53 protein-coding genes and 2 pseudogenes are annotated in these 42,614 nt (G+C 43.2%); 51 read left to right on the top strand and 4 right to left on the bottom strand.

Translation table 11 applies throughout. From position 1 onward, the window contains the following. A pseudogene (locus tag M1G14_RS09220) lies at positions 1-147 on the top strand (TIGR00341 family protein); the annotation flags it as partial. Positions 148-684: 537 nt separating this feature from the next. On the opposite strand, the gene rpmG reads toward M1G14_RS09220, so the two are convergent. Together rpmG and rpmF are read right to left on the bottom strand one after the other, a co-directional pair. Continuing rightward, entirely contained in the window at positions 685-834 is a 150-nt protein-coding gene (rpmG, locus tag M1G14_RS09215; RefSeq protein ID WP_001265622.1) for a 50S ribosomal protein L33, read from the bottom strand. A gap of 15 nt (positions 835-849) precedes the next feature. Beyond that, entirely contained in the window at positions 850-1,032 is a 183-nt protein-coding gene (gene rpmF / locus M1G14_RS09210; RefSeq protein WP_003009516.1) for a 50S ribosomal protein L32, read from the bottom strand. A gap of 214 nt (positions 1,033-1,246) precedes the next feature. On the opposite strand from rpmF, the gene ilvD reads away from it, so the two are divergent. Both ilvD and M1G14_RS09200 read left to right on the top strand, forming a co-directional pair. Beyond that, positions 1,247-2,950: a dihydroxy-acid dehydratase gene (ilvD, locus tag M1G14_RS09205; protein ID WP_049523118.1), complete on the top strand. Its 1,704-nt coding sequence runs from the start codon at positions 1,247-1,249 to the stop codon at positions 2,948-2,950. A gap of 588 nt (positions 2,951-3,538) precedes the next feature. Next, entirely contained in the window at positions 3,539-4,813 is a 1,275-nt protein-coding gene (locus M1G14_RS09200; protein ID WP_049522925.1) for a uracil-xanthine permease family protein, read from the top strand. 162 nt (positions 4,814-4,975) lie between these two features. Here the strand turns inward: M1G14_RS09200 and M1G14_RS09195 are convergent, their stop codons facing one another. After that, positions 4,976-5,317, bottom strand: a complete 342-nt coding sequence (locus tag M1G14_RS09195; RefSeq protein ID WP_049522924.1) for a metal-sulfur cluster assembly factor — start codon at positions 5,315-5,317, stop codon at positions 4,976-4,978. 170 nt (positions 5,318-5,487) lie between these two features. Here M1G14_RS09195 and hisS point away from each other — a divergent pair, with 170 nt between their 5' ends. The 16 genes and pseudogenes from hisS to M1G14_RS09115 all read left to right on the top strand — a co-directional run bounded on the left by hisS (position 5,488) and on the right by M1G14_RS09115 (position 23,311). Next, a complete protein-coding gene (gene hisS, locus M1G14_RS09190; RefSeq protein WP_003010893.1) occupies positions 5,488-6,771 on the top strand; it encodes a histidine--tRNA ligase in 1,284 nt (427 codons plus the stop codon). A gap of 180 nt (positions 6,772-6,951) precedes the next feature. After that, on the top strand, positions 6,952-8,436 hold the full coding sequence (thrC, locus tag M1G14_RS09185) for a threonine synthase (protein WP_049522923.1): 1,485 nt from the start codon (positions 6,952-6,954) through the stop codon (positions 8,434-8,436). A 50-nt stretch (positions 8,437-8,486) separates the two neighbouring features. Then, positions 8,487-9,764 (top strand): MATE family efflux transporter, encoded by a 1,278-nt coding sequence (locus tag M1G14_RS09180; RefSeq protein ID WP_049475260.1) that lies wholly within the window; start codon positions 8,487-8,489, stop codon positions 9,762-9,764. Further along, entirely contained in the window at positions 9,761-10,390 is a 630-nt protein-coding gene (locus M1G14_RS09175) for an HAD-IA family hydrolase (protein ID WP_049475261.1), read from the top strand. Before M1G14_RS09180 ends, M1G14_RS09175 begins: the two co-directional genes overlap by 4 nt. A gap of 268 nt (positions 10,391-10,658) precedes the next feature. After that, positions 10,659-11,087 carry a MarR family winged helix-turn-helix transcriptional regulator gene (locus M1G14_RS09170; protein ID WP_049522922.1) on the top strand — a complete coding sequence of 143 codons (429 nt, stop codon included), beginning with the start codon at positions 10,659-10,661 and terminating at the stop codon, positions 11,085-11,087. A 15-nt stretch (positions 11,088-11,102) separates the two neighbouring features. Next, positions 11,103-11,465, top strand: a complete 363-nt coding sequence (locus tag M1G14_RS09165) for a DUF1304 domain-containing protein (RefSeq protein ID WP_023920162.1) — start codon at positions 11,103-11,105, stop codon at positions 11,463-11,465. Between the two features lie 574 nt (positions 11,466-12,039). Next, positions 12,040-13,398, top strand: coding sequence for an anthranilate synthase component I (gene trpE / locus M1G14_RS09160; RefSeq protein ID WP_049522921.1), 1,359 nt, complete (start codon positions 12,040-12,042; stop codon positions 13,396-13,398). Continuing rightward, positions 13,395-13,955 (top strand): annotated as a pseudogene (locus M1G14_RS09155) (aminodeoxychorismate/anthranilate synthase component II); the annotation flags it as partial. The gene trpE and the pseudogene M1G14_RS09155, both read left to right, overlap by 4 nt. Positions 13,956-13,964: 9 nt before the next feature. Further along, positions 13,965-14,969 carry an anthranilate phosphoribosyltransferase gene (gene trpD / locus M1G14_RS09150; protein ID WP_070845934.1) on the top strand — a complete coding sequence of 335 codons (1,005 nt, stop codon included), beginning with the start codon at positions 13,965-13,967 and terminating at the stop codon, positions 14,967-14,969. Beyond that, complete coding sequence (gene trpC, locus M1G14_RS09145; protein WP_070845920.1) at positions 14,966-15,733, top strand: indole-3-glycerol phosphate synthase TrpC; 768 nt, start codon at positions 14,966-14,968, stop codon at positions 15,731-15,733. Before trpD ends, trpC begins: the two co-directional genes overlap by 4 nt. Further along, entirely contained in the window at positions 15,720-16,307 is a 588-nt protein-coding gene (locus tag M1G14_RS09140; RefSeq protein WP_070845922.1) for a phosphoribosylanthranilate isomerase, read from the top strand. Before trpC ends, M1G14_RS09140 begins: the two co-directional genes overlap by 14 nt. After that, entirely contained in the window at positions 16,297-17,502 is a 1,206-nt protein-coding gene (gene trpB / locus M1G14_RS09135) for a tryptophan synthase subunit beta (RefSeq protein WP_247926528.1), read from the top strand. The genes M1G14_RS09140 and trpB overlap by 11 nt, the downstream gene beginning before the upstream one ends. A gap of 1 nt (position 17,503) precedes the next feature. Continuing rightward, positions 17,504-18,280: a tryptophan synthase subunit alpha gene (gene trpA, locus M1G14_RS09130; protein ID WP_024055161.1), complete on the top strand. Its 777-nt coding sequence runs from the start codon at positions 17,504-17,506 to the stop codon at positions 18,278-18,280. A gap of 141 nt (positions 18,281-18,421) precedes the next feature. Next, complete coding sequence (locus M1G14_RS09125) at positions 18,422-19,885, top strand: alpha-L-fucosidase (protein ID WP_247926527.1); 1,464 nt, start codon at positions 18,422-18,424, stop codon at positions 19,883-19,885. A 257-nt stretch (positions 19,886-20,142) separates the two neighbouring features. Further along, positions 20,143-22,788 carry a DNA polymerase I gene (gene polA / locus M1G14_RS09120; protein ID WP_247926526.1) on the top strand — a complete coding sequence of 882 codons (2,646 nt, stop codon included), beginning with the start codon at positions 20,143-20,145 and terminating at the stop codon, positions 22,786-22,788. 70 nt (positions 22,789-22,858) lie between these two features. Next, positions 22,859-23,311 carry a CoA-binding protein gene (locus M1G14_RS09115; protein WP_021154247.1) on the top strand — a complete coding sequence of 151 codons (453 nt, stop codon included), beginning with the start codon at positions 22,859-22,861 and terminating at the stop codon, positions 23,309-23,311. A 57-nt stretch (positions 23,312-23,368) separates the two neighbouring features. Here the strand turns inward: M1G14_RS09115 and M1G14_RS09110 are convergent, their stop codons facing one another. Next, positions 23,369-24,238 carry a DUF975 family protein gene (locus M1G14_RS09110; protein ID WP_023920182.1) on the bottom strand — a complete coding sequence of 290 codons (870 nt, stop codon included), beginning with the start codon at positions 24,236-24,238 and terminating at the stop codon, positions 23,369-23,371. Positions 24,239-24,388: 150 nt separating this feature from the next. Between M1G14_RS09110 and tgt the strand changes: the two genes are divergently transcribed. The 32 genes from tgt to M1G14_RS08950 all read left to right on the top strand — a co-directional run bounded on the left by tgt (position 24,389) and on the right by M1G14_RS08950 (position 42,476). Then, entirely contained in the window at positions 24,389-25,531 is a 1,143-nt protein-coding gene (gene tgt / locus M1G14_RS09105; protein ID WP_021154249.1) for a tRNA guanosine(34) transglycosylase Tgt, read from the top strand. A gap of 1 nt (position 25,532) precedes the next feature. Further along, entirely contained in the window at positions 25,533-26,153 is a 621-nt protein-coding gene (locus tag M1G14_RS09100) for a uridine kinase family protein (protein WP_049486590.1), read from the top strand. Positions 26,154-26,431: 278 nt separating this feature from the next. Beyond that, complete coding sequence (gene rpsJ, locus M1G14_RS09095) at positions 26,432-26,740, top strand: 30S ribosomal protein S10 (protein WP_003009585.1); 309 nt, start codon at positions 26,432-26,434, stop codon at positions 26,738-26,740. An 81-nt stretch (positions 26,741-26,821) separates the two neighbouring features. Then, entirely contained in the window at positions 26,822-27,448 is a 627-nt protein-coding gene (gene rplC / locus M1G14_RS09090; RefSeq protein WP_003010846.1) for a 50S ribosomal protein L3, read from the top strand. 24 nt (positions 27,449-27,472) lie between these two features. Next, complete coding sequence (rplD, locus tag M1G14_RS09085) at positions 27,473-28,096, top strand: 50S ribosomal protein L4 (protein ID WP_003009591.1); 624 nt, start codon at positions 27,473-27,475, stop codon at positions 28,094-28,096. Further along, positions 28,096-28,392, top strand: a complete 297-nt coding sequence (locus M1G14_RS09080) for a 50S ribosomal protein L23 (RefSeq protein WP_003009593.1) — start codon at positions 28,096-28,098, stop codon at positions 28,390-28,392. Before rplD ends, M1G14_RS09080 begins: the two co-directional genes overlap by 1 nt. A gap of 17 nt (positions 28,393-28,409) precedes the next feature. After that, the gene (rplB, locus tag M1G14_RS09075; protein WP_000512900.1) at positions 28,410-29,243 is read left to right on the top strand and encodes a 50S ribosomal protein L2; all 834 of its coding nucleotides are present in this window, start codon (positions 28,410-28,412) and stop codon (positions 29,241-29,243) included. Positions 29,244-29,339: 96 nt separating this feature from the next. After that, positions 29,340-29,621, top strand: coding sequence for a 30S ribosomal protein S19 (rpsS, locus tag M1G14_RS09070; protein WP_024056420.1), 282 nt, complete (start codon positions 29,340-29,342; stop codon positions 29,619-29,621). Positions 29,622-29,632: 11 nt separating this feature from the next. Then, complete coding sequence (rplV, locus tag M1G14_RS09065; protein WP_000818139.1) at positions 29,633-29,977, top strand: 50S ribosomal protein L22; 345 nt, start codon at positions 29,633-29,635, stop codon at positions 29,975-29,977. 12 nt (positions 29,978-29,989) lie between these two features. Then, positions 29,990-30,643: a 30S ribosomal protein S3 gene (gene rpsC, locus M1G14_RS09060; protein ID WP_003002336.1), complete on the top strand. Its 654-nt coding sequence runs from the start codon at positions 29,990-29,992 to the stop codon at positions 30,641-30,643. Positions 30,644-30,646: 3 nt separating this feature from the next. Further along, positions 30,647-31,060, top strand: coding sequence for a 50S ribosomal protein L16 (rplP, locus tag M1G14_RS09055; protein ID WP_000960947.1), 414 nt, complete (start codon positions 30,647-30,649; stop codon positions 31,058-31,060). A gap of 9 nt (positions 31,061-31,069) precedes the next feature. Continuing rightward, the gene (rpmC, locus tag M1G14_RS09050; protein WP_003002350.1) at positions 31,070-31,276 is read left to right on the top strand and encodes a 50S ribosomal protein L29; all 207 of its coding nucleotides are present in this window, start codon (positions 31,070-31,072) and stop codon (positions 31,274-31,276) included. 23 nt (positions 31,277-31,299) lie between these two features. After that, complete coding sequence (gene rpsQ, locus M1G14_RS09045) at positions 31,300-31,560, top strand: 30S ribosomal protein S17 (protein ID WP_003009600.1); 261 nt, start codon at positions 31,300-31,302, stop codon at positions 31,558-31,560. Positions 31,561-31,585: 25 nt separating this feature from the next. Beyond that, on the top strand, positions 31,586-31,954 hold the full coding sequence (rplN, locus tag M1G14_RS09040; RefSeq protein ID WP_003002384.1) for a 50S ribosomal protein L14: 369 nt from the start codon (positions 31,586-31,588) through the stop codon (positions 31,952-31,954). 74 nt (positions 31,955-32,028) lie between these two features. Beyond that, the gene (gene rplX, locus M1G14_RS09035; RefSeq protein ID WP_003002315.1) at positions 32,029-32,334 is read left to right on the top strand and encodes a 50S ribosomal protein L24; all 306 of its coding nucleotides are present in this window, start codon (positions 32,029-32,031) and stop codon (positions 32,332-32,334) included. Between the two features lie 23 nt (positions 32,335-32,357). Then, on the top strand, positions 32,358-32,900 hold the full coding sequence (gene rplE / locus M1G14_RS09030) for a 50S ribosomal protein L5 (protein ID WP_003009606.1): 543 nt from the start codon (positions 32,358-32,360) through the stop codon (positions 32,898-32,900). Between the two features lie 17 nt (positions 32,901-32,917). Beyond that, positions 32,918-33,103, top strand: a complete 186-nt coding sequence (locus tag M1G14_RS09025; RefSeq protein WP_001085699.1) for a type Z 30S ribosomal protein S14 — start codon at positions 32,918-32,920, stop codon at positions 33,101-33,103. Between the two features lie 283 nt (positions 33,104-33,386). Further along, a complete protein-coding gene (gene rpsH, locus M1G14_RS09020; RefSeq protein WP_003010897.1) occupies positions 33,387-33,785 on the top strand; it encodes a 30S ribosomal protein S8 in 399 nt (132 codons plus the stop codon). A gap of 189 nt (positions 33,786-33,974) precedes the next feature. Further along, positions 33,975-34,511, top strand: coding sequence for a 50S ribosomal protein L6 (gene rplF, locus M1G14_RS09015; RefSeq protein WP_003009612.1), 537 nt, complete (start codon positions 33,975-33,977; stop codon positions 34,509-34,511). Positions 34,512-34,594: 83 nt separating this feature from the next. Next, entirely contained in the window at positions 34,595-34,951 is a 357-nt protein-coding gene (rplR, locus tag M1G14_RS09010; RefSeq protein WP_003010871.1) for a 50S ribosomal protein L18, read from the top strand. 17 nt (positions 34,952-34,968) lie between these two features. Then, positions 34,969-35,463: a 30S ribosomal protein S5 gene (gene rpsE, locus M1G14_RS09005; RefSeq protein WP_003009617.1), complete on the top strand. Its 495-nt coding sequence runs from the start codon at positions 34,969-34,971 to the stop codon at positions 35,461-35,463. A 14-nt stretch (positions 35,464-35,477) separates the two neighbouring features. Continuing rightward, on the top strand, positions 35,478-35,660 hold the full coding sequence (rpmD, locus tag M1G14_RS09000; protein ID WP_002894509.1) for a 50S ribosomal protein L30: 183 nt from the start codon (positions 35,478-35,480) through the stop codon (positions 35,658-35,660). Positions 35,661-35,805: 145 nt separating this feature from the next. Continuing rightward, entirely contained in the window at positions 35,806-36,246 is a 441-nt protein-coding gene (rplO, locus tag M1G14_RS08995) for a 50S ribosomal protein L15 (RefSeq protein ID WP_003002405.1), read from the top strand. Positions 36,247-36,258: 12 nt separating this feature from the next. Continuing rightward, a complete protein-coding gene (gene secY / locus M1G14_RS08990) occupies positions 36,259-37,569 on the top strand; it encodes a preprotein translocase subunit SecY (protein ID WP_023920186.1) in 1,311 nt (436 codons plus the stop codon). Between the two features lie 96 nt (positions 37,570-37,665). Then, the gene (locus M1G14_RS08985) at positions 37,666-38,304 is read left to right on the top strand and encodes an adenylate kinase (RefSeq protein ID WP_021154254.1); all 639 of its coding nucleotides are present in this window, start codon (positions 37,666-37,668) and stop codon (positions 38,302-38,304) included. A gap of 116 nt (positions 38,305-38,420) precedes the next feature. Continuing rightward, complete coding sequence (gene infA / locus M1G14_RS08980; RefSeq protein WP_001029883.1) at positions 38,421-38,639, top strand: translation initiation factor IF-1; 219 nt, start codon at positions 38,421-38,423, stop codon at positions 38,637-38,639. A 23-nt stretch (positions 38,640-38,662) separates the two neighbouring features. After that, a complete protein-coding gene (gene rpmJ / locus M1G14_RS08975; RefSeq protein WP_001808836.1) occupies positions 38,663-38,779 on the top strand; it encodes a 50S ribosomal protein L36 in 117 nt (38 codons plus the stop codon). A gap of 17 nt (positions 38,780-38,796) precedes the next feature. Further along, on the top strand, positions 38,797-39,162 hold the full coding sequence (gene rpsM / locus M1G14_RS08970; RefSeq protein WP_003009631.1) for a 30S ribosomal protein S13: 366 nt from the start codon (positions 38,797-38,799) through the stop codon (positions 39,160-39,162). A gap of 23 nt (positions 39,163-39,185) precedes the next feature. Next, positions 39,186-39,569 (top strand): 30S ribosomal protein S11, encoded by a 384-nt coding sequence (rpsK, locus tag M1G14_RS08965; RefSeq protein WP_003002390.1) that lies wholly within the window; start codon positions 39,186-39,188, stop codon positions 39,567-39,569. A gap of 45 nt (positions 39,570-39,614) precedes the next feature. Then, on the top strand, positions 39,615-40,553 hold the full coding sequence (locus tag M1G14_RS08960) for a DNA-directed RNA polymerase subunit alpha (RefSeq protein ID WP_003009635.1): 939 nt from the start codon (positions 39,615-39,617) through the stop codon (positions 40,551-40,553). An 11-nt stretch (positions 40,554-40,564) separates the two neighbouring features. Beyond that, entirely contained in the window at positions 40,565-40,951 is a 387-nt protein-coding gene (gene rplQ, locus M1G14_RS08955; protein WP_003002399.1) for a 50S ribosomal protein L17, read from the top strand. A 253-nt stretch (positions 40,952-41,204) separates the two neighbouring features. Continuing rightward, positions 41,205-42,476 carry a glutamate-cysteine ligase family protein gene (locus tag M1G14_RS08950; RefSeq protein ID WP_247926525.1) on the top strand — a complete coding sequence of 424 codons (1,272 nt, stop codon included), beginning with the start codon at positions 41,205-41,207 and terminating at the stop codon, positions 42,474-42,476. Positions 42,477-42,614 lie beyond the last annotated feature (138 nt).

Here is a 42,614-nt window from a genome sequence, read left to right as displayed (position 1 = left end):
GTGAATCAAGTTCAGAACTCGCCAACATTAGATAGTGAAGCGACCAAGGAATTTTATGAAAACATTGACAAGTATATTGATCAAAAACTCTCTGAAAAAGATTCACAAAACGATCTCGTAAAAGAAAATGAAGCAGACAAGGATTGAGGACAATGAACTGAATCGGTTTTTACGCCGTGTTTTTCTTGTATCTTCCTCTTTCTTACTTATAGCAGGTTGTTTTTGCTTGAATAAGAAATAAATTAGAAGTTCTATCATCTAAGAAAAATGATGAAAAAAATCATTTAACTAATGGTGTGAACGTTTAGTGTTTATCAGCTCCATTCTCTGTAATTTTGGGGGTAAAATCCACACCATTTAGATAAAATTAGTTGAATTTGATTGGAAAAACGCTTTTATAAAAGCGGAGAAAAGTCTTGATATTACGCTGTTTTTAGTCCAACTGAAATTCATACTTTCCAAACCAGGTCATACGATCTGTGAGAAAAAGAACACATAACAAAAAGAGGAGCTTCACAATAAAGTTCCTCTTCTTTTATATATCCGAATCATTATTCTTATTTCAAAAAAGGTAGTGAAAAAGGTAGTGATTCGGTTGATTTATATTGCAATGTAGTGAAATTTAGAATTTCAAGAATCGCTTAAAATCAAGGTTTCTAACATCTATTGACGTGTAGTGAACCCCTATTTCACCTCTGTAAACACAACGTGTTTGCGAAGTTTTGGTGAGTATTTCTTCAATTGAAGACGGTCTGGAGTGTTACGTTTGTTTTTAGAAGTAAGGTACAAGCGTTCACCAGATTCTTTGTGTTCAAGTGTAATATTTACGCGCATGGTATCTCCCTTCTATTATTCAGCTGATGCAGCTTTAGCGATCTTACGTCCTTTGTAGTATCCTTTAAGTGATACACGGTGTGAACGTGAGTAATCTCCAGTTGCTTCGTCAAAGTTTACAGATGGAGCTGTTACTTTGTAGTGCGTACGACGTTTGTTTTTCTTCGCTTTTGATGTGCGACGTGCAGGTACTGCCATTTCGTTTTTCTCCTTTTAAGATATAAATTCAATTAGGTTTGATTTTCATCAACTGTAACAGTATAACAAAACTTTTTTGTAAAGTAAAGTTACTTGACAAAAAAATTGAAATTTTTGAAAGAAACTTTTCTGTCGTCTGTCTCTTCAAAGACCTTGCCTATCTTTGTGCTCTCTTTTATGCTATAATGGTAAAAAATGAAACGAGAGGAATGACATGACAGAATTAGACAAACGCCATCGTAGTAGTGTCTACGATAGCATGGTAAAATCTCCCAACCGTGCCATGCTTCGCGCGACGGGAATGACCGATGAAAGTTTTGAGAAACCGATTGTTGGAGTGATTTCGACATGGGCGGAAAATACCCCTTGTAACATCCACCTTCACGATTTTGGAAAATTGGCCAAAGAAGGTGTGAAAGATGCAGGTGCTTGGCCGGTTCAATTTGGGACCATTACGGTTGCGGACGGGATTGCTATGGGGACTCCTGGTATGCGCTTCTCCCTAACATCTCGCGATATCATTGCGGATTCTATCGAAGCAGCTATGGGTGGTCACAACGTTGATGCTTTTGTAGCCATCGGGGGCTGTGATAAGAACATGCCTGGTTCGATGATTGCCATTGCCAATATGGATATCCCAGCGATCTTTGCTTATGGTGGGACTATTGCCCCAGGGAATCTTGATGGAAAAGATATCGACCTGGTTTCGGTTTTCGAAGGAATTGGGAAATGGAATCACGGTGATATGACGGCTGAAGAAGTGAAGCAACTGGAATGTAACGCCTGCCCTGGCCCTGGTGGCTGTGGTGGGATGTATACGGCCAACACCATGGCGACAGCGATCGAGGTCCTTGGGATGAGCTTGCCAGGTTCCTCTTCTCACCCTGCTGAATCAGCGGATAAGAGGGCCGATATCGAAGAAGCAGGTCGTGCTGTTGTCAAGATGCTGGAAATGGGACTCAAGCCATCTGACATCTTGACCCGTGAAGCCTTTGAAGATGCTATTACCGTGACCATGGCGCTAGGTGGTTCCACCAATGCCACTCTTCACTTGCTCGCGATTGCTCACGCAGCCAATGTGGACTTGACCCTTGAAGACTTCAATGATTTCCAAGAGCGCGTGCCTCACTTGGCAGACTTGAAACCTTCTGGTCAATACGTCTTCCAAGACCTTTACAATGTCGGTGGTGTGCCTGCCGTCATGAAATATCTTCTTAAGAATGGGTTCCTTCATGGAGATCGCATCACATGTACTGGTAAAACAGTAGCTGAGAACTTGGAAGCCTTCGCTGATTTGACACCGGGTCAAAAAGTCATCATGCCACTTGAAAATCCGAAACGTGCGGATGGTCCATTGATCATCTTGAAAGGGAACTTGGCTCCTGAAGGAGCAGTTGCCAAAGTATCAGGTGTGAAGGTCCGCAACATCACGGGCCCTGCTAAGGTCTTTGACTCCGAAGAAGCTGCCATTGAAGCCGTTCTTTCGGATGAAATTGTGGATGGCGACGTTGTCGTTGTTCGTTTCGTAGGTCCTAAGGGTGGTCCTGGTATGCCGGAAATGCTATCCTTGTCATCCATGATTGTTGGGAAAGGCCAAGGAGACAAGGTAGCCCTCTTGACAGACGGACGCTTCTCTGGTGGTACGTATGGTCTCGTTGTTGGTCACATTGCGCCTGAAGCTCAGGTTGGTGGCCCGATCGCCTACCTCCACACAGGAGATCTGGTAACGGTTGACCAAGATACCAAAGAAATCACCATGCACGTTTCAGACGAAGAGTTAGCGAAACGCAAGGCAGAAACAACCTTGCCGCCACTGTATAGCCGTGGGGTTCTGGGTAAATACGCCCACATCGTTTCTTCAGCATCACGTGGTGCCGTAACCGACTTCTGGAATATGGAACAGTCTGGTAAACAGTAATTACAAGGACGACTTTGTCCAAAGAGAGAGTGGGACAGAAATCGGTAATTCGTTAGAATTCGATTTCGTCGTCCCACCTCCGCACAGTTGAGTAGGGCTGTAAAAGCTGATGAAATCAGTGTAGTAGAGCCCACTCAACCACTGCGTCTTGCTCGACAATCCAAAAATAATTGAGAGGCTAGGACTTTTGTCCCAGCCTCTTTTTTGGCTCAAAGTCGCTATTTTTAACCCTGTCGCTGAAGCGTATGAATATTACTTTTTGGGAGATTTGAGTGTATTATCTGTCATTTTTCTTGTAAATCCGTCTATAATTTGCTATAATTGTGACTAATCGAATCAATCCTTTAATACTGTCCAGAGAGGCAGGCAAGGAGCTATGGAAATGAAAGGCCTGGGAAGACCAGCCTATATTTTGTGTATCTCCTTGTTGTGGGGGATTTTTTTGTATAGTTGAAAAGTGGTTTGATGAAAAAGAGAAATCGTCGATGATGGAGCATGAAGTACTCCTTTACGATTTGGTCATCGAAGGTAGACGTTTTTGTTCAGCCATAGCTTGTCGCATCTTAATTTTAGGAGGTTTTTACGATCGTGAATGACGTTAAATATGATGTGAATGATATGCCAAAACCTGGTTTATTGGTTGGTTTATCTTTCCAGCATTTGTTTGCCATGTTTGGGGCGACAGTGCTGGTGCCGATTTTGGTTGGGATTGATCCTGCCATTGCTTTGTTCTCATCTGGTTTGGGGACCTTGGCTCACTTAACCGTGACCAAGTATAAGATTCCTGCTTATATGGGGTCTAGTTTTGCTTATATTGCTGCTATGCAGATGCTGATGAAGTCAGATGGAATCGCAGCAGTTGCGCAAGGTGCTATGGCGGGTGGCTTGGTCTACTTGTTTGTAGCTCTGATTGTTAAGCATGCGGGTAAAGATTGGATTAATAAGGTCCTTCCACCAATCGTGGTTGGTCCCATTATCATGGTAATTGGTTTGAGTCTTGCGGCGAATGCAGTCACTGATGCGACAACCTTAAATAAAAGCTATAGTGGTTATGCTCTATTGATTTCGATGGTGACCCTCTTTGCGGTTATCCTCTTTAACATGTATGGCAAGAAGATTGTCGGTGTCGTCCCAATTTTACTTGGATTAATTGTGGGCTATATTTTCTCATTGGCTCTTGGTTTGATGACAGGACATAGTTTTGTTAATTTCTCAGAGGTAAGTGCGGCGCATTGGATTCAAGTTCCAAACTTTGACATTCCATTTGTAGATTATAGCTTTAAACTCTATCCAAGTGCGATTTTGACCATGGCTCCGATTGCCTTTGTGACCATGACGGAACATTTTGGTCACCTCATGGTTTTAAATAGTTTGACTGAGCGTGATTACTTCAAGGATCCAGGGCTTGATCATACGCTTACTGGTGATGGCTTGGCACAGATTATTGCTGGATTCTTTGGAGCTCCTCCAGTAACTTCTTATGGGGAAAACATTGGGGTTATGGCCCTTAGTAAGGTCTACTCAGTTTACGTTATTTCAGGCGCAGCAGTGATTGCGGTTGTCATGAGCTTTATTGGGAAGCTATCAGCACTCTTGCACTCTATTCCAACTCCTGTATTGGGAGGTTTGTCTATTGCCCTCTTTGGGGTTATCGCTGCTAGCGGTTTGAAAATTTTAGTTGAACATAAGATTGATTTTGATAATAAAAAGAATCTCTTGATTGCTAGTGTGATCTTGGTATCAGGGATCGGTGGTTTGATGATTGACCTTGGTGGTCTTCAAATTACAGGTGTGGCAACTTCAACGATTCTAGGAATCGTGTTGTACCAAATCCTTCCAGAACCAAAAGCTGACGAGGCTTAGTCCATTCTGGTAGTGAAAAAGTTTGAATGGATTTAAACATTATAAAAAACGAGGAACAAACTCTGATGGCAGAGCTGGTGTTCCTCGTTTTTTATTGTGGATCGGATTTCCGAAGATGCCTTCCTTCATTCGTTGAATGTATTTTTTAAAAGGTAATGCTTATTATCGTGGCGGAAGGCCAAGGGCGATGCGCCCGTATCGGCTGATTCGTGTAATTTTCCAAGCGGGTAACCAAGTTACTTCCACCTTGACATCTTCGATCCCCTCAATTTCTTTTAGGCGAGCGACGATTTCGATCGGAAGGCTCTCAGCACAGTTACAAGCCGTATCGGTGAAGGTCATGACCACCTTGCAAGTACCGGCTTCATCTAGATGGATCTCGTAGATCAGTCCTAGGTTATAGACATCTAACTCAACATCGGTATCAAATACAAGCTCCAATTTTTCGATTAACGACTTCTCTAGTGCGAGGGCGCGGTCATTGATTTTGATATCCTCTCTCATCGCAAGATCCTTTCAGTGTAGTATGGCTTCCATTTTCTCATAATTCGGCTGATAAGGCAAGAAGAGAAAGAGGTTTTGAACGTGTCGAACGAAGGAAATTCTGTCCAGTCTCCATTTCTCTTCGAATTTGTGGTAAAATAGAGGCAAAAGTAAGACAAAGGATGAAGGCTATGAAATTACAAAAACCAAAAGGGACCCAGGATATCCTTCCTGGTGATTCAGCGAAATGGCAATATGTAGAAGGCTTTGCACGCAAGGTCTTTGCGCGATACAATTATGATGAAATCCGCACACCGATCTTCGAACATTATGAAGTCATCAGCCGTTCAGTAGGGGATACGACGGATATCGTTACCAAAGAAATGTATGACTTCTATGACAAGGGAGACCGTCATATCACGCTTCGTCCAGAAGGAACAGCTCCTGTTGTCCGCTCCTATGTAGAAAATAAACTCTTTGCGCCTGAGGTACAAAAACCAAGTAAGTTCTATTACATAGGCCCAATGTTCCGCTATGAACGTCCTCAAGCAGGTCGTTTGCGTCAATTCCACCAAATTGGGGTAGAATGCTTTGGATCGAGCAATCCTGCAACGGATGTCGAAACCATTGCCATGGCAGCGCAATTCCTGAAAGAACTAGGAATTGACAATGTAACCTTGCACTTGAACACCTTGGGAAGCCCTGCTAGTCGTCAGGCTTATCGTCAAGCCTTGATTGATTACCTCTTGCCAATGAAGGATCAATTGTCTAAGGACAGCCAACGTCGCTTAGAAGAAAATCCGCTTCGTGTCTTGGATTCAAAAGAAAAAGAAGACAAGGCGGCGGTTGAACAGGCTCCTTCCATCCTAGACTATCTTGATGAAGAAAGCCAAGCGCATTTTGATGCGGTTCGTCGGATGTTAGAAGACTTGGGGGTAGCCTATGTCATCGATACCAATATGGTGCGTGGCTTGGATTACTACAACCACACGATTTTTGAGTTCATTACAGAAATTGAAGGCAATGAATTGACAGTCTGTGCAGGTGGTCGCTATGATGGGTTGGTTGAATACTTCGGTGGCCCTGCGACAGCTGGTTTTGGATTTGGTATCGGTGTGGAACGGATCCTTCTCGTTCTTGAAAAGAAAGGCATTGAATTACCGATCGAAACAGGCCTAGATGCCTACATCGCTGTCCTAGGAGATGAGGTCAATGAAGCAGCGCTTAGCTTGGTTCAAGCCCTTCGAATCCAAGGCTTCAAGGCAGAACGTGACTATCTTGGACGTAAGCTCAAGGCACAATTTAAGTCAGCAGATGTCTTTGCGGCCAAAGCCTTGATTACCTTAGGAAGCAGTGAGGTTGAAAGCGGTCAAGTCACTGTGAAAAACAACCAAACTCGTCAAGAAGTAACGGTAGCTCTTGAAAGCTTGAAGAAAGACTTCCCATCTGTTTTAGCAGAGTTGGGATTGGCTTGATCGAACGGGAAAGACAAGGATAGACAAGATTTATCTGGGAGTAGGGGCAAAATGGTTGCTCCTGCTCTCTTTTATCTTGATTCTGTTTGCCGACCTTTGCCAAGATTTGGCGAAAAGCCGTTAAATTTTCTGACATTTATGATATAATGAGAAGACTACTAGTAAAGGAATGAAACAGTCATGACATTAGTTTATCAATCAACACGAGATGAAAAAAATACTGTAACAGCTAGTCAAGCCATTCTTCAAGGATTGGCGACAGATGGCGGTTTGTTTACTCCAGTCTCTTATCCTCAAGTAGAGCTGGATTTTGATACCCTCAAAGATGCTTCTTACCAAGAAGTGGCCAAGCTTGTTTTGTCAGCCTTTTTGGACGACTTTACAGCAGAAGAGTTAGACTACTGTATTTCTCATGCTTATGACAGCAAGTTTGATACCCCAGCTATTGCTCCGCTTGTCAAACTCGATGGACAATACAACTTGGAGCTCTTCCACGGTTCCACCATTGCCTTTAAAGATATGGCTTTGTCGATCTTGCCTTACTTTATGACAACAGCAGCTAAAAAGCACGGTCTGGAAAACAAGATTGTCATCTTGACAGCGACTTCTGGAGATACTGGAAAAGCTGCTATGGCAGGTTTTGCTAATGTTCCAGGGACAGAGATCATTGTCTTTTATCCAAAAGACGGTGTCAGCAAGGTGCAAGAATTGCAAATGACGACTCAAACGGGGGACAATACCCATGTCATCGCGATCGATGGAAACTTTGACGATGCCCAAACCAATGTCAAACACATGTTCAATGATGTGGCGCTTCGTGAAAAATTAGCAGCCAACAAGATGCAATTCTCATCAGCTAACTCTATGAACATTGGCCGTTTGGTGCCTCAGGTTGTCTATTACGTATACGCCTATGCGCAATTGGTGAAGACAGGCCAAATCACAGCGGGAGAAAAAGTCAACTTTACCGTGCCAACAGGAAACTTTGGAAATATCTTGGCAGCTTTCTATGCCAAACAAATCGGTCTTCCAGTTGGGAAATTGATCTGTGCCTCAAACGAGAACAATGTTTTGACAGACTTCTTCAAAACACGTGTCTATGATAAGAAACGCAGCTTCAAAGTAACCACTAGTCCATCGATGGATATCTTAGTCTCTTCAAACTTGGAACGTTTGATCTTCCACTTGGTAGGCAATGATGCCACAAAGACCAAAGAGTTGATGGAAAGCCTCGTTGCAACAGGTCAATACCAATTGTCCAACTTTGATGCAGATATCTTAGATTTGTTTGCGGCTGCATACGCAGATGAAGCAGAAACTGCTGCAGAGATCAAGCGGGTCTATGAAGCATCTGATTACATCGAAGACCCTCATACAGCTGTAGCATCAGCCGTTTATCAAAAATACCGGACCCAAACAGGGGATGCTGCTAAAACAGTCATTGCCTCTACAGCAAGTCCTTATAAATTCCCAGTTGTGGCAGTAGAAGCAGTGACGGGCGAGACAGGTCTAGGCGATTTCGAAGCCTTGGCCAAATTGCACACCCTCTCAGGTGTTCCTGTGCCACCGGCTGTAGACGGTCTTGAAACTGCGCCGGTTCGCCATCGTACAAGCGTAGCTGCTAAAGACATGCAAGCAGCCGTAGAAGACTACTTGGGACTGTAATTCTCCCTATTAGAAAGATCAAAAGAGCCGTTTGGCTCTTTTATATACTCATGAATTCATACAAAAAAATCTTAAACATTGCCCTTCCTGCCATGGGTGAAAATTTCTTACAAATGCTGATGGGTATGGTGGACTCTTATTTAGTGGCTCACCTGGGCTTGATTGCCATTTCAGGTGTTTCCGTCGCAGGAAACATCATCACCATCTATCAAGCCATCTTTTTGGCACTGGGTGCGGCAGTTGCCAGTGTCATGTCCAAAAGCTTGGGCGAAAAAAATCAAGAAAACATTGCCTACCATGCGACAGAGTCACTGAAGGTGACCTTGTTGTTGAGTGCTCTCTTAGGAGGGGCTTCGCTGTTATTTGGACGCCAGATGATTTCGCTGTTGGGGACTGAAGCTGCAGTAGCCGAAAGTGGGGGGATTTACCTTTCCTTGGTTGGCGGGACCATAGTTCTCTTAGGATTGATGACGACCTTGGGCTCCTTGGTTCGGGTGGCCAACAATCCACGTATTCCTATGTATGTGAGCCTGTTGACCAATCTATTAAACGCTCTGTTCTCCTCTGTAGCCATTTTCCTTTTTGGTTGGGGCATTGTTGGTGCTGCTTTGGGGACAGTGCTAGCCCGTCTGGTGGGCGTCATCCTCTTGTGGCAAAAGGTCCAGCTACCCTTTGCCCCCCTTCGTTGGGGATTGGATCGTAAGCTCTTGAACTTAGCACTTCCAGCAGCCGGAGAGCGGCTGATGATGCGGGCTGGAGATGTGGTAATCATTGCGATCGTGGTTGCTTTTGGGACCGAGGCAGTCGCAGGAAATGCCATCGGAGAGACCTTGACCCAGTTCAACTACATGCCTGTATTTGGAGTGGCCACAGCGACGGTCATGCTCGTAGCACGGAGCCTTGGTGAAGGTGATCTTGAGCAGATTGCCCGCCTTCGAAAGCAGTCTTACTGGTTGTCCTTTGTATTAATGTTACCCATTGCCTTAGGAATCTTTTTTGGGGGCACCCTTCTGACCTATCTCTACACACAAGATGTGAAAGCGGTAGAAGCTAGCCTGTCGGTTGTCCTCTTTTCTTTGTTGGGAACGCCGTTTACAGCAGGAACGGTCATCTATACGGCTGTTTGGCAAGGCTTGGGAAATGGGAAGCTTCCATTTTATGCAACGACGATTGGCATGTGGGTCATTCGAATTGGAGCCGGTTATCTGCTTGGAGTAACTCTTGGTTTTGGCCTTCCAGGGGTCTGGACGGGGACCTTGCTAGACAATGGTTTCCGTTGGCTATTTTTGAGTCAGCTTTATAGACGAAAAGTAGGAGAGAGAAAATGACAAAACGAGCTTTTATTTGGGATCTGGATGGGACCTTGCTGGATTCCTATGATGCTATTTTAGCAGGTCTTGAGGAGACCTATGCAACTTATCAGCTTCCCTTTGACCGAGCCAGCATTAAAGACTACATCTTGAAGCATTCGGTTCAAGATCTTTTAGTAGCTGTGGCGGAGGAGTATCATCTGGATGTGACCGACTTGAATCATCGCCGAGCTGAAAGTCTAGCAGAGAAAAATGCCCAGGTCCTTCTGATGGATGGGGCGCGTGATGTCCTATCCTGGGCACAAGAAGCTGGAATTGAGCAGTTTGTCTATACCCATAAGGGAGAGAACGCCTTTGTCATCCTGCGGGACTTGGGTTTGGAATCTTTTTTTACAGAGATTTTGACCAGTCAAAGTGGTTTTGCTCGCAAGCCTGACCCAGAAGCTGCCAGGTATCTGATGGAGAAGTACGGGGTGGAGCCAGAAAATACCTACTATATTGGGGATCGGAGCCTGGATATTGACTTTGCAAGAAATAGCCAGATTCAGAGTATCAATTTTTTGACGTCTGACTATCAAGGCAATCATCAGATGAACACCTTACTAGATATTCCAGGTATTTTAAACGCTGAAAAGAATCTGTAAAGAATTTGTTTTCATTTTGAAATAAAGTCGTAAGCTTTCTTTAAGAAATGTCCGCTATAATAGAACCATAAACAAAGACCTCCTAACTTTGTTTAGAAAAATCCTAAAACTTTTCTTTTTCATAATAATCTCCCTAAGAGTCGCCCAATCAGGCGGCTTTTTTTGTGCGAAAGAATAGTGCAAGCTCTTTTTCTTGCCAGGATAGAAGAAAAAGTTTATAATTGACTTATCAATTATTGATTTATCAAAAATAATACGGAGAAGGAATATGGCAGAAATAAATGATTTGCTCTACCAACTACGTTTGGCAGATCAATCAACTACGCAACTTTTTGAAAAGCGCCTAGGGATTAGCTTAACGCGTTACCAAATCTTGCAGGATTTGTTAGAACAAGCGCCTTGCAATCAGATCGCGGTTCAGGAGCGCTTGCGGATTGATCCAGCTGCTTTAACGCGGCATTTCAAAATTTTAGAAAAGGAAGGATTTGTCCATCGGAGTCGAAATCCAAAGAATCAGCGGGAAATCTTAATTCATTTGACGGATACGGCCTATAATCGTTTGGTCAAACATCCCCCTCGCCATCATGTGGCGGTGAAAGAACAGATGAGTCGGATTTTGACTGCTCAAGAACAAGAGCAATTTTCTTACCTGCTGGACAAATTAGTATCTGGCATTGAACAAATAACAGTCGAATAAAAAGGAGAATCTACGATGTCATTACTGACGATTATTTTAGCAAGTCTTGCTGCACTGGAGCATTTATATATTTTTTATTTGGAGAGCATCAGAACTACATCTGATACCACAAGTCGGGTTTTCAACATGGATAAAGAAGAACTCGCTCGCCCATCTGTGACCTCTTTATTTAAGAATCAAGGGATATACAATGCCTTGATTGGTGTGTTTCTCTTGTATGGATTGTTTGTCTCTAAAAATAGTGAAGTTGTTACAATTTTTGTGCTCTTTATTATTGGAGCTGCGGCCTACGGTGCGATGACAGCCAATAAAAAGATTATCTTGACCCAAGGTGGTCCTGCAATTTTAGCTTTATTGAGTATCCTATTTTTGGGATAAAAAGGACGGGCCACTAGGGCTCTTTGAGCTGATTTTATTAAATAAGTGTAGAAAAAAGTATAAAAAAAGACTAAAAATTTTATTGACTTTCTAAGAAAAAGGGTTATAATGGTAGCAACAGAAAAGTAATGAGTCAGCTATTTTCAGGGAGCTTGTGGGAATTGTGAACAAGCAATAGCGACTGATGAAAATTGGACTGTTATGATCAATGAATTCTAACCCATGTGAATTCGGTTGGCACCCCTTACCGTGCAACTCCTTGATAGAGGAGATAGAGATGTAGGGAAAGACCAGCTATTTTTCCCTATAAAAGAGGTGGCACCGCGGACACTACGCCCTCACACAGTTTTTGTGTGAGGGCTTTTCTATGTGCCTTAGCAAGCGAAGCGAGCTTAGGCACATTGATCCCAAAGCGCAAACAGAGCGATGAGATAACCTTAATAGTCTTAGCAAGCAAAGCGAGCTTAGGCACATTGATCCCAAAGCGCAAATAGAGCGTGGGATATCCTTGCTCGCCTTAGCAAGCGACGTTACGATTCATTAGAAAAAGAGTTCTAGAAGAGAGGTTTCTGATATGAAAAAAGTTTTATCTGCTGATGTGTTGAGTCCAATTTTGGCTTATATGCGTTTGGATGCGCCCCATAAAATGATCTTGGAGTCGATCCCTCGTGAAAAAGAGAATGCGCGTTTTTCAATTGTAGCCTATCGGCCTGTCAGTGAAGTCAAGTTTGAACATGGCGTCCTCTATTACAATGATCAAATTGTTGAAGAGGATCCTTTGGACTTTTTGAACCGCATCACGGTCAAAACGAAAACTTCTGAAGAGCTTCCTTTTAACGGTGGGGCGATTGGATTTGTCGGCTATGACTTGATTGGCCTCTATGAGAACATTGGTTCCATTCCTGAAGATACGATCGGAACACCAGATCTTCACTTTTTCTTATATGAAAGCTATGTGATTTTTGATCACAAAAAGGAAAAGGTCTATGTGGTGGAAGAGAACCTCTATAGTGGACGGAGTGAAGCAGAGCAAGCATCGAGCTTGGAGCAAGTATTAGTACAATTGGCAAGACCTGCAAAAGAAGAGTTTCAGGACAAGGATCTGCATGCGCTTCATTTCCACAATCATTTGGAGCAAAAAGAGTTTGAGGAAATGGTGGCCCTAGCGCGGGACTATATTCGAAAAGGAGACATGTTTCAATGCGTGCTCAGTCAACGTTTTTCAGCTGATTTTTCGGGGAAACCATTGGATTATTACCGCAATTTGCGCGTGACCAACCCTTCGAATTATCTCTACTTTTATGATTTTGGGGAGTACCAAATTATCGGTGCTAGTCCAGAGAGTCTGGTGTCGGTCAAGGATCGAGTGGTGACAACCAATCCTATTGCTGGCACGCGTCCAAGAGGGATCGATGAAGAGGCTGATCGGCAATTGGCAACTGATTTGGCAGGGGATCCAAAAGAAGTCGCAGAACACCGGATGTTGGTGGATCTAGGGCGAAATGATATTGGTCGTATTGCTCAAAATGGGTCAGTTGAAGTGACCAAATATATGGAAGTGGAATTCTTCCGTTATGTCATGCACCTGACCAGTGTGGTCAAGGGGCAATTACTTCCTGGACTAGCTTCCATTGAGGCTCTGAAGGCAACCCTTCCAGCGGGGACCGTTTCGGGGGCTCCCAAGATTCGAGCCATGAAGCGAATCTATGAGGCAGAAAAAGAAAAACGAGGCGTCTATGCGGGGGCTATTGGCTATCTCTCTGTGACGGGGGATCTCGATTTTGCTATTGCGATTCGAACCATGATCCTCAAAAATAAGAAGGCTTATGTGCAGGCAGGAGCAGGAATCGTTTATGATTCGATCGCTGAAAATGAATACCAAGAAACCGTCAATAAGGCAAAATCAATGACAAGGATTGGAGAAGAAGGATGATTTTATTAGTAGATAATTACGATTCATTTACCTACAATTTAGCACAGTATATCGGAAAATTTGATGAGGTCCAGGTGCTTCGAAATGATGATCCGGATTTGTACCAAGTTGCCCAAGAAGCAGATGCCTTGGTCTTTTCTCCAGGTCCAGGTTGGCCAAAGGATGCGGGCAAGATGGAGGAGATGATCCGAGATTTCGCAGGGATCAAACCAATCTTGGGGATTTGCTTGGGGCATCAAGCGATTGCGGAAGTTTTTGGAGGGCGCTTGGGATTGGCACCACAGGTCATGCATGGCAAACAAAGCCAGATCCAGCTAGAAGCTCCCTCTCCGCTATACGCGGGTGTTGCAAAAGAGGTCCCAGTCATGCGTTACCATTCGCTGACGATTGAAGACATGCCAGAGGATTTTGTCATTACCTCTCGAACGACGGATGATCAAGCGATTATGGGAATTCAACACCGTAGCTTACCGATTTATGGTTTTCAATACCATCCAGAAAGTATCGGGACGCCAGATGGGCTCAAGACCATCGAAAATTTTGTCAAACTAGTCAAGGAGCGGAAGATGAAACAAGTGCTTGCAAAAGTAGCGGAAGGAATGGATCTAACTAGTGCAGAGTTAGAAGCAACCATGGAGGAAGTCGTTGCTGGTCGTGCTTCAGAAGCACAGGTGACGGCCCTTCTTCTAGGTCTCAAAATGAAGGGAGAAACGGTTGAAGAGCGGACGGCTATTGCAAAAGTGATGCAGGCCTATGCAGTCGCTATTCCTACAGAAGTTCAAGGAGCAATGGACAATTGTGGAACAGGGGGCGATCGTTCGTATAGTTTCAATATTTCAACAACAGCTGCCTTCGTCCTTGCTGGTGGTGGCATCAAGATGGCGAAACACGGCAATCGTTCGATTTCTTCTAAATCTGGTTCTGCGGATGTATTAGAAGCTCTAGGGATTAACCTTGATTTGGGTCCAGAAGACTTGGGACGAGTGTTTGAAAAGGCGGGCATTGTCTTTCTGTTCGCCAAAAATCTGCACCCTGGCATGCGCTATATTATGCCCGCTCGCTTGGCGCTAGGGGTTCCAACGGTGATGAACTTAACCGGTCCTCTTATCAATCCGATTCCTCTAGAAACCCAGCTATTGGGAACCAGTCGTCCAGATATGCTGGAAAGTACGGCGGAGATTCTAAAGAATTTGGGTCGGAAACGCGCAGTGGTGGTGAGTGGTCCACAAGGTTTAGACGAGGCAGGCCTTGATGGGGCAACCCAGCTCGCTATTCTGGAAAATGGACAGGTTACCTTATCCAGCTTTCAACCAGAAGATATCGAAATGGAGCGCATCGAAATTGATCAAGTACGAGGTGGAGACGCCAAACGCAATGCGGAAATTTTGCTCAGTGTCTTGAAGAATGAAGCGAGTCCCTTCTTAGAGGTGACGGTCTTAAATGCAGGCCTTGGTTTTTATGCCAACGGCAAGGTAGATTCTATCAAGGAGGGAATTGCCTTGGCACGTGAAGTGATTGCCAGTGGGGCTGCCCTTGAGAAATTGAGATTATTACAGGAGTATCAAAAATGAGTCAAGAATTCTTGCCAAAGATTCTAAAGGAAAAGGCGCGTGAAGTGGCTGCGATGAAAGAAGAGAAACTCCAACCTTTGCGCGAGACCTACCGCCTGTATGATTACCTAAAGAGTCATCCAGAAAAGCTTCAGATCATCGCAGAGGTGAAAAAGGCTAGCCCGAGTCTGGGAGATATTCATGTCGATGTGGATATCGTCGCGCAGGCTAAGATTTACGAAGAAAATGGGGCCGTGATGATTTCTGTCTTGACTGATGAAGTGTTTTTCAAGGGCAGTATCGAGTATCTCCGCGAAATATCTAGTCAGGTGCGTATCCCCACCCTCAACAAAGATTTCATTGTGGATGAAAAGCAAATAATTCGGGCGCGAAATGCAGGGGCAACCGTGATCTTGTTGATTGTTGCAGCCTTATCAGAGACTCGTCTGAAAGAGCTCTATGAGTTTGCGACCCATCTTGGCCTGGAGGTCTTGGTGGAGACCCATAATCTGACAGAACTAGAGGTCGCTCACCGGATTGGGGCTCAGATCATCGGGGTCAATAATCGCAACTTGGTGACCTTTGAGACAGACCTCCATACTAGCCTTGAATTGGCGACAAGCTTTGAACAAGAACCGGTTTACATCTCTGAGTCTGCTATTTTCACAGCAGCAGACGCTCGCATGCTGGCTCCTTATTTTAATGGCATTCTCGTTGGGACAGCCCTCATGAAGGCAGACAATGTGGCTGAAAAAGTAAAGGAGTTGCAGATTGACAAAGGTTAAAATTTGCGGACTGTCCACTCCAGAAGCTGTCCAGACAGCTGTTGAAGCTGGTGCGGACTACATTGGTTTTGTCTTTGCACCAAGCAAACGGCAAGTAACACTGGAGCAAGCCCGGCAGTTGGCTACAGGGATTCCAGAGGGGGTTCAAAAAGTCGGTGTTTTTGTATCGCCACAAAGAGAAGAAGTGGAGCAAGCTTGCCAAGTTGTGGGCTTGGACCTGATACAAGTGCATGGGCCGATGGATGAAACCATCTTGCAAGACCTTCCCCAACAAACGATTCGCGCTGTTCAAGTGGGGAAAGATGCAGCTCTTCCTGAGACCAGTGCCGATTATCTGCTCTTTGATGCTCCTGTAGCAGGAAGTGGACAGACCTTTGACTGGCAAAAGCTCGAAAGTCAAAACTTTACAAAGCCCTTCTTTATTGCAGGAGGCTTGACGGAAGACAATGTAGCAGATGCCATTCGCTTCTTTCATCCTTATGCGGTGGATGTATCCAGTGGGGTCGAGACAAATGGAATAAAAGATCAAGAAAAGATAAAACGATTTATAGAAAGGGTCAAGCATGGCATATAAACAACCAGATCAAAACGGATTTTACGGGCGGTTCGGGGGACGATTTGTCCCTGAAACCTTGATGACAGCAGTTTTAGAATTAGAAGAAGCCTACAGAGAAAGTCAAGCAGATCCTTCTTTTCAAGCAGAATTGGATCAGCTTCTGAAACAATATGTCGGTCGGGAAACACCGCTCTATTATGCTAAGAATCTAACCAAGTATGTCGGTGGAGCCAAGATCTTTCTTAAAAGAGAAGATCTCAACCACACAGGAGCTCATAAAATTAATAATGCCCTAGGACAGGTTTTGCTGGCACACCGAATGGGTAAAAAGAAGATCATCGCAGAAACAGGGGCTGGACAGCACGGTGTTGCAACGGCAACGGCCGCTGCTTTATTTGATATGGAATGCACCATCTACATGGGGGAAGAAGATGTCAGACGCCAAGCCCTTAATGTCTTTCGGATGGAGTTGTTGGGGGCAAAGGTTCAATCGGTAACAGATGGGTCGCGTGTCCTCAAGGATGCAGTCAATGCTGCCCTTAGAGGCTGGGTAGCAAATGTGGAGGATACCCACTATATCATGGGTTCTGCTCTAGGACCTCACCCATTCCCAGAGATTGTCCGTGATTTTCAAAGTGTCATCGGTCGAGAAGCTAAACGCCAATTTGCAGAGCAAAATGACGGTGCGCTACCAGATGCAGTCTTAGCCTGTGTAGGAGGCGGATCGAACGCTATTGGGCTCTTTTATCCTTTTGTTGAAGATACATCTGTTGCCATGTATGGGGCAGAAGCTGCTGGCCTTGGAGTGGATACAGACCAGCATGCAGCAACCTTGACCAAGGGGCGTCCGGGAGTCCTTCACGGCGCCTTGATGGATGTGTTACAGGATGCTCATGGACAGATTTTAGAAGCCTTCTCGATTTCAGCAGGTCTCGATTACCCAGGAATTGGGCCAGAGCATTCTTATTTCCATGAGATCAAGCGGGCAACCTATGTGCCTGTGACAGACCAAGAAGCCCTAGAAGCCTTTCAGTTGCTTTCAAAAGTAGAAGGAATCATTCCGGCTCTAGAATCTAGCCATGCTATCGCCTATGCGGTGAAATTGGCCAAGGAAATGGGGCCTGAAAAATCCATGATCGTCTGCTTATCAGGTCGTGGGGATAAAGATGTGGTACAAGTCAAAGACCGCCTAGAACAAGAGAGAGGAGAGTAAGATGGGAAAGACCTTAACAGAGCATTTACAAAAGCTGAAAGACCAACAGCAAGGGATCTTTGTTCCGTATATCATGGCAGGAGATCATGAAAAAGGCTTAGCAGGTTTGCAGGAAACCATCCAATTTTTGGAAGAGCTTGGTGTCTCAGCTATTGAGGTTGGCATTCCTTTTTCGGATCCGGTGGCAGATGGCCCTGTGATTGAAGAGGCAGGACTACGAAGTTTAGGCCATGGGACGACGACAGAGGGTCTGGTGCAAACGATCCAGCGCTTAGAGACAGCTGTTCCTTTGGTCATCATGACCTATTTCAACCCCTTGTTCCAATATGGGCTTGAAAACTTCTTTAGAGATGTAGAAGGAACAGCGGTCAAAGGAGTGATTATTCCCGATCTTCCTCATGAGCATGCGGATCTGGTAGAGCCTCTATTAGCGGATAAAGATATCGCCTTGGTACCGCTAGTGAGCTTAACCACAGGAATCGAGCGCCAGAAGAAATTGATCCAAGATGCAGAAGGATTTATCTATGCCGTTGCTGTCAATGGGGTGACGGGGAAAGCTGGGAGCTATCGAGACGATTTGGATCACCACTTGGCCCAATTACACGAAATAGCGTCCATTCCTGTTTTAACAGGTTTTGGAGTTTCCAGCATGGAGGATATTCACCGTTTCAACAAGGTCTCAGATGGCGTTATTGTGGGATCTAAAATCGTTAAGGCTCTCCACCAAGGGGAGACAGACGCCGTCGCTCATTTTATTTCTCAAGCAGTGAAGGGCTAGCAGGTCTATTCTATTTGTAATTGGCTCGATTCTCCTAGATCAAGCTCTTTGTCTACTATTTTAAACATTCCCCTCGTTTGTCTTTACAAACAAGGGTTTCTCGATACAATAGAGATAGTAACAAGAAAAGAGGAGAAGAGAATGATAAGCCTTGAAGAGATTGATCAAGTCGTCCAGTCAGGCCCTTTTGACCCAAGCTGGGACTCTCTTAGCCATCAAGTCTGTCCAGACTGGTATCGGGATGCTAAATTTGGAATATTTATCCACTGGGGCGTCTACAGTGTACCTGCCTTCGGTTCGGAGTGGTATTCACGAAATATGTATATTCAAGGGAATCCTTGCTATGACTATCATCGAGAGCATTTTGGAGACCAGGCTAGCTTGGGCTACAAGGATCTCATTCCTCTCTTTACAGCAGATCAATTTGATCCGGCATCTTGGCTGGACCTCTTTCAAAAAGCAGGCGCTCAGTATCTTTTCCCAGTTGCGGAGCACCACGATGGTTTTCAGATGTATGCCTCTACTCTCTCGCCTTATAATAGCTTAGAAATGGGGCCAAGACGAGATGTTTTAGGAGAACTGAGGGCGGAAGCAGAAAAACGTGGTCTACACTTCTGTACATCTTCTCACCGGGCAGAGCACCAGTTTTTCTTTTCACATGGCAAGGAGTTTGCTAGTGATATTCTGCAAGAAGTCCCAAGAGACAGCCTCTATTGGCCAGCAGAGCCAGAACCGAAGGATCATTTTGATCTCACCTCCAAGCCTTATCCCAGCAAAGAATTCTTGGAAGACTGGCTCTTGCGAACCTGTGAACTAGTGCGGGACTACCAACCAGAGCTCCTATATTTTGACTGGTGGATCCAGCATGAGAGTTTCCGTCCCTACTTGATGCGCTTTTTGGCTTACTATTACAATCTAGCAGCACAAGAGGATCGCAAGGTGGCTGTTTGTTACAAACAGGATGCCCTCCCTTTTGGTTCAGGAATCGTTGAGATGGAGCGGGGAGGCTACGGAGAGACGCAAGCTTTTCCGTGGCAAATGGATACTGCAATTGCCCGTAATTCTTGGTGCTATACCCAGGATCTAGCCTACAAGACCAGTAAGGAATTGTTGCAAAATCTAGTTGATGTTGTGGCCAAAAATGGCAACCTTCTGCTCAATATTGGACCCAAGGCAGATGGCACCATCCCTGAGCAAGATCAAGACATCCTTACAGAGATCGGGGACTGGCTGGCGGTAAACGGAGAAGCCATTTATCAGAGCCGGCCTTGGCGGGTGTCATCGGACGGACCGACCGAGGCCCAGGAAGGTTCCTTCTCAGATGGGAAAGCGCCACTCTATACCAACCAAGATTTCCGCTATACTACGCGTGAAGGCCTGCTTTATGCTATCCAGCTGGAACCAAGTGGACGGACAGAAGAGCTGACCTTGCCGTCTCTCGCCTATGATCTCAAGCAACCGAGAATCCTTCATGCGCGTATTCGGCAGATAGAGCTCCTTGGAGAAAGTCAGCTTCTTTCTTGGAGTCAAGATGAGGCAGGCCTCCATCTTCAATTACCAGCTTGCAGCAAAAAACAACCGCGTGTTTTGCGTCTCAGTTTTTAGTTTTCTTGAAGCTTTCTATAAGGAATGGTTTAGGTTTCTCGTGTATACTGTACTCATCCAATAAGAAATGAGGTACAGAAAATGAAAATCTCAGTCAATTATCCAAAACGCTTTAAGAAATTGCCACAACAAGGGTCTTGTTACGGCGAATAAACGCTTCTCTTCATTTTTCATAAGGAACTCCTAAAGAAGGCTCTACCCGAAAGGGTAGAGTTTTTATGTACCAGAGACCTTGTGATTCGTGGTATAATAGGCCTATGGAAAAAAAGAATAAATTGCTACTCATCGACGGGTCTTCCGTCGCATTTCGTGCCTTTTTCGCACTTTATCATCAAATTGATCGCTTCAAAAATGCCAATGGTCTGCATACCAATGCGGTCTATGGCTTTAATCTCATGTTGAGCCATCTGTTGGAGCGCATTCAACCAACCCATGTTCTCGTCGCCTTTGATGCAGGAAAGACTACTTTTCGGACGGAGATGTATGCTGACTACAAAGGGGGGCGGGCAAAAACACCGGATGAGTTCCGTGAGCAGTTCCCTTTCATTCGCGAGCAATTAGACCATCTAGGAATTCGCCACTATGAGCTAGCTCAATATGAAGCAGATGATATTATTGGAACGCTGGACAAGTTGGCAGAATCAACTTCTGTTCCTTTTGATGTGACTATTGTCTCAGGGGACAAGGACTTGATTCAGCTAACGGATGACAACACGGTGGTTGAAATCTCAAAAAAAGGAGTGGCAGAGTTTGAAGAATTCACTCCAGCCTATTTGAAAGAAAAGATGGGACTGACACCGGAGCAATTTATCGATCTCAAGGCCTTGATGGGAGATAAGTCGGATAATATCCCAGGTGTCACTAAGATTGGAGAAAAGACCGGAATCAAACTGCTCCTAGAGTACGGCTCTCTCGATGGTATTTACGAGCATATCGACGAGATGAAGGCTTCTAAGATGAAGGAAAACCTCATCAACGACAAGGAGCAGGCCTATCTGTCTAAGACTCTTGCGACCATTGATACTAATGCACCCATTGAGATTGGCCTGGACGATATCACCTATACGGGCCCTCATCTAGAAAATCTCGCCAAGTTTTATGAGGAGATGGGCTTCAAGCAACTCCGTCAGGCCTTGGATCTCAGTGGAGAAGAAGCAGCTCCTGTAGCTATTGACTATACAGAAGTTGAGCAAGTCACTTCAGATATGCTCACGGAAGATACTTTCTTCCATTTTGAGATTTTTGGGGACAATTACCATACGGAACCCATCATCGGTTTCGCATGGGGGACCAAAGGTCAGCTCTACGCGAGTACAGATACTGGTCTTTTACAAACACCGATTTTCAAAGAATTTCTCGAAAAAACGCCCTTCAAGGTCTATGACTTCAAGCGGGCCAAGGTTTTGCTCAGCCACTTGGGCATTTCCCTTCAAAATCCAGCTTTTGACAGTCGATTGGCCAAGTATCTCTTGTCGACCGTAGAGGACAATGAAATTTCAACCATTGCGAGTCTCTATAGTCAGATTGCGCTGCCGCTGGACGAAGTCGTTTATGGCAAGGGAGCCAAAAAAGCTATCCCAGAAAAGACGGTCCTATTAGAGCATTTGGCACGGAAAGTCGCTGTTCTACTGGATACCGAAGAGCCCATGATGGAGCAGTTGCAAGCCCATGACCAACTAGATTTGCTCTATGATATGGAGCAACCACTAGCAGCTGTTTTGGCCAAGATGGAAATCGCGGGGATCAAGGTAGAGCGCCAGACCCTCCAAGATATGCAGGTGGAAAACGAAGTGGTCTTGGAGCGTTTGACTCAAGAAATCTACGAGCTTGCTGGAGAGGAATTTAACATAAATTCTCCAAAACAATTGGGGGTCATCCTCTTTGAAAAATTGGAACTCCCTCTTGAATATACCAAGAAGACCAAAACCGGCTATTCAACAGCCGTTGATGTCTTGGAACGCCTGGCTCCAATTGCACCGATTGTGTCTAAGATTCTTGAATACCGCCAAATTGCCAAGATTCAGTCGACCTATGTTATTGGTCTTCAAGACTGGATTTTGGAAGATGGGAAAATCCATACCCGCTATGTGCAAGATTTAACGCAGACAGGCCGCTTGTCCAGTGTGGATCCCAACCTGCAAAACATTCCTGTCCGTTTGGAACAAGGTCGTCTCATTCGTAAAGCCTTTGTCCCAGAAGAGGAAAACAGTGTCTTGCTCAGTTCGGACTATTCACAGATCGAATTGCGCGTCTTGGCCCATATTTCGGGAGATGAGCATTTGATTGACGCCTTTCAGCATGGGGCAGATATCCATACATCGACCGCTATGCGCGTCTTCAATATTGAAAAACCAGAAGATGTGACGCCGAACGACCGTCGCAATGCAAAAGCAGTAAACTTCGGTGTGGTTTATGGAATTTCCGACTTTGGCCTGTCTAACAACCTAGGGATCAGTCGAAAAGAAGCCAAGGCCTACATTGAGACCTATTTCGAACGCTACCCTGGCATCAAGGACTATATGGAGAGAGTGGTACGGGAAGCGCGTGACAAAGGCTATGTGGAGACTCTCTTCAAGCGTCGTCGGGAGATTCCAGATATCAATTCTCGCAACTTCAATGTTCGAGGCTTTGCGGAGCGGACGGCTATCAACTCACCCATCCAAGGATCGGCAGCAGACATCTTGAAAATTGCTATGATCCACTTAGACCAAGCGCTAGAAAGAGGAGCATACAAGACCAAGATGCTTCTTCAGGTGCACGATGAAATCGTTCTGCAGGTACCAAGTGATGAACTGGCAGCGATCAAAGAACTCGTCAAAGAGACCATGGAATCCGCTATCGAACTTGTGGTACCACTGGAAGCCGATGAAAATGAAGGCAAAACATGGTATGAAGCCAAATAAAATGGACGTCATACAAGCACGTCCAGTACCATATAAATTCTTAAGACAAGAAACACAAAAGGAGATTCTTATGGCTTATTCATTTCGCAATCCTAGTGATGGCATTATCAAACATTACCTAGAAACGAGCAAGATCATCGCTGTAGTTGGATTATCTGATCGTGAAGATACGACCAGTCATCGTGTCAGCAAGGAGATGCAAGAACGGGGCTATCGGATTATTCCCGTTAATCCTCGTGCAGCTGGTGGCCAGATCCTTGGAGAAACGGTGTACGCTAGCTTACAGGAGATCCCATTCCCAGTAGATATCGTTGATGTATATCGTCGCAGTGAGTTTTTACCAGATGTGGCACGTGATTTTATTGAGACGGATGCGAAAATTTTCTGGGCACAATTGGAGCTGGAAAATCAAGAAGCAGAAGAAATCCTTCGTGGAGCTGGACGGGAAGATATCGTCATGAACCGCTGTATCAAACGGGAACATACCAGACTGATCTTAGGAGACTCCCTATACGGTTTATAAATGATAAACAATTGACATAGAAGAAAACCCCAGCAAGCTGGGGTTTTCTTCTTACTCTTATTCAGTTTCATGGCTTGGATGGCCTGTAAAATGGCGAGGCCCTTGTTTAATCTGCTTGATTTGATCATAAAAGGCAATTTGGCAGTTGATAAAGTAAGGCATGGTATAAAAGCCGATGACATCGCGCGTGAAGTAATTCAAGAAGTACCAACCAACCAAGGTTAGATCGAGCACCAAGCGATTGCTGCGGAACCCTTTCATGGTTTCACGACTTTGGCGAAGGACTCCAAAGGCTCCCTTGTAGTCGCCGTCTCGTAATTGCTCATAGAGGATCAATTCGACCAGGCTAAGACTGTAGTATTGTGGCAGGTAAAAGAGGAGGCCAATCAGGCCAAGTATGACACCAGCAGTCATCAGAGGCATTTGTTGCATGAGAGATTGGAATTCAGGACTGGAAGCACTCAGAGTGCTAGGGTTGCCCACCTTATCGTAGATCGCCAAAAATCGAATGCTAGCGTAGGTGCTGATGAGACTCCCCACATAGAGGATGAGTCCCCATAAAAAGAGGACGGCTTGCTTCAAGATCAAGGTGGCAAATACAGAGGTAAAGCGATCTTGTTTAAAGATATCTAACACACGTGTTCGGTGTTCGATCTTGGGATTAATCGTATCTAAATAGCTAAAAGTCGCACCGACCACTAAAATGGAGATGACAAAGGAGACGACAGAAGGAAAGAGTTGCCGCTGGATCATGTAGATACTTGCTTGCTGCAAGGTCATATCCGGTAGTAGATCGACCAGATCTTGCCCACTTAAGAGGAAGTTAGCAAGAATGGTCAACAGGACCGGAAGAGCAAAAAGGATAGCTAAGCCCGGTTGCTGGACTTGCATGGTACGTGCCCGGAGGCGAATCAGTTTAAGGTTCATAGATGACACTCTCTTCATAGTAGTACTTTTTATTATAACATAAGTCCGTGACAGAGCCGGTAAAATTTGGTACAATCGTACAGGTGCTCACAGGAAAACTGTGACAGGAATAAGAAGGCTGGGACTGTTTTTCCCAGTACGGAGGTAACCATGACAGATTCACCGATTCAATATCGATTAATCAAAAAAGAAAAGCATACAGGTGCTCGTCTGGGAGAAATTATCACCCCTCACGGGACCTTCCCAACCCCAATGTTTATGCCTGTAGGGACTCAGGCAACCGTTAAGACCCAATCGCCAGAAGAGCTCAAGGAAATGGGCTCCGGAATTATTTTGGCCAACACCTACCATCTCTGGCTTCGTCCCGGGGATGATCTAGTTGCAAAAGCAGGAGGATTGCACCAGTTCATGAACTGGGACCAGCCCATTTTGACAGATAGTGGAGGCTTTCAGGTCTATTCATTAGCGGATACCCGCAATATTACTGAAGAAGGGGTAACCTTTAAAAACCACCTCAACGGCTCGAAGATGTTCCTCTCTCCAGAAAAGGCCATCTCCATCCAAAACAATCTAGGGAGCGACATCATGATGTCCTTTGATGAATGCCCTCAGTTCTATCAGCCCTATGATTATGTGAAAAAATCAATCGAACGGACCAGTCGTTGGGCAGAACGTGGCCTAAAGGCTCACCGTCGCCCTCATGATCAAGGTCTTTTCGGGATTGTCCAAGGGGCTGGATTTGAAGACTTACGCCGTCAGTCTGCTCAAGATTTGGTCGGCATGGACTTTCCAGGTTATTCTATCGGTGGCTTAGCTGTTGGGGAAAGCCATGAAGAGATGAATGCGGTACTAGATTTCACAACTCCGCTCTTACCAGAGAACAAGCCACGCTATCTCATGGGAGTAGGAGCTCCAGACAGTCTGATTGATGGCGTTATTCGTGGAGTGGACATGTTTGACTGTGTCTTGCCGACGCGGATTGCGCGAAATGGTACCTGTATGACCAGCCAAGGACGCCTAGTGGTGAAAAATGCGCAATTTGCAGAAGACTTTACACCGCTAGATCCCGAATGTGATTGCTACACTTGTAAGAATTACACCCGTGCTTATCTTCGCCACCTCCTCAAGGCAGATGAGACCTTCGGCATTCGCTTGACAAGCTACCACAACCTCTATTTCTTGATCAACCTCATGAAGCAGGTCCGTCAAGCCATCATGGATGACAATCTCTTAGAATTCCGTGAGCATTTCGTCGAAAAATATGGCTATAACAAATCAGGACGGAATTTCTAGGATGGATCGCGAAAGACTATTAGACTACTTGGTAAAAAAGATCCAGGCAAAAGAATTGCAGACTATTGGGATCTATGGTCATGGTGGTTCAGGAAAAACAACCTTTACAATAGCGCTCTGTGAGCGATTGGACCCCACAAAAGTTAACCTTTTGGAGACAGATCCCTATATTATTGGAAGTCCAAGAGGGTTGGTTGTGCCAAAAGACTTACCGGACCAAAAAGTAACCGCGTGTCTGTCGAGTGCCCATGAATTGGCTAGTCTAGAGCGAGATATTCGAGCCCTTCAAGCAGGAATGGATATACGGACGATTGATCAGCCATGGTCTCCAAGCCATATATTATCTGGGAACAAGCCTATTCTCATCGTAGAAGGGATGTCAGTAGCTTTTTTACCAAAATCTTTGTTTGATCAAACCATTTGTTTTTACACAGATGATCTTACGGAGCTAGAAAGACGATTAAGCAGAGACGTTGCCCAACGAAATCGAGAGATAGACTTCATCTATCGAACTCACCAGATCAGGCGAGAACAATACCATCAGTATTATCAACTGATGGAAGGCGAAGCGGATATCCTGGTCAATACATCACAAGATCAATTTTGTATTGAAAAAGAATAGGAAGTTCTACTGAAAAGTAGAACTTTTTTTCTATATAATAGCAACTTTTTTAGCACGCTTTTTCTTTCGAAAACACTTTCATCAAAAAAACGAAAAAAATCTTCTCAAATCCCTTGCATTGGGCCTTTGTTTGTGTTAAACTACTATGGTGCTGTGAAAAACAGCTATTAGCTTTGATGCAAGAGGTTGCGACACGCTCGGTTGCATTGCCACGCAACGCGCGTCGGTTTTCTTGTGGAGCTAGCCTATTATCTTAAATAGACGAAAAGGAGAAAAAGATGGCAAACAAAAAAATCCGCATCCGTTTGAAAGCGTACGAACACCGTACACTCGACACAGCGGCTGCAAAAATCGTAGAATCAGCTACTCGTACAGGTGCACAAGTTGCGGGGCCAATCCCACTTCCAACTGAGCGTAGCCTCTACACAATCATTCGTGCGACTCACAAATACAAAGATTCTCGCGAACAATTCGAAATGCGTACACACAAACGTTTGATCGACATCATCAACCCAACTCAAAAAACAGTTGACGCTTTGATGAAATTGGATCTTCCAAGTGGTGTAAACGTAGAAATCAAACTTTAATCTAAAGCTTGATCAAGAGCATAAAAAACGCTCGTTAAAAACTTTTTGAATAAAAAACTATAGAAAAGGAACTATTTTCTCATGACAAAAGGAATCTTAGGGAAAAAAGTGGGAATGACTCAAATCTTCACTGAAGCTGGCGAATTGATCCCTGTAACAGTTATCGAAGCAACTCCAAACGTTGTTCTTCAAGTTAAAACTGTTGAAACAGATGGTTACAACGCTATCCAAGTTGGTTTCGATGACAAACGCGAAGTATTGAGCAACAAACCTGCTAAAGGACATGTAGCAAAAGCTAACACGGCTCCTAAGCGCTTCATTCGTGAATTCAAAAACGTTGAAGGCTTGGAAGTTGGTGCTGAAATCACAGTTGACACTTTCGAAGCTGGAGACATTGTTGATGTAACTGGTACTTCTAAAGGTAAAGGTTTCCAAGGTGTTATCAAACGCCACGGACAATCACGTGGACCTATGGCTCACGGTTCTCGTTACCACCGTCGTCCAGGTTCTATGGGACCTGTTGCACCTAACCGCGTATTCAAAGGTAAAAACCTTGCAGGACGTATGGGTGGCGATCGTGTAACAATTCAAAACCTTGAAGTTGTACAAGTTGTTCCAGAAAAGAACGTTATCCTTATCAAAGGTAACGTACCAGGTGCTAAGAAATCTCTTATCACTATCAAGTCAGCAGTTAAAGCTGGTAAATAATAAGGAAAGGGGAATACAGTCAAAATGGCAAATGTAACATTATTCGACCAAACTGGTAAACAAGCGGGCGAAGTTGTTCTTAACGATGCGATCTTTGGTATCGAACCAAACCAAGCAGTTGTATTTGATGTGATCATCAGCCAACGTGCTAGCCTTCGTCAAGGAACTCACGCAGTTAAAAACCGTTCAGCCGTTTCAGGTGGCGGACGCAAACCATGGCGTCAAAAAGGAACTGGACGTGCTCGTCAAGGTTCTATTCGCTCTCCACAATGGCGTGGTGGTGGAATTGTCTTCGGACCAACTCCACGTAGCTATGCGTACAAACTTCCTCAAAAAGTTCGTCGCCTTGCACTTAAATCTGTTTACTCAGAAAAAGTTGCTGAAAACAAATTTGTAGCCGTTGATTCTCTTGAATTTACAGCTCCAAAAACTGCTGAATTTGCAAAAGTTCTTGCAGCTTTGAGCATCGATTCTAAAGTCCTTGTTATTCTTGAAGAAGGAAATGAATTCGCAGCTCTTTCAGCTCGTAACCTTCCAAACGTGAAAGTTGCGACTGCTACAACTGCAAGTGTTCTTGACATCGCAAATAGTGACAAACTTCTTGTTACTCAAGCAGCTATCTCTAAAATCGAGGAGGTTCTTGCATAATGAATTTGTATGATGTTATCAAAAAACCTGTTATCACTGAAAAGTCAATGGCTCAACTTGAAGCAGGCAAATATGTATTCGAAGTTGACACTCGCGCTCACAAACTTTTGATCAAACAAGCTGTTGAAGCTGCGTTTGAAGGTGTAAAAGTTGCGAATGTGAACACTGTAAACGTAAAACCTAAAGCAAAACGCGTTGGACGTTACACTGGTTTTACTTCAAAAACTAAAAAAGCTATCATCACGCTTGCAGCTGATTCTAAAGCAATCGAGTTGTTTGCTACTGAAGCTGAATAATCTAAGGAGGAAATATCGTGGGAATTCGTGTTTATAAACCAACAACAAACGGTCGCCGTAATATGACTTCTTTGGATTTCGCTGAAATCACAACAAACACACCTGAGAAAACTTTGCTTGTTTCTCTTAAAAACAAAGCAGGTCGTAACAACAACGGTCGTATCACTGTTCGTCACCAAGGTGGTGGACACAAACGTCATTACCGTTTGATCGATTTCAAACGTAACAAAGATGGAGTTGAAGCAGTCGTTAAAACGATCGAATACGATCCAAACCGCTCAGCTAACATCGCGCTTGTACACTACACTGACGGTGTGAAAGCTTACATCATCGCCCCTAAAGGCCTTGAAGTAGGTCAACGCATTGTATCAGGACCAGAAGCAGATATCAAAGTCGGAAATGCTCTTCCGCTTGCTAACATCCCAGTTGGTACTTTGATCCACAACATCGAATTGAAACCTGGTAAAGGTGGAGAATTGGTACGTGCTGCTGGAGCTTCTGCTCAAGTATTGGGTTCTGAAGGTAAATATGTACTTGTTCGTCTTCAATCAGGCGAAGTTCGTATGATTCTTGGAACTTGCCGTGCTACAGTTGGTGTTGTCGGAAACGAACAACATGGACTTGTAAACCTTGGTAAAGCGGGACGTAACCGCTGGAAAGGTGTTCGCCCTACAGTTCGTGGTTCTGTAATGAACCCGAATGATCACCCACACGGTGGTGGTGAAGGTAAAGCACCAGTTGGACGTAAAGCGCCATCTACTCCTTGGGGTAAACCTGCGCTTGGTCTTAAAACTCGTAACAAGAAAGCGAAATCTGACAAACTTATCGTTCGTCGTCGCAACCAAAAATAATCATAAGCAACTAGCTTACACTTTCCGCCAGCTCGGTAGCGCTGCATAGCAGCGCAAGCCGCTGTGGTACTAAATTTTAAAGGAGAAAATTACAAAATGGGACGTAGTCTTAAAAAAGGACCTTTCGTCGATGAGCATTTGATGAAAAAAGTTGTAGCTCAAGCAAACGACGAAAAGAAAAAAGTAATTAAAACTTGGTCACGTCGTTCAACGATTTTCCCAAGTTTCATCGGATACACTATCGCAGTTTATGATGGACGTAAACATGTACCTGTTTACATCCAAGAAGACATGGTAGGTCACAAGCTTGGTGAATTTGCACCAACTCGTACTTACAAAGGTCATGCGGCAGACGACAAGAAGACACGTAGAAAATAAGGAGAACATAAATGGCAGAAATTACTTCAGCTAAAGCAATGGCTCGTACAGTGCGTGTTTCACCTCGTAAATCACGTCTTGTTCTTGACAACATCCGTGGTAAAAGCGTAGCCGATGCCATCGCTATTTTGACATTCACACCAAACAAAGCTGCAGGGATCATCCTTAAAGTGTTGAACTCAGCAGTAGCAAATGCTGAAAACAACTTTGGTTTGGAAAAAGCTAACTTGGTAGTATCTGAAGCATTCGCAAACGAAGGACCAACAATGAAACGTTTCCGTCCACGTGCGAAAGGTTCAGCTTCACCAATCAACAAACGTACAGCTCACATCACAGTAGCTGTTGCAGAAAAATAAGGAGGTAAACTCGTGGGTCAAAAAGTACATCCAATTGGTATGCGTGTTGGTATCATCCGTGATTGGGATGCCAAATGGTATGCTGAAAAAGAATACGCGGATTACCTTCATGAAGATCTTGCAATCCGTAAATTCATTCAAAAAGAATTGGCTGACGCAGCCGTTTCAACTATTGAAATCGAACGCGCAGTAAACAAAGTTAACGTTTCTCTTCACACTGCTAAACCAGGTATGGTTATCGGTAAAGGTGGAGCAAACGTTGATGCACTTCGTGCAGCTCTTAACAAATTGACTGGTAAACAAGTACACATCAACATCATTGAGATCAAACGTCCTGACTTGGATGCTCACCTTGTTGGTGAAGGAATCGCTCGTCAATTGGAACAACGTGTTGCTTTCCGTCGTGCACAAAAACAAGCGATCCAACGTGCTATGCGTGCTGGAGCTAAAGGAATCAAAACTCAAGTATCAGGTCGTTTGAACGGTGCAGATATTGCCCGTGCAGAAGGATACTCTGAAGGAACTGTTCCGCTTCACACACTTCGCGCTGATATCGATTACGCTTGGGAAGAAGCAGACACTACTTACGGTAAACTTGGTGTTAAAGTATGGATCTACCGAGGTGAAGTTCTTCCAGCTCGTAAAGACGCTAAAGGAGGTAAATAACCAATGTTAGTACCTAAACGTGTAAAACACCGTCGCGAATTCCGTGGTAAAATGCGCGGTGAAGCAAAAGGTGGAAAAGAAGTAGCATTCGGTGAATACGGTCTTCAAGCTACAACTAGCCACTGGATCACAAACCGTCAAATCGAAGCTGCTCGTATCGCCATGACTCGTTACATGAAACGTGGTGGTAAAGTTTGGATTAAGATTTTCCCACACAAATCATACACCGCTAAAGCTATCGGGGTACGTATGGGATCTGGTAAAGGGGCTCCTGAAGGTTGGGTAGCACCAGTTAAACGTGGTAAAGTGATGTTCGAAATCGCTGGTGTATCTGAAGAGATCGCGCGCGAAGCACTTCGTCTTGCTAGCCACAAATTGCCAGTTAAAACTAAATTTGTGAAACGTGAAGCAGAATAAGGAGAGGTCATGAAACTTACAGAAGTAAAAGAATTTGTTAAAGAACTTCGTGGTCTTTCTCAAGAAGAACTCGCGAAGCGTGAAAATGAATTGAAGAAAGAATTGTTTGAACTTCGTTTCCAAGCAGCTGCTGGTCAATTGGAACAAACTGGACGTTTGAAAGAAGTGAAAAAACAAATCGCTCGTATCAAAACTGTTCAATCAGAAGCTAAATAATAGACTAGGGAAGGAGAATTTCAATGGAACGCAATAATCGTAAAGTTCTTGTTGGACGCGTTGTGTCTGACAAAATGGACAAAACAATCACAGTTGTAGTTGAAACTAAACGTAACCACCCAGTCTATGGTAAACGTATCAACTATTCTAAAAAATACAAAGCTCATGATGAAAACAATGTTGCTAAAGAAGGCGATATCGTTCGTATCATGGAAACTCGTCCGCTTTCAGCTACAAAACGCTTCCGTCTTGTAGAAGTCGTTGAAAAAGCGGTCATCATCTAATCATACCTGAAAGGAGAAAACGTAAATGATTCAAACAGAAACTCGTTTGAAAGTCGCTGACAACAGTGGCGCACGCGAAATCTTGACAATCAAAGTTCTTGGTGGTTCAAAACGTAAATTCGCGAGCATCGGTGATGTAATCGTTGCATCTGTAAAACAAGCTACTCCTGGTGGTGCGGTTAAGAAAGGTGACGTTGTAAAAGCTGTTATCGTTCGTACTAAATCAGGTGCTCGTCGTAAAGATGGTTCATACATCAAGTTCGACGAAAATGCAGCAGTGATCATCCGTGACGACAAAACTCCTCGCGGAACTCGTATCTTTGGCCCAGTTGCACGTGAATTGCGTGACGGTGGTTTCATGAAGATCGTATCACTTGCTCCAGAAGTACTTTAATCAATAAAAAAACAAACACAGTCCCCTGGCTTAGCCAGGGTGCCCATCGGGCGTAAGAATAAAAGGAGAATAAAATGTTTGTAAAAAAAGGCGACAAAGTTCGCGTTATTGCTGGTAAAGACAAAGGCGTAGAAGCTGTTGTTCTTACTGCTCTTCCAAAAGTAAATAAAGTTGTTGTAGAAGGTGTAAACATCATTAAGAAACACCAACGTCCAAATAACGAAAACCCTCAAGGTGCGATCGTTGAAAAAGAAGCTCCAATCCATGCTTCTAACGTTCAAGTTTTGGACAAAAACGGTGTTGCTGGACGTGTTGGCTACAAATTTGTAGACGGCAAAAAAGTTCGCTACAACAAAAAATCAGGCGAAGTGCTTGACTAATCACGAAGGAAAGGAGAAGTATAATGGCTAATCGTTTAAAAGAAAAATACCTTAATGAAGTAGTACCATCATTGACTGAGCAGTTCAACTATTCATCAGTTATGGCTGTGCCAAAAGTTGATAAAATCGTTTTGAACATGGGTGTCGGTGATGCAGTATCAAATGCTAAAAACCTTGAAAAAGCTGCTGAAGAGCTTGCTTTGATCTCAGGTCAAAAACCATTGATCACTAAGGCTAAAAAATCAATCGCCGGCTTCCGTCTTCGTGAAGGTGTTGCGATCGGTGCAAAAGTTACCCTTCGTGGTGAACGTATGTACGAATTCTTGGATAAATTGGTAACAGTTTCACTTCCACGTGTACGTGACTTCCATGGTGTTCCAACAAAATCATTTGATGGACGCGGAAACTACACACTTGGTGTGAAAGAACAATTGATCTTCCCAGAAATCAACTTTGATGATGTTGATAAAACTCGTGGTTTGGATATCGTAATCGTAACTACAGCGAACACAGACGAAGAATCACGTGCATTGCTTACTGGCCTCGGTATGCCGTTTGCAAAATAATATAGGAGGTAAAACTAATGGCTAAAAAATCTATGATTGCTAAGAACAAACGCCCAGCGAAGTTCTCTACTCAAGCATACACTCGCTGTGAACGTTGTGGACGTCCACACTCAGTTTACCGCAAGTTTAAACTTTGCCGTGTTTGCTTCCGTGAATTGGCATACAAAGGTCAAATCCCAGGTGTCACAAAAGCATCTTGGTAATTTAAGATAGTTAGGGCGTCAAAACTCTAAGTGAAAATAGGAAACTTGACGAAGAAACTTTAGTTTCTAGGAAAGTTTATCTTTTTCACACAGAGTTTAGCCCGGGTTCAGTTGGGCTTGCCAATTTGAACACGAGCTACAGCTTTGGCAAAAAAGACCAATTTTCTTTGGAGCATCGCTCCTGCATCAAATTGCCTATTTTTGCTCTCGCTGTTACGCTCTCTGTATCATGTATTAACTAGCAAGTGCAACTTGCAAACTACTAGTAAGAGGAGAAATTATAATGGTTATGACTGACCCAATCGCAGACTTCCTTACACGTATTCGTAACGCTAACCAAGCAAAACACGAAGTACTTGAAGTACCTGCATCAAACATCAAAAAAGGGATTGCTGAAATCCTTAAACGCGAAGGTTTTGTAAAAAACGTTGAATTCATCGAAGATGACAAACAAGGCATCATCCGTGTATTCTTGAAATACGGACAAAACGGTGAAAAAGTTATCACAAACTTGAAACGTGTATCTAAACCAGGTTTGCGTGTTTACAAAAAACGTGAAGATCTTCCAAAAGTTCTTAACGGACTTGGAATTGCTATCCTTTCAACTTCTGAAGGTTTGCTTACTGATAAAGAAGCACGCCAAAAGAACGTTGGTGGGGAAGTTATCGCTTACGTTTGGTAATATTTAGTTCCCAATTTCGTTGTGACTCTTCGTTATTGTCTCTTGCCTAACCCAAAGTTATGTCTGCGAGACAATGCCTTGATTCACTTAGAAAATGAGACCTAAACATTAACTTTTAAATCAAAAAGATTTAAACCCCGTGAAAACTGGCCCGTAAAGGCCTGACAATTTAACAGGAGAATAAAAAACATGTCACGTATTGGTAATAAAGTTATCGTGTTGCCTGCTGGTGTTGAAATCACTAACAATGACAACGTTGTAACTGTAAAAGGACCTAAAGGAGAACTTACTCGTGAGTTCTCAAAAGATATTGAAATCCGTGTGGAAGGTACTGAAGTAACACTTCACCGTCCAAACGATTCAAAAGAAATGAAAACAATCCACGGAACAACTCGTGCCCTTTTGAACAACATGGTTACTGGTGTATCAGAAGGATTCAAGAAAGAACTTGAAATGCGCGGGGTTGGATACCGTGCACAACTTCAAGGATCAAAACTTGTTTTGGCTGTTGGTAAATCACACCCAGACGAAGTTGAAGCTCCAGAAGGAATTACTTTTGAACTTCCAAACCCAACAACAATCGTTGTTAGCGGAATTTCAAAAGAAGTAGTTGGTCAAACAGCTGCTTATGTACGTAGCCTTCGTTCACCTGAACCATACAAAGGTAAAGGGATCCGTTATGTTGGTGAATACGTTCGCCGCAAAGAAGGTAAAACAGGTAAATAATGTAGTTTGGTTGTTTTTCAACCAACCTTCATCTTACCAACTCAGTGCTTAGCACATGATTTTAAAATTAAGAGGTGAAAATTGTGATTTCGAAACCAGATAAAAACAAAATCCGTCAAAAACGCCACCGTCGCGTTCGCGGAAAACTCTCTGGAACTGCTGATCGCCCACGTTTGAACGTATTCCGTTCTAATACAGGCATCTACGCTCAAGTAATTGATGACGTAGCGGGTGTAACGCTCGCAAGCGCTTCAACTCTTGACAAAGAAGTTTCAAAAGGAACTAAAACTGAACAAGCCGTTGTTGTCGGCAAACTTGTTGCTGAACGTGCAGTTGCTAAAGGTATTTCTGAAGTGGTGTTCGACCGCGGTGGATATCTATATCACGGACGTGTTAAAGCTTTGGCTGATGCAGCTCGTGAAAACGGATTGAAATTCTAATAGGAGGACACTAGAAAATGGCATTTAAAGATAATGCAGTTGAACTTGAAGAACGCGTAGTTGCCATCAACCGTGTAACAAAAGTTGTTAAAGGTGGACGTCGTCTTCGTTTTGCAGCTCTTGTAGTTGTTGGTGACCGTAATGGCCGTGTTGGATTTGGTACTGGTAAAGCTCAAGAAGTTCCAGAAGCAATCCGTAAGGCTGTTGAAGATGCTAAGAAAAACTTGATCGAAGTTCCTATGGTTGGAACAACAATTCCACACGAAGTAACATCAGTATTTGGTGGAGCTCGTGTATTGTTGAAACCAGCTATCGAAGGGGCTGGGGTTGCTGCAGGTGGAGCAGTTCGTGCCGTTGTCGAATTGGCAGGTATTGCAGATGTTACATCTAAATCACTTGGATCAAACACTCCAATCAACATCGTTCGTGCAACTGTTAACGGTTTGGCACAATTGAAACGTGCTGATGAAGTTGCTGCCCTTCGTGGTATTTCAGTTTCTGACTTGGCTTAAGAAAGGAGATTCAAATGGCTCAAATTAAAATTACTTTGACTAAGTCTCCAATCGGACGCATCCCGTCACAACGTAAAACTGTTGTAGCACTTGGACTTGGCAAATTGAACAGCTCTGTTATTAAAGAAGATAACCCAGCAGTACGTGGTATGATCACTGCTGTATCTCACTTGGTAACAGTTGAAGAAGTAAAATAATCTATTTAAAATAGAAACAAAGTTTTCAGGGGTATGAGAGATTCTCATCCCCTAAAACTAAATATAAGTATAGGCGAGTTTGTAGTTAGGACACCTTTTCCTGATTACATGCGTTAGCAATTTACAAAAGAGGAGAAAATAAATAATGAAACTTCATGAATTACAACCTGCTACAGGTTCACGTAAAGTCCGCAACCGTGTTGGTCGTGGTACTTCATCTGGTAATGGTAAAACTTCTGGCCGTGGTCAAAAAGGTCAAAAAGCTCGTAGCGGTGGCGGTGTACGTCTTGGTTTTGAAGGTGGACAAACTCCATTGTTCCGTCGTCTTCCAAAACGTGGATTTACAAACATCAACGCTAAAGAATATGCTATTGTGAACCTTGATCAATTGAACGCCTTTGAAGATGGTGCTGAAGTAACTCCAGTAGTACTTGTAGAATCAGGAATTGTAAAAGCTGAAAAATCAGGTATCAAAATTCTTGGTAACGGAGAATTGACTAAGAAGTTGACTGTTAAAGCAGCTAAATTCTCTAAATCAGCTGAAGAAGCTATCACTGCTAAAGGTGGTTCAGTTGAAGTCATCTAAGTGAGGTGACCTATGTTTTTTAAATTATTAAAAGATGCATTTAAGGTGAAACAAGTACGGTCGAAGATTTTATTTACGATCTTCATCATTCTTGTTTTCCGCATTGGGACCACGATTACAGTGCCTGGTGTAAATGCGAAAATTCTGAACAACCTTCAAGATGTGTCCTTCTTGAACATGCTCAGTTTGGTTTCTGGGAATGCCATGAGGAACTTCTCAGTTTTCGCATTAGGGGTTAGCCCATACATTACAGCTTCGATCGTCGTGCAACTTTTGCAAATGGATCTGTTGCCTAAGTTTGTTGAATGGGGCAAACAAGGGGAAGTTGGTCGAAGAAAGCTCAACCAAGCAACACGCTATATTTCTTTGGTTCTAGCCTTTGTTCAATCCATCGGGATTACAGCCACCTTCCACACTTTGTCTCAGGCGAAATTAGTCGCAACTCCAAATACCAAGACCTATCTATTAATCGGTGCGATTCTGACGACCGGTTCCATGATTGTGACTTGGCTTGGAGAACAAATCACAGATAAAGGGTACGGTAATGGTGTTTCAATGATTATCTTTGCAGGGATTGTGTCATCAATTCCTGAGATGATTAAAGAAATCTATGAAAATGCATTTGTGAATGTTCGTTCTGGTCAAATGACCAATTCCCTCATTTTTGTTGGGGTATTAATCCTTGCTGTCTTGGTTATTGTTTACTTTACAACCTTTGTGGAGCAAGCACAATACAAGATTCCAATCCAATATACAAAGATTGCACAAGGAGCTCCATCAAGTTCTTACCTACCTTTGAAAGTAAACCCAGCAGGAGTTATTCCTGTCATCTTCGCTAGTTCGATTACAGCAGCGCCTGCTGCAATTTTCCAAGTGATTAGCGCTATGGGTTACAATGCAGGATGGGTGAAAACAGCTCAAGCCATGTTGGCTACAAACACACCAACTGGTGTGGCAATGTATGCCTTATTGATCATTCTCTTCACCTTCTTCTACACGTTTGTTCAGATCAATCCTGAAAAAACGGCAGAAAACCTTCAAAAGAGTGGTGCCTATATCCCAGGCGTCCGCCCTGGTAAGGGGACAGAAGAGTTTATGTCTCGTTTGCTACGTCGTTTAGCAAGCGTCGGATCAGTATTCCTTGGCTTTATTACCATCATTCCAATCCTGGCTCGAGATTTATTTGGTTTGACAGATGCAGTGGCTCTTGGAGGAACTAGTTTGTTAATCATTATTTCAACAGGTATTGAGGGAATGAAACAATTAGAAGGCTACTTATTAAAACGTAAGTATGTCGGATTTATGGACACAACAACAGAATAGAATAAGGTTGACTTTGTCAGCCTTCTATTTTGTTTTTAAATGGAAATAGGAATTCGCTCCTGCTTCCATTTAAAAACAAAATAAGGAGAATTCATCATGAATCTTTTAATTATGGGGTTGCCTGGAGCAGGTAAAGGAACTCAAGCAGCTAAAATCGTTGAAGAATTTCACGTAGCGCATATCTCCACTGGAGATATGTTCCGCGCAGCGATGGCTAACCAAACTGAAATGGGTGTGCTTGCAAAATCATACATTGATAAAGGTGAGTTGGTACCAGATGAAGTAACCAATGGAATTGTAAAAGAACGCCTTGCTCAAGATGATATTAAAGAAACAGGTTTCTTGTTAGACGGATATCCACGTACCATTGAGCAAGCTCATGCTTTAGATAAAACATTGGCTGAACTTGGTATTGAGCTTGAAGGTGTTATCAACATCGAAGTAAATCCAGACAGTCTTTTAGAGCGTTTGAGCGGACGTATCATTCATCGTCAAACTGGAGAAACTTTCCATAAAGTATTCAATCCACCAGTTGATTACAAAGAGGAAGATTACTACCAACGTGAAGATGATAAACCTGAGACAGTAAAACGTCGTTTGGATGTTAATATTGCCCAAGGTGAACCAATCATTGAATTTTATCGTTCAAAAGGACTCGTACATGACATCCAAGGAAACCAAGATATCAATGATGTATTTTCAGACATTGAAAAAGTCTTGTCAAATTTGAAATAAAAGCGTTTTTCATGCTTGCAATATTGGACAACTAGTGTTACAATTAGTTAGTCTGACTTATAATTGTTACCTCTGTGCTCAGAGGAATGAATCGAAATTTATGGAGGTACTTTTGCGTGGCAAAAGACGATGTGATTGAAGTAGAAGGCAAAGTAGTCGATACAATGCCGAATGCTATGTTTACGGTTGAACTTGAAAATGGACATCAGATTTTAGCAACAGTTTCTGGTAAAATTCGTAAAAACTATATTCGTATTTTAGCGGGAGATCGTGTTACAGTGGAGATGAGTCCGTACGATTTGACACGTGGACGTATCACATACCGCTTTAAATAATCGAAAAACTTGGAGGGATAAAAATGAAAGTAAGACCATCGGTCAAACCAATTTGCGAATACTGTAAAGTAATTCGTCGTAATGGTCGTGTTATGGTAATTTGCCCAGCAAATCCAAAACACAAACAACGTCAAGGATAAGATAGAAAGGAGAAAACATGGCTCGTATTGCTGGAGTTGACATTCCGAATGACAAACGTGTAGTAATTTCATTGACTTATGTGTACGGTATCGGACTTCCAACATCTAAGAAAATCCTTGCTGCTGCAGGCGTTTCTGAAGATATTCGTGTTCGCGATCTTACACCAGATCAAGAAGATGCTATCCGTCGTGAAGTTGACGCAATCAAAGTTGAAGGTGACCTTCGTCGTGAAGTAAACTTGAACATCAAACGCTTGATGGAAATCGGTTCATACCGTGGTATCCGTCACCGTCGTGGACTTCCAGTTCGTGGACAAAACACTAAAAACAATGCTCGCACTCGTAAAGGTAAAGCTGTTGCGATTGCAGGTAAGAAAAAATAAAATAAAATAAGGAGGTAAAAATCTTGGCTAAACCAACACGTAAACGTCGTGTGAAAAAGAATATCGAATCTGGTATTGCTCATATTCACGCTACATTTAACAACACAATTGTTATGATTACTGATGTGCATGGTAACGCAATCGCTTGGTCATCTGCAGGTGCACTTGGATTTAAAGGTTCTCGTAAATCTACACCATTTGCTGCTCAAATGGCATCAGAAGCTGCTGCAAAAGCTGCTCAAGAACACGGACTTAAATCTGTTGAAGTAACTGTTAAAGGTCCTGGTTCAGGTCGTGAGTCTGCTATTCGTGCACTTGCTGCTGCTGGTCTTGAAGTAACTGCAATCCGCGATGTAACTCCTGTACCACACAATGGTGCTCGTCCTCCAAAACGTCGCCGTGTATAATCATCAACAATTACACAGCTTTTCGTTTAAGAGGGAGTATAGCAAATGATTGAGTTTGAAAAACCAAATATAACAAAAATTGATGAAAACAAAGATTATGGCGTGTTTGTCGTAGAACCACTTGAACGTGGCTATGGTACAACACTTGGAAACTCACTTCGTCGTGTACTTCTGGCTTCACTTCCAGGTGCAGCTGTCACTTCAATCAACATTGAAGGTGTACTCCACGAATTTGATACCGTTCCAGGAGTCCGTGAAGACGTTATGCAAATTATTCTTAACGTTAAAGGAATCGCCGTTAAATCTTACGTCCAAGACGAAAAGATTATTGAACTTGATGTAGAAGGACCTGCAGAAGTAACTGCTGGAGATATTCTTACTGATAGTGACATCGAAATTGTAAACCCTGATCATTATCTATTTACAATCGGAGAAGGAGCATCTTTGAAAGCAACGCTTACTGTAAACAGTGGACGTGGCTATGTTCCAGCTGATCAAAACAAAAAAGATGATGCACCAGTGGGAACACTTGCTGTAGATTCAATCTATACGCCAGTGACTAAAGTCAATTACCAAGTTGAACCAGCACGCGTTGGTAGCAACGATGGCTTTGACAAGCTAACCCTTGAAATTTTGACAAATGGGACAATCATTCCAGAAGATGCCTTAGGTTTGTCTGCTCGTATTTTGACAGAACACCTAAATCTATTCACAAACTTAACTGAAATTGCTATTGCAACAGATGTTATGAAGGAAGTGGATACAACTTCTGATGATCGCATTTTAGAACGTACGATCGAAGAATTAGATCTTTCAGTTCGTTCATATAACTGTTTGAAACGTGCTGGCATTAATACTGTTTACGATTTGACTGAAAAATCAGAAGCAGAAATGATGAAAGTTCGTAACTTGGGACGTAAGAGTCTTGAAGAAGTTAAAATCAAACTTGCCGACTTAGGCCTTGGGTTAAAAAACGATAAATAGAGGAGGAATACATGGCTTACCGTAAACTAGGACGCACTAGCTCACAACGTAAAGCGATGCTTCGCGATTTGACTACAGATCTTATCATCAATGAAGCAATTGTAACAACTGAAGCACGTGCGAAAGAAATCCGTAAATCAGTTGAAAAAATGATTACTTTGGGTAAACGTGGTGATTTGCATGCACGTCGTCAAGCTGCTGCATTCGTACGTAACGAAGTTGCATCACAAAACTTTGATGAAGAAACAGGTAAATACTCAGAAACAACTGCACTTCAAAAATTGTTCTCTGAATTAGCACCTCGTTATGCTGAGCGCAATGGTGGATATACTCGTATCCTTAAAACTGAACCACGTCGTGGTGATGCTGCGCCAATGGCTATCATCGAATTGGTATAATATCATCAATTTTGTTGAGTGTTATGATGATGGAATACACTGTTATTCTTAGTCTAGCTCTGGTCTACCGCTGGGGATTTTCCCCAGCGGGAACACTCATCATATTGAATGAATGGTAGACGCTTGTTTACGAAATTGCTTTAATTTAAAACAATTTCGTAAGCAGGCGTTTTGTCTTGCTTTCGTGAGTAGTCGAGAATAGCAAAAAATGATATAATGGAACCCATATCTCCAATAGAAGAAAAAGGATTCAATGACAAAACAACAAGCAATTAAATTACTAAAAGAGAAGTACCTTAGTAATATGAAAGAGGATTCGGAACTCTTTGTCGGAGTTGAATTAGAGTTTCCGATTGTAGAAACAAATGGAAACAAAACAAATATAGAGGTGACGAAAAATCTTTTTCGAACCTTAGCCAACTTATCAGATTTTGAAGTTGAAAAAATAGATGACGAACAAAATCCTATTCAATTGATTCACTGCTCTTCTAAAGATCGTATTCTATTCGAGTTGAGTTACAATACAATTGAATTTGCATTTGAGAGAGCTCGTTCTATAAATGAGGTGGCCAAACGTTTTGAGGCCTATTTGAAGATTATTCAACCGATTTTGCAAGAAAATAATCACGAAATCCAAGGGCACGGAATCCATCCTCTGTGGCAAGAAAATGATAATAGCCCAGTGAAAATCGAACGATACAAGATGTTAATGGCTTTCCTTGCAATGAATGGTACAGGGATGAAAACACACCCCTATCCTTCGTACGGAGCATTTATATGCGGAAACCAGGTTCAATTGGATGTAAGGCGCGATAACTATCTTCGCATCATTAATGCCTTTAATAAAATTGAAGCAGCAAAAGCATATTTGTTTTCTAACTCAGAATTTTCAGCAGAGGCTTGGGATACAAAAATTGCCAGAGATATTTTCTGGGAAGAATCCTTACATGGTTATTATAAGGAAAATGTAGGGATTTATCCTAAGGACTACCAAAGCGAAGAAGAGTTTTTTAATAATCTCGCTAGAACGGCTATTTTTACGGCAACTAGAGAGGGGAAATCTTATTATTTTAAACCAATTCGAGTGGAAGACTATCTAGATCAAAAAGAAATTACAGCCTATACGGCTGATGGAAATGAGAAGATAATTAAGCCTGTAAAAGAAGATCTAAAACAACATCGAAGTTACCAATTTCAAGATTTAACTGCTCGTGGGACTGTGGAATTTAGAAGTGTTTGTACGCAACCGTTAGAAACCACTTTTGCCCCGATTGCCTTTGAGTTGGGCTTGTTTGTAGAATTAGAAAAACTGGAAAACTTTTTAGAAGATTCTTCATTTTTTAAAAATGAAGAACAGGACTATCGAAAACTTAGAAAGAAATATTCAAAGAAAATTCTAAGTAAAGAAGAAAAAGAAGCGATCCAATCCTTTTCAAAAGATCTTCTAGACATAGCTGAAGCAGGTTTAATGAAAAGAGGTTACGGAGAAGAAAAATTTCTCATCATTAACAAAGAACTAGAATAATAGAAAAGCCTGTAATACAGGCTTTTCTTTATTACTTTTAAAAAACTTTCAAAAAAATAATTTTTTTTGGAAAAAAGTGTTGACAGTAAGGGTAGGTCATGATATACTAATATAGTTGTCGCGCGAGAGCGACAAAGA

It is taken from the genome of Streptococcus parasanguinis (assembly GCF_023109675.1).
In the GTDB taxonomy this organism is placed as follows: domain Bacteria; phylum Bacillota; class Bacilli; order Lactobacillales; family Streptococcaceae; genus Streptococcus; species Streptococcus parasanguinis_I.
Note: the sequence above shows the minus strand (reverse complement) of the source record. Positions and strands in the feature narration are given on the sequence as shown.

Excerpts from the sequence above, each read along its gene's own strand:
- rpmG (WP_001265622.1), bottom strand. The coding sequence starts at position 834 with ATGCGCGTAAATATTACACTTGAACACAAAGAATCTGGTGAACGCTTG.
- rpmF (WP_003009516.1), bottom strand. The coding sequence starts at position 1,032 with ATGGCAGTACCTGCACGTCGCACATCAAAAGCGAAGAAAAACAAACGT.
- ilvD (WP_049523118.1), top strand. The coding sequence starts at position 1,247 with ATGACAGAATTAGACAAACGCCATCGTAGTAGTGTCTACGATAGCATG.
- M1G14_RS09195 (WP_049522924.1), bottom strand. The coding sequence starts at position 5,317 with ATGAGAGAGGATATCAAAATCAATGACCGCGCCCTCGCACTAGAGAAG.
- hisS (WP_003010893.1), top strand. The coding sequence starts at position 5,488 with ATGAAATTACAAAAACCAAAAGGGACCCAGGATATCCTTCCTGGTGAT.
- thrC (WP_049522923.1), top strand. The coding sequence starts at position 6,952 with ATGACATTAGTTTATCAATCAACACGAGATGAAAAAAATACTGTAACA.
- M1G14_RS09180 (WP_049475260.1), top strand. The coding sequence starts at position 8,487 with ATGAATTCATACAAAAAAATCTTAAACATTGCCCTTCCTGCCATGGGT.
- M1G14_RS09175 (WP_049475261.1), top strand. The coding sequence starts at position 9,761 with ATGACAAAACGAGCTTTTATTTGGGATCTGGATGGGACCTTGCTGGAT.
- M1G14_RS09170 (WP_049522922.1), top strand. The coding sequence starts at position 10,659 with ATGGCAGAAATAAATGATTTGCTCTACCAACTACGTTTGGCAGATCAA.
- M1G14_RS09165 (WP_023920162.1), top strand. The coding sequence starts at position 11,103 with ATGTCATTACTGACGATTATTTTAGCAAGTCTTGCTGCACTGGAGCAT.
- trpE (WP_049522921.1), top strand. The coding sequence starts at position 12,040 with ATGAAAAAAGTTTTATCTGCTGATGTGTTGAGTCCAATTTTGGCTTAT.
- trpD (WP_070845934.1), top strand. The coding sequence starts at position 13,965 with ATGAAACAAGTGCTTGCAAAAGTAGCGGAAGGAATGGATCTAACTAGT.
- trpC (WP_070845920.1), top strand. The coding sequence starts at position 14,966 with ATGAGTCAAGAATTCTTGCCAAAGATTCTAAAGGAAAAGGCGCGTGAA.
- trpB (WP_247926528.1), top strand. The coding sequence starts at position 16,297 with ATGGCATATAAACAACCAGATCAAAACGGATTTTACGGGCGGTTCGGG.
- trpA (WP_024055161.1), top strand. The coding sequence starts at position 17,504 with ATGGGAAAGACCTTAACAGAGCATTTACAAAAGCTGAAAGACCAACAG.
- M1G14_RS09125 (WP_247926527.1), top strand. The coding sequence starts at position 18,422 with ATGATAAGCCTTGAAGAGATTGATCAAGTCGTCCAGTCAGGCCCTTTT.
- polA (WP_247926526.1), top strand. The coding sequence starts at position 20,143 with ATGGAAAAAAAGAATAAATTGCTACTCATCGACGGGTCTTCCGTCGCA.
- M1G14_RS09115 (WP_021154247.1), top strand. The coding sequence starts at position 22,859 with ATGGCTTATTCATTTCGCAATCCTAGTGATGGCATTATCAAACATTAC.
- M1G14_RS09110 (WP_023920182.1), bottom strand. The coding sequence starts at position 24,238 with ATGAACCTTAAACTGATTCGCCTCCGGGCACGTACCATGCAAGTCCAG.
- tgt (WP_021154249.1), top strand. The coding sequence starts at position 24,389 with ATGACAGATTCACCGATTCAATATCGATTAATCAAAAAAGAAAAGCAT.
- M1G14_RS09100 (WP_049486590.1), top strand. The coding sequence starts at position 25,533 with ATGGATCGCGAAAGACTATTAGACTACTTGGTAAAAAAGATCCAGGCA.
- rpsJ (WP_003009585.1), top strand. The coding sequence starts at position 26,432 with ATGGCAAACAAAAAAATCCGCATCCGTTTGAAAGCGTACGAACACCGT.
- rplC (WP_003010846.1), top strand. The coding sequence starts at position 26,822 with ATGACAAAAGGAATCTTAGGGAAAAAAGTGGGAATGACTCAAATCTTC.
- rplD (WP_003009591.1), top strand. The coding sequence starts at position 27,473 with ATGGCAAATGTAACATTATTCGACCAAACTGGTAAACAAGCGGGCGAA.
- M1G14_RS09080 (WP_003009593.1), top strand. The coding sequence starts at position 28,096 with ATGAATTTGTATGATGTTATCAAAAAACCTGTTATCACTGAAAAGTCA.
- rpsS (WP_024056420.1), top strand. The coding sequence starts at position 29,340 with ATGGGACGTAGTCTTAAAAAAGGACCTTTCGTCGATGAGCATTTGATG.
- rplV (WP_000818139.1), top strand. The coding sequence starts at position 29,633 with ATGGCAGAAATTACTTCAGCTAAAGCAATGGCTCGTACAGTGCGTGTT.
- rplP (WP_000960947.1), top strand. The coding sequence starts at position 30,647 with ATGTTAGTACCTAAACGTGTAAAACACCGTCGCGAATTCCGTGGTAAA.
- rpmC (WP_003002350.1), top strand. The coding sequence starts at position 31,070 with ATGAAACTTACAGAAGTAAAAGAATTTGTTAAAGAACTTCGTGGTCTT.
- rpsQ (WP_003009600.1), top strand. The coding sequence starts at position 31,300 with ATGGAACGCAATAATCGTAAAGTTCTTGTTGGACGCGTTGTGTCTGAC.
- rplN (WP_003002384.1), top strand. The coding sequence starts at position 31,586 with ATGATTCAAACAGAAACTCGTTTGAAAGTCGCTGACAACAGTGGCGCA.
- rplX (WP_003002315.1), top strand. The coding sequence starts at position 32,029 with ATGTTTGTAAAAAAAGGCGACAAAGTTCGCGTTATTGCTGGTAAAGAC.
- rplE (WP_003009606.1), top strand. The coding sequence starts at position 32,358 with ATGGCTAATCGTTTAAAAGAAAAATACCTTAATGAAGTAGTACCATCA.
- M1G14_RS09025 (WP_001085699.1), top strand. The coding sequence starts at position 32,918 with ATGGCTAAAAAATCTATGATTGCTAAGAACAAACGCCCAGCGAAGTTC.
- rpsH (WP_003010897.1), top strand. The coding sequence starts at position 33,387 with ATGGTTATGACTGACCCAATCGCAGACTTCCTTACACGTATTCGTAAC.
- rplF (WP_003009612.1), top strand. The coding sequence starts at position 33,975 with ATGTCACGTATTGGTAATAAAGTTATCGTGTTGCCTGCTGGTGTTGAA.
- rpsE (WP_003009617.1), top strand. The coding sequence starts at position 34,969 with ATGGCATTTAAAGATAATGCAGTTGAACTTGAAGAACGCGTAGTTGCC.
- rpmD (WP_002894509.1), top strand. The coding sequence starts at position 35,478 with ATGGCTCAAATTAAAATTACTTTGACTAAGTCTCCAATCGGACGCATC.
- rplO (WP_003002405.1), top strand. The coding sequence starts at position 35,806 with ATGAAACTTCATGAATTACAACCTGCTACAGGTTCACGTAAAGTCCGC.
- secY (WP_023920186.1), top strand. The coding sequence starts at position 36,259 with ATGTTTTTTAAATTATTAAAAGATGCATTTAAGGTGAAACAAGTACGG.
- M1G14_RS08985 (WP_021154254.1), top strand. The coding sequence starts at position 37,666 with ATGAATCTTTTAATTATGGGGTTGCCTGGAGCAGGTAAAGGAACTCAA.
- rpmJ (WP_001808836.1), top strand. The coding sequence starts at position 38,663 with ATGAAAGTAAGACCATCGGTCAAACCAATTTGCGAATACTGTAAAGTA.
- rpsM (WP_003009631.1), top strand. The coding sequence starts at position 38,797 with ATGGCTCGTATTGCTGGAGTTGACATTCCGAATGACAAACGTGTAGTA.
- M1G14_RS08960 (WP_003009635.1), top strand. The coding sequence starts at position 39,615 with ATGATTGAGTTTGAAAAACCAAATATAACAAAAATTGATGAAAACAAA.
- rplQ (WP_003002399.1), top strand. The coding sequence starts at position 40,565 with ATGGCTTACCGTAAACTAGGACGCACTAGCTCACAACGTAAAGCGATG.
- M1G14_RS08950 (WP_247926525.1), top strand. The coding sequence starts at position 41,205 with ATGACAAAACAACAAGCAATTAAATTACTAAAAGAGAAGTACCTTAGT.